We start from the raw sequence: 55,820 nt of genomic DNA, 5'->3' as shown, positions 1-55,820 counted from the left end.
GGGCTTCACCACCTGGGCGCGTACCGATCTGGTGGCGCTGTCGGAGGCGGTGAGCGCTCCCGACGAGGCCCGCTGCATGACCTTGCAGATGGAATTTCCTGCCAAGGCCGAGGCGCAGGCCGCGGTGCGGCGCACGGTGGTGCTGGGGCCGGTGGTGCATATGAACGGCGACGCGGCCCGGGCCGCGGCGGGCGACGACACCGAACACGCGTTCTGCCCGTGCTGCCTGTTCACCAACAGTCTGGACGCCTTGATGCCGCTGCTGCAGCGGGATCAGCGCATGCTCGGGATCCGCCTGTTCGCCTCGCGCGATGCCGACGGCGAGGTCGCGGCCGATTGCCGGGTCAACGGCGAGGACTTTCCCGACGGCGTGGCCTGCCTGCGCCGCTACGCCGAGACCTGGCCGGCGCTGGGCGCCATGGAGTTCCGCAAGCAGTACGCGGTGGTGCGCCTGCCGGAGCCGGTGGTGCCGGATACCATGCACTGACGCGCCAGTGGGCGTTGCCCGGGCGCGCGCCCATTCTGGTCTAGGCCGCAGCGGCGTCCGCCGGCGCGGCAGGCAGTGCCGAGGCCACGATGCCATGCAACTGCGCGGCCAGCGCCTTGCGGTCGCTGCCCGGAGCCACCGCGATCGGAGCGTGGAAGGTCACCCTGATCGTCGCACCGGACAGGCGCAGGAAGTGCGCGACGTGCGCACCGGCCTGCATCCCGCCGTAGAAGGCGTAGGCATCGCGATCACCGCCCTGCGCCAGCGGCTGCCCGTCGACGCTGCGCACCTCCAGCGTGAACGGTTGCAGCGTCCATTGGCGTGCGCCGGGCTCGGCGCTGAGGAACAGCGAGAACAGGCTGGACTTGAACGGCGCCACCCGTTCGCCGGAGGAGGTGGTGCCTTCGGCGAACAGCACCACGTCGTGATCCGGACGCAGTTGCGCGGCCACGGCGGCGGCCACCGCGGCCGCATCCTGGCGGCGCCGGCTGATGAACACGGTCTGCGCCAGCGCGCCGATGTGGCGCATGCCCGGCCAGCGCTCCATGTCGTTCTTGGCGATGAAGCGTGCGCGCAGCAGGCTGCCCAGCACCACGATGTCGAAGTGGGAGACGTGGTTGCCGACGAACAGCGTCCCGCCCGTGTCGCGCGGCACGCCCACCACTTCGACGCGGAGGCCCAGGGCGCGGCGCAGGCAGCCGAACCACAGCCGCGGCAGCACGAACGCGCCGCGGCCGCGGGTGAGGCGCATCAACAGCCACTGCGGCGGGATCAGCAGCAGGCTGGCGACGACGCAGATGGCGACGCGGACGACGGTGCGCAGGCGGCCGAGGAAGGCGCCTGCGGCGGGGCGGGACGGGGCGGCGGCGGACATGGGCGAGGGTGGCTGAGGAGACGGTCGGCACGCGCGCTGGCGTGGCGCGGCGATGGTAGCCGAGGCCTGCGTCTTCGGCATCACACCGCCGCCTCGTCCATGGCGTGTCGCGTGAGCGCATCAGGCGTCATGCCGTTTCGCCTTCCCGATCCCGATGCCGTGCTTGGCTCACGTCGTGCCTTCGCAGGTGTTTCAGATCCATGCCGCACCGGGGAATTGCATCTTCCGCAGATCAGCCAGCGCCCGATGGGCGTGGCGGTGACGCTTGCGCATTGTGGCTGCGTCCGCCGCGGCGCCGTTCGCCGTGGGGGACATTCCGACCACTTCCAAGGAGCATGTCCATGCATCGTCCGATTTCCTATGCCCTGCTCGCCGCGCTGCTGGCGTCCACGCAGGCGCAGGCGCAAAAGGCGCCGCCCGCCTGCAGCGCACTGCCGACCTACGTGCGCGATGCCGCGCGCGACATGGCGTACTGCATCACCATGGCCAACCCGATCGCCGCCTGCGGTTCCACCCAGGTGGACGTGCAGGTGTTCGGCAATGCCGAAGGGCGCCTGCCGAAAGCCGGCAAGGGACAGACCTACTACGAAGGCAAGGCGCGGCGCGATCCGGGCGGCGCGGCCGGCACCTATCGCCTGGTGTTCCTGGTCACCGACGGCAAGGCCAAGTCGACGATCGCGCAGCGCTACTACTCGGCCGATCACTACACCACGTTCTGCGCGGTGCAGTGAGGGGGTTCGGCTGGCGCCAGCCGCCATGGTCGGCGCCAGCCGATGCGATGCGCCAGCGCGGTGCGTGAGCATCAGGAGCGTCGCGTCAGTAGGCGGCGGTTGTGGTGCTTCCGCCCCCCAACCGATGGCCCGACACCGAGGGGCGCGATGCTGTCGTTCGTGGCGGCTGGAAAGGGGCTCCAAACAGCACGGCGAGGCGCACGCGTAGGAGCGGCTTCAGCCGCGACGAGGCGTTACCGGGTCAGCCGGTCGCGGCTGAAGCCGCTCCTACAAAAACAACGTGTGTCGCGCCGAGGCGCAGCAAGGGCGAACGGCGATGCGACGCGGCGCCCGGCATAGGCCGCGATGGCGATTGCAGCGTCAGTGCGTGCTATCGGCCTGTGCGCAATCCGCGGTTTGCGAGGTGGCAAACGACGTGAGGGTCCACACGCCCGCAGGAGGTGTCTCAACGCTGTAGACCCACGATTGGCGCACGCCGCCAGCGCAACTGGAAATGGCGATGCTGTCGCCGGGCGTGCCCTGCTCGGGCAGCGGCAGCGCTTCGGGCGCCTGGGTGGGGACGCGATGCAGCGCCCGCGCGTAGCTCAGGACCAGCGGACCGAGCCGCTCCAGGTTCTGCGCTTGGGCAGTGCCGTCGTGCGACGGCTGATGCTGCGCCAGCCAGTCACGCACCTGCCGCCACTCGGGTGTGCCTGCGGCGTAGGTGTTGGTGCTGGACACGCGCAGGCTGTCCGGCGTATTCGGCGCGGCGTAGGCCGCCAGCGACGGCAAGGCAAGCAGCAGTGGGATCACGAGCCATCGCGCATGCCGGGGGTGCATCTGTCCGTTTTCGACCACAACATCGCTGCGCCTGTGCATCCGTCCGCTCCCTGCTGGTTGCCGATGGCGCGACGATAGCACCATCGGCGGCCACGTCCGCCGGCGTGCCGCCGCCAAGCCGCCCGCCGTGCCCGCGCTCAGCGTTTGCCGGGGCGATCGACCAGCGATGCCTGCAAGGCGGTGGCCAATGCGGCGTCGCCGCTGACCAGGGCGCTCCAGCGCAGTTCCAGGCCCTTGCGTCGGCCCTTCTCGGTCAGCTTCAGGCCGTCCGGGTCCACGGTCAGGGTGTAGTGCACGCCGTCGATTTCCAGTTCGCGGCGCAAGGGTTTGTCGAGCGGGGTCATGCGGCTGCTCCCGTTTTCACGATGCGACGAGGGTAGCGGCGCCAAGGTGATGGCAGGTTCTGCAGGCGCGCCGGATGAAGACGCTCAAGATCGCCACCTACAACGTCAACGGCATCCGCAGCCGCTTGCCGCAGCTGCTGCAGTGGCTGCAGCGCGAAGCGCCGGACATCGTCGGGCTGCAGGAGCTCAAGAGCGTGGATGCGGGCTTCCCGCTGGCCGAGTTGCATGCCGCCGGCTACGGCGCGGTGTGGATGGGACAGTCGAGCTGGAATGGTGTGGCGTTGCTGGCCAAGGGTTGCGATCCGGTCGAGAGCCGGCGCGGCCTGCCTGGCGACCCGCGCGACACCCAGAGCCGCTACATCGAGGCGATGGCGCACGGTGTGCTGGTCGGCTGCCTGTACCTGCCCAATGGCAACCCGCGCCCGGGGCCGAAGTTCGACTACAAGCTGGACTGGTTCGCGCGCCTGCAGCGGCATGCGCAGCAGCTGGTGGCGCTGCCGCATCCGGTGGCGCTGATCGGCGACTTCAACGTGGTGCCCACCGATACGGACATCTACAACCCGGCCTCGTGGCGGCGCGATGCGCTGCTGCAGCCGGAAAGCCGCCAGGCCTATGCCGAGCTGCTGGCGCAGGGCTGGACCGACAGCCTGCGCCAGGTGCACGGCGAGCGCCGCGTGTACACGTTCTGGGATTATTTCCGCCAGCACTGGCAGCGCGATGCCGGGCTGCGCATCGACCACCTGCTGCTGAATCCGCCGCTGGCCGCGCGCCTGCGCGATGCCGGCGTGGACCGCTGGGTGCGCGACCTGCCGCATGCCAGCGACCATGCGCCGACCTGGGTCGCCGTTGGCGCATCGCCGGCCCGCGGTGCCGGCGCGGCGTCGGCCAAGCCGAAGCGTGGTGACCGGAGCGCTGGAGGCAAGCCCAAGGGCAGCAAGGCGAAGAAGACCCCACGCACCGCCGCGTCTGGCGCGACGGCGTTGGCGGAGAAGGCCGCAACGCGGACCAAGCGCAAGACGACGGCCAGCGACGCGGCGACATCGTCGACGCCAAAGCAGGCAACAAAGACGACACGCGCAACAAAGGCGACGAAAGCGACAGCGCCGAAAGCGCAGACGTCAAAAGTGCGCAGGCCGCGTGCTGCGACCGAGGCGCCGCCGAAGCCCGCGCGCGGCACCAAGCGCCGCAAACCACTCCTTCTCCCACCGGGAGAAGGTGGCGCGTAGCGCCGGATGAGGGGGCGGCGAAGCGGGGAGGGTGCCGATCCCCTGGCTACCGCCGCGCGGCATGGCCGACGCGGCGTATGTCTTCCCTTACTTGAGCATCTCGGTAAAGGCGCGATCGGCCTCGATCACGTCGGGCAGCGCGGCGAACAGGGCGTCCAGGTCCACGTCGTCCATCAGCGGGCCGGTCACCGCCTGCCGTGCCTGATCGTTGGCGCCGCCGTGGCGTTCCAGCGCGTCGGCGACCAAGGCGGCCTGGGCGACGACCTTCGGCATCGGCTCGCCTTCCGGCGCCTGCAGCGGCCGCGCCTGGAAGGCGATGGCGGTCTGGATCACCTGCGGCAGGTGCCAGCGCCGCGCCAGCTCGGCGCCCACTTCCGGGTAGCCGAAGCCCAGTTGCACGGTCTCGTCGGCGGCACGGCCGCTGGACGAGGCGTCCGGATGCAGTTGCGCGGCGTAGTCGGGCGCGCCGGTCTGGATCAGCAGTTCGCCGATGTTGTGCATCATCCCGCAGGTGAACGCGGTCTCCGCGTCCAGGCCCTTCTGCCGCGCCAGCAGCCGGCACACGCCGGCCACTTCGAAGCTGTGCAGCCAGAACGCGCGCAGGTCGAAATGCGCCGGTGCATGGAAGGCGCCGGTCACCGAGGAGGCCAGCACCAGGGTGCGCAAGGTGTTGAAGCCCAGGCGCAGCGCCGCGTCTTCCACCGTGGTGGAATCGCGCGCGCCGCGGAAGCGCGCCGAATTGGCCAGCCGCAGCACCTTGGCCGCGATCACCGGGTCCCGCTCGATGTTGCGCGCCACCGCGTCCAGGCTGGTGCCCGGCGCATCGAACTGCAGGATCAGGTCCTGCGCCACCTGGGGAATGGTCGGCAGGGTGTGCAACTGGTCGAACAGCGCCTCTAGCTTCATGGGGACCCTCGGAACGGAACGGGAGGCGGGCAGGGCCGGCAGCCGGCCGCGCCGCCACGGTGGCGGACTGCGCGCATCCTACCGATTCGCGATGGCCGGCGTGTGGAAAACCGGCCTCGCGGCGACGGCCGCGCCCTGGTGCCGCGATGCGTGCGGCTCAGCCGGCGCCGCGCACGCGCAGGGTCAGGCCCTTGAGGAAGTTGCGCAGCAACTGGTCGCCGCACAGGCGGAAATTCTTGTGCTCCGGCTGCCGGAACAGCGCCGACAGCTCCGGCTTGGACACCGGGAAACCGGCCGCGTCGAAGATCTGGTGCATGTCCACGTCCTTGAGCTGGAACGCCACGCGCAGCTTCTTCAGCACCACGTTGTTGGTGACACGCGCTTCCACCGGGCGCGGCGGCAGGCTGTCGTCGCGGCCGCGGTAGTGGAACACCAGCCCGTCCAGCACGTGTGCGAGCACCGCGTCGCTGCATTCGACGAAGCCGTCTTCGTCCTCCTTCTTCAGCCACGCCGGGATCTGCGCCTTGTCGATCGGGAACGCGGGATCGGCAAGATGCGCCAAATCGACGATCTTCTGGTCGCTCAGGTCGAGCATGTAGCGGATGGAGCGCAGGATGTCGTTGTTGAGCATGGCAGGGGCGGGAGTGCCGGGCGGCCGGGCGGGGGGCGCTAGTCTAGGCGCTGGCTCGCATCGGCGCGTAGACCGCGCAGGCCCAGCCCATGGCTGCGGTTCACCGAGGGTGTGTATGCGGCGCGGTTGCATCCGCCGGCGCATCCGCCATCATCGGCGCATGGACCATTCGATTCCCAAGCCGAGCGCGGTGTCCTCGCTGAATCCGCGCCAGGAGCAGTTGGTGGCGCTGGTACGCCAGCAGGGCTATGCCGAGGTGGAAGGGCTGGCGGCGCGTTTCGAGGTCACGCCGCAGACCATCCGCCGCGACCTGACCCTGCTGTGCGAGGCCGGCGTGCTGCGCCGCTACCATGGCGGGGTGAGCCTGCCCTCGAGCGTGGAGAACCTGGCCTATGCGGCGCGCAAGTCGCTGCAGGCGCAGGAGAAGCGGCGCATCGCCACGCTGCTGGCGCAGCACATCCCCGACGACGCCTCGCTGTTCATCAACATCGGCACCACCAACGAGGACGTGGCGCGCGCGCTGATGGGCCACAGCGGCCTGCGCGTGATCACCAACAACCTCAACGTCGCGGTGATGATGAGCGCCAATCCCAGCTTCGAGGTGATGGTGGCCGGCGGGCGCGTGCGCGGCCGCGACCAGGGCGTCACCGGCGAGGCCACCATCGAGCTGATCCGCCAGTTCAAGGTGGATTTCGGCGTGATCGGCATTTCCGGCATCGACCCCGACGGCACCCTGCTGGATTTCGACTTCCACGAGGTGCGGGTGGCGCAGGCGATCATCGAGCACTCGCGGCAGGTGTTCCTGGCCGCCGACCACAGCAAGCTCGGCCGCAACGCGATGGTGCGGCTGGGGCCGATCGGGCGGGTGCACGCCTGGTTCACCGACCGCGCGCCGCCGGACGAGCTGGCCGCGGTGCTGGACGCGGCCGGCACCCGGGTGTTCGTCGCCGACGGGACTGCCGCCGATGCGGCCGCGCCGCTGGACACGCCTGTGGACTGAGCCGTTCCGGCCTGGATCCGCACCGGGTACAGGCTAGCGCCTGTGTTCGGATTGTTTCGTTAATGTTGCGTGACGTGGCGCGTTTGGCGCGCCGCGCCGGCGCCGTTCGGGCGTTCGGCTGTCTGAGGCGTAAGTCACATAGCACTCACGCCGTATTTCTACGGCACCGTCGACGCCACGCTGCACTGCAGCGTGATATGTTCGGAAATGTTCGTTTACGATCTTTTCGTCCTCAGTGCTGTGGCTGGTGCCTCCGCCGGCCCGGACACGACATTTCCGGAGTCGGCTATGCGTGAGACCTACGATGTGCTGGTGGTCGGTGGCGGCATCAACGGCGTGGGCATCGCCCGCGACGCGGTGGGCCGCGGCCTGTCGGTGTGCCTGTGCGAGCGCGACGACCTGGCCGCGCATACCTCCAGCGCCAGCACCAAGCTGATCCACGGCGGCCTGCGCTATCTGGAGCAGTACGAGTTTGCCCTGGTCGGCAAGGCCCTGGCCGAGCGCGAGGTGCTGCTGCGGCTGGCCCCGCACATCATCTGGCCGCTGCGCTTCCTGCTGCCGCACCAGCCGCACCTGCGCCCGGCGTGGATGATCCGCACCGGCCTGTTCCTGTACGACCACCTGGGCCGCGGCCGCCGCACCCTGCCGGGCTCGCGGCGTCTGGCGCTGCGCACGCACCCGGTGGGCGCGCCGCTGCGCGAGGAGTTCCGCACCGGCTTCGTCTACTCCGACGCCTGGGTGCAGGACGCGCGGCTGGTGGTGCTCAACGCGATGGACGCCGCGCAGCGCGGCGCGCGCATCCTCACCCGCACCCGCTGCGTCGGCGCGCGCCGCGTGGATGGCCTGTGGCAGGTGCAACTGCAGCACGCCGACGGCCGCCGCGAGGAACTGCGCGCGCGGTCGCTGGTCAATGCCGCCGGGCCGTGGGCGGTGCAGTTCCTGGACGAGGTGGCGCATGTCGGTCACGACCACGCGCTGCGGCTGGTCAAGGGCAGCCACATCGTGGTGCCGCGGCTGTTCGAGCACGATCACGCCTACATCTTCCAGCAGCCGGACCGGCGCATCGTCTTCGCCATTCCCTACGAGCAGGACTACACCCTGATCGGCACCACCGACGTCGACTACCGTGCCGATCCGGCCGCGCCGCGCATCGACGGCGAGGAGACGCGCTATCTGTGCGAGGCGGCCAACCGCTATTTCCGCAAGCAGATCGTTCCCGAAGACGTGGTGTGGAGCTACAGCGGCGTGCGCCCGCTGCTCGACGACGAGGAGGACAACGCCGCCGAGGTCACCCGCGACTATCTGCTGGAACTGGATGCACGCGACGGCGCGGCCCTGCTCAATGTGTTCGGCGGCAAGCTGACCACCTACCGCAAGCTGGCCGAAGAGGCGGTGGACCGGCTGACCGCACACGCCGGACGCAAGGCACCGGCCTGGACGGCGCATGGCGCGCCGCTGCCCGGCGGCGAACGCAACGACATCGCCGCGTTGGCGCGCGAACTGCGCGCGGCACGGCCGTGGCTGGCCGAGGCCACCGCGCAGCGGCTGGCGCGCAACTACGGTACCCGCGCGAACACGCTGCTGGGCGAGGCGAGCTCGCTGCAGGACCTGGGCCAGCATTTCGGCGCCGACCTGTACCAGGCCGAGGTCGACTACCTGCGCCAGCACGAGTGGGTGGTGGAGGCCGACGACCTGCTGTGGCGTCGCAGCAAGCTCGGCCTGCGCGTGGACGCCGCCGGCCGCGAGCGCCTGGTCGCCTACCTGCAACAGGCGCCGGCCACCCTGGCCGTGGCACCGGCATGATCAAAACGCTGCCGCCGGCCCGGTTCGGGCCGCGGCGGCGCGTGCACAATCGCGCTGCGCCCGGCCCCCGCCGCGGCGCAGGAACCTGGACGCAACCGTGGAGGGTGGCAGGCATGGGTGGATCGACAGCGGCAACGACGGCAGGCCGGGAGGCATGGGCATGAGCCGGCAACTGGTGGGTGAACTGATTTCCGAGGCGATCGCGATGCTGATCATCATCGCCTTCGGCTGCTCGGTGGCGTGCATGTACGTGCTCTACGACCCCAGCCCCTACCAGCACGCCTACTGGGGCGTGTGCATCGCCTGGGGCCTGGCGGTGACCATCGCCATCTACGTCACCGGCTCGGTGTCCGGCACCCACGCCAATCCGGCGGTGACCCTGGCGCTGGCGTTGTACCGCGGCTTTCCCTGGCCCAAGGTGCTGCCGTACTGGGTGGCCCAGGTGATCGGCGCGTTCGTTGGCGCGTGGATCGTGTACCTGCTGTTCGCGCCGGTGATCGACCACTACAACCAGGCGCAGCATCTCACCCGTGCCGGCGGCGGCGCGGCCGGGGTGTTCTTCACCGCGCCGGGCCTGGCGATCACGCCGATGCACGCGCTGCGCGACCAGGTGATCCTGACCGCGTTCCTGATCTTCGGCATCTTCGCCATCACCGAGCGCTACAACGAGGCCGCGCCCACCGCCAATTCCGGTGCGCTGATCATCGGCCTGCTGGTGGCCACCATCGGCGCGTCGATGGGCTATCTGGAAGCCTGGGCGATCAATCCGGCGCGCGACTTCGGCCCGCGCCTGTTCGCCTACGTCGCCGGCTGGGGTTCCTCGGCGTTGCCGTCGGCCGACAACTACTGGTGGATCCCGATCGTCGGCCCGCTGATCGGCGGCGTGATCGGCGGTGCCGCCTACCAGTGGCTGATCTATCCGTTCCTGCCGGCACGGGTGAAGGCGCTGGAAGAGGAACAGGCCGCCGCGCGCAGCGGCTAGCGCCCGCCGGACGTTCGTTTCCGCGCGCTTTGCGCGCATCTCCCCATTCCCCGTTGGCGCCGCGCCCGTGCGCGCGGCGTGCAATCCCGCAGGAGTCTCCGATGGAAAAGCAGTTCATCCTGGCCATCGACCAGGGCACCACCAGTTCGCGCGCGATCCTGTTCGACCGCCAGGGCCGCATCGTCGGCATGGCCCAGCGCGAGTTCTCGCAGATCTTCCCGCAGCCGGGCTGGGTCGAGCACAACCCGCGCGAGATCATGACCAGCGTCTACACCACGATCACCGAACTGCTCAACAACCACCAGGTGGACGCCAGCGCGATCGCCGGCATCGGCATCACCAACCAGCGCGAGACCGCGGTGGTGTGGGACCGCGCCACCGGCCAGCCGATCTACAACGCCATCGTCTGGCAGTCGCGGCAGACCAAGGACATCTGCGACCAGCTCAAGGCCGACGGCCACGAGGACCTGGTGAGGGCCAAGACGGGCCTGCTGATCGATGCGTATTTCTCCGGCACCAAGGTCAAGTGGATCCTCGACCACGTCGAGGGTGCGCGCGAACGTGCGCAGCGCGGCGAACTGGCCTTCGGCACCATCGACAGCTGGCTGATCTGGAACCTCACCGGCGGCAAGGTCCACGTCACCGACTACACCAATGCCTCGCGCACGCTGCTCTACAACATCCATGAACTGCGCTGGGACGAGGATCTGCTGCAGCTGCTCGACATCCCCGCCTCGATGCTGCCGGAGGTGCGCTCGTCCAGCGAGATCTACGGCAACACCCAGGGCCAGTATTTCTATGGCCATGCCGTGCCCATCGCCGGCATCGCCGGCGACCAGCAGGCGGCGCTGTTCGGGCAGGCCTGCTTTGAGCCGGGCATGGCCAAGAACACCTACGGCACCGGCTGTTTCATGCTGATGAACACCGGCGAGAAGGCGGTGGCCTCGAAGAACGGCCTGCTCACCACCATCGCCTGGGGCGTGGACGGCAAGGTCGAGTACGCGCTGGAAGGTGCGATCTTCGTCGCCGGCTCGGTGGTGCAGTGGTTGCGCGACGGCCTGCGCATGCTCGGCAAGGCCAGCGACTCGCAGGCCTACGCCGAGCGCGCCGGCGACAACGACGGCGTGTACTTCGTGCCGGCCTTCGTCGGCCTGGGCGCGCCGTACTGGCGCAGCGACATCCGCGGCGCGGTGTTCGGCCTGACCCGCGGTACGACCAAGGAACATTTCATCCGCGCCGCGATCGAGTCGATGGCCTACCAGACGCGCGACGTGCTGACCGCGATGCAGGTCGATTCGGGCATCGAACTGAAGGAGCTGCGCGCCGACGGCGGCGCCATCGCCAACGACTTCATGGCGCAGTTCCAGAGCGACATCCTGGACGTGCCGGTGCTGCGCCCGGAAGTGGCCGAGACCACCGCACTGGGCGCGGCCTACCTGGCCGGGCTGGCCACCGGGTTCTGGAAGAACCGTGCCGAGATCGCCCAGCAGTGGGCGGTGGACCGCCGCTTCGAGCCGGACATGCCGGCCGAGCGCCGCGAAGCGCTGTATGCCGGTTGGCAGCAGGCGGTGGAGGCGACGATGGGCTTTCGGATTCGCTGAGGTGAACAAAACACGTAGGAGCGGTTTCAACCGCGACCGGGCTTTCCCGGGAAAGCCTGGTCGCGGCTGAAGCCGCTCCTACGACGGTGGATGCTCTCTGCTCGGCGATGGTTCAGACGTATTGCGTCGGCCCGCGCGGACCCGGCACCGGGGCGTCGACGCCGCCGACCGGGTCCTGGATCGGCGGGATGGTGGGGTCGGTCGGCTGGTCGGGGATCGGGTCGATCGGCCGGTCCGGGGTCGGGTCCATGCCCGGGTTCGGCACCTGGCCCGGCACCTCGTTCGGTGGCTGCTGCGGATCCTGGCCGGGATTGGGGGATTGCATGTGCATGGGCGTCTCCGTGCGATGAGCGGTCAGCGTGCGCGCTGCGCCGACGCGTGCGGGTGAAGCGCACGGCAACGGCGGATGAAAGGCGGGCCAATCCGCGCGCCTGGCTGCCGCGATCGGCACGCGTGCCGCTGGCGTGGATGCCAGCGCTCCGGCATGCTGCCGCCACATGGGCCGCTACGACCTGGTCATCTTCGATTTCGACGGCACCCTGGCCGATTCCTTCCCCTGGTTCCTGGCGACCATCAACGGCGTCGCCGACGAGTTCGGCTTCCGCCGTTTCGACGTCGAACGGCTGGAGGAGATCCGCAGCCTGAGCGCGCGCGAGCTGATGGCGCGCAGCGGTCTGCGCTGGTGGCGGGTGCCGGCGGTGGCGCAGCGCATGCGCATGTTGATGAGCGCGCAGATCGCGCGTATCGCCTTGTTCGACGGTGTCGCCGAGCTGCTCATGCAGCTGGCGCAGGCCGGGGTGCAGCTGGCCCTGGTCACGTCCAACAGCCACGCCAACGTCGAGCGCGTGCTCGGCCCCGCGTTGCTCGCGCAGTTTCGCGACGTGCGCTGTGGCGCGGCGGTGCTGGGCAAGCGCCGCAAGCTGCGCGCCAGCCTGCGCGCCTGCGGCGTTCCCGCCGCGCGGACGCTGTGCGTGGGCGACGAGATCCGCGATGCCGAGGCCGCGCGCCAGGCCGGCATCGCGTTTGCCGGCGTGGCCTGGGGCTATACCTTGCCGGCGGCCTTGCAGCCGCACACGCCGCTGCCGTTGCTGCAGCGGCCGGACGCGCTGCGGGCGCTGGTGCTGGGTACCGGTGCCTGCACGCAGTCGCGTCCGGCGCAGGCAGGCGCGCGCGGCGCCTGCGCGGTCGTGGGCGGTGACGCATGACGTGGCTGCCCTATGCGATCAGTGCGGTGATTGCGATCGTCTTCTTGGGCAGCGCCGCCCTGTCGATCGGTGCGCTGTATCGCATGGGGCGCAGCCAGGTGACGGACCTGCTGGAGGCTTCGTTTCGTAAGCAGGCGTTTCCGGGCGAGCACGGGCCGTTGCGTGGCAGCGACCTGACCGTGGTCAAGCGATCCAAGCAGACCATCGAGGGTAGCTACAGCCATGTGTATTCGATCACGCCGGGCGCCGCGCTGCAGACCGCCGATGCGTTCTGGTACTGCGTCGGGCCGGGACCGAGCTGGTTCCTGGCCATTCCGGTGGTGACGTCCGGCTTCGGCAAGGCGCAGGTGCATTGGATCGTGCGGCCGATGACCGAGGGGCGCATGCGCGTGGCGCTGCAGTTCGACCGCAAGGCGACCCGCCTGGCCTTCGGCACGCGGCCGGCTGCGCACTGAGCCTGTCGGCGCAAGCAGAGTGGTCGGAGGCGCACGGGGCGAAGGGACCTGTCGATCGCGTCCTTGCGCCATCCCACTGTCCTCGGCGTGCCAGGGGCATGCGCCGCCATCGACGCTGCGGAACCCAGCGGCGCATCGAGTGCCATCTGGCGGAGGTCGGCCCCGCCATGCGCCGGCTGGCTCGGCCGGACGCCGAGCGGAATTGCTGCGCTGCAGGTTGATTGTTCACTTGTGATTGCTATATTCATATGCGAACAGTCGCCGCGCCATCGCCATTCCGGGCGTGCATGCTGCGGCCTTCCTTCATCGCGCCCGACCCTGGGCAGAGGCGTGCCATGCGTGACCCCAGCAACTTCCGTCCCTCGCGCGTCCGTGGGCGATCCGCTGTGGCCGTCGTTCCGGATGTGCGCGCATGGCGCTGAGCGCTGTCGCCGCCGACGCCACCCTGGCGCCGCGTGCGCTGGGCGCCAGCGGCGTGCACCTGTCCACGCTGGGCTTCGGCGCCGCACCGATCGGCAATCTGTACGCAGAGGTGGACGATGCGGTGGCGCTGGCCGCGGTGGCCGATGCCTATGCCGCCGGCATCCGCCATTTCGACACCGCGCCGTACTACGGCTACGGGCTGAGCGAGCAACGCCTGGGGCAGGGCCTGCGCGGGCTGCCGCGCGCCAGCTACACGCTCTCGACCAAGGTCGGCCGCTGCGTCTACGACGATGCCGCGGCCGCGCCGGGGCGCGATGGCTTCGCCGTGGCCGGGCGCCGCGCCGAGTTCGACTACAGCCGAGATGGCGTGCTGCGTGCCTTCGAAAGCAGCCTGCAGCGGCTCGGCACCGATCACATCGATGTGCTGCTGCTGCACGACATCGGCCGCCTGACCCATGGCGCGCGCCATCCGGCGATGCTGCGGCAGGCGCTGGACGAGGCCTTGCCGACGATGGCCGCGCTGAAGGCGCAGGGCGCGTGCCGGGCGATCGGCATCGGCGTCAACGAGGAGGACGTGGCGGTGGAACTGCTGCCGCTGTTCCCGCTCGACTGCGTGATGCTGGCCGGCCGCTACACCCTGCTCGAACAACACGCGGCGCAGCGGATCATGGCGCAGGCGCTGCAGCGGCAGGTCGGCATCCTGGTTGCCGGGCCGTACAGCTCCGGCCTGCTGAGCGATGCGCGCGGCCCGGGCGAGACCTACAACTACGCGCCGGTGGATGCTGCCACGCTGCAGCACGCGCAGCGCCTGTTCGCGGCCTGTGCGGCGCACGGCGTGGACGTGGGCGCGGCGGCGCTGCAGTTCCCGCTTGCGCATCCGGCGGTGAGCGCGGTGGTCGCGGGCATGCGCACGCCGGCGGAAGTGGCCAGCGCCGCCGCGCGCCTGCGCGCGGCGATTCCCGCGGCGCTGTGGCAACAGCTGCGCGACGACGACCTGCTGCGCGCGCCGGTGCCGACGCCGTGAACACGATCGACGCCCATGTGCATTTCTGGCGCCTGGCGCGTGGCGACTATGCCTGGCTGACCCCGGACCTGGGCGTGCTGTACCGCGATTACCTGCCCGAGGACCTGGCCGCGACGCTCGACGCGCAGGGCGTGACCGCACTGGTGGCGGTGCAGGCGGCGCAAAGCGAGGCGGAAACGCGCTACCTGCTGCAGTTGGCGCGGACCGAGCCGCGCATCGTCGGCGTGGTCGGCTGGGTGGATTTCGAGGCGGCCGATGTCGCCACACGCATCGCCGCGTTGTGCGCCGACGGCGCCGGCCTGCTCAAGGGACTGCGGCCGATGGTGCAGGACCTGGCCGATCCGCAGTGGCTGGCGCGGCCGCAGCTGGACGCGGCGTTCGACGCACTGCTGCAGCACGACCTGGCCTTCGACGCGCTGGTGCGTCCGCTGCACCTGCCGGCGCTGTTGGCACGGCTGCAGCGTCACCCTCAGCTGCGCGTGGTACTGGACCATGCCGCCAAGCCGGCCATCGGCGGCGCCGACTTTCAGGCCTGGGCCGACGGCCTGGCACAGCTTGCGCAGGATCCCAATGTGGTGTGCAAGCTGTCCGGCCTGCTCCCCGAACTCCCGGCCCACGCCGCCATCGACGACCCCGCGCTCGCCCCCTACGTGGCGCACCTGTTCGCCTGCTTCGGCGCGCAGCGACTGCTGTGGGGCAGCGACTGGCCGGTGCTGACCCGGCGCACCGACTACGCCGCCTGGATGGCGCTGGCGCAGGCCTGGGTCGCGCAGCATGCCGCTGGCGACGCCGAGGCGGTGTTCGCCGGCAACGCGCGGCGCGTCTATCGCCTGTCCGATTCGATTGTTTCCTCCTCCCCCACCTGGAGTCCCGCCCCATGACCACGTTCGCATCCGTTTCCGGGAGCCGCGCATGAGCGGCCGTCTGCAAGGCAAGCGCTGCCTGATCACCGCCGCCGGCGCCGGCATCGGCCGCGAGAGCGCACTGGCCTGCGCGCGCGAAGGCGCGCAGGTGCTGGCCACCGACATCGATGCCGCCGCGCTGCAGGCGCTGGCCGCCGAGGCCGACGGCATCGTCACGCAGACGCTGGACGTCACCGACGCCGGCGCGATCCAGGCGCTGGTGGCGGCGCAGCCGACCTTCGACGTGCTGTTCAACTGCGCCGGCTACGTGCACCAGGGCAGCATCCTCGATTGCGACGTATCGGCCTGGAAGCGCTCGTTCGCGATCAACGTCGATGCGATGTACTACCTGTGCCAGGCGGTACTGCCGGGCATGCTCGCGCAGGGCCACGGCAGCATCGTCAACATGTCTTCGGTGGCGTCCAGCATCAAGGGCGTGCCCAACCGCTTCGCCTACGGCGTGACCAAGGCGGCGGTGATCGGCCTGAGCAAGGCCATCGCCGCCGACTACGTGGCCAAGGGCATCCGCTGCAACGCGATCTGCCCGGGCACGATCAAGACGCCGTCGCTGGGCGAGCGGGTCAAGGCGCTGGGCGGCGACGAGCAGGCAGTGTGGAAGAGCTTCACCGACCGCCAGCCGATGGGCCGCCTGGGCGACCCGCGCGAGATCGCGCAGCTGGTGGTGTACCTGGCCTCGGACGAATCCTCGTTCACCACCGGCCAGACCCACATCATCGACGGCGGCTGGTCGAACTGACCGCGCCTTCCCACTACGACAGAGGATTTCCCCATGAAACTGCTGCGTTACGGCGAACCCGGCCACGAACGCCCGGCCCTGCTCGATGCCGACGGCCACCTGCGCGACCTCTCGGCGGTGATCGACGACGTCGCGGGCGAGCATCTCACCGCCGCCGGCCTGGCCAAGCTGCGCGTGCTCGACCCGGCCACGCTGCCGCGGGTGGACGGCGAGGTGCGCTACGGCGCCGCCGTCGGCCGCGTCGGCAAGTTCATCTGCGTCGGGCTGAACTATGCCGACCACGCTGCCGAGTCGGGCATGGCGGTGCCGGAGATGCCGGTGCTGTTCATGAAGGCCACCAGCGCGATCAGCGGCCCCAACGACACGGTGACGATCCCGCGCGGTTCGCTCAAGACCGATTGGGAAGTGGAGCTGGGCGTGGTGATCGGCGACACCGCGCGCGATGTGTCGGTGGACGAGGCGCTGGCGCACGTCGCCGGCTATGCGGTGATCAACGACCTGTCCGAGCGCGCGTTCCAGCTCGAGCACGGCGGCCAGTGGGTGAAGGGCAAGAGTTGCGACGGCTTCGGCCCGATCGGCCCGTGGCTGGTCACCGCCGACGAGGTGCCCGATCCGCAGAACCTGTCGATGTGGCTGGAGGTCAACGGCCACCGCTACCAGAACGGCAGCACCCGCACGATGGTGTTCGGCGTGGCCGAGTTGGTCAGCCACATCAGCCGCTACATGACCCTGCTGCCGGGCGACGTGATCAGCACCGGCACGCCGCCGGGCGTGGGCCTGGGGCAGAAGCCGCAGGTGTACCTGAAGCCGGGCGACGTGATGCGGCTGGGCATCGAAGGCCTGGGCGAGCAGCGCCAGGCCGTGGTCGCGCATCCGCGCGACGCGCAGTAAGCAACGCCGCGAGATGCAAAGCCCCTCTCCCCCCGGGAGAGGGGTTGGGGTGAGGGTAGGGGCGAAGCCACCTCGCATTGCAAGTGGCTTTCGCTTCCGCGCGAGCGCCACGTCCACGTGCTGTTACTCCGTTCTTGTTTCACAGGGTCGGTGCTCGCCATGCACTCCCGCACCCTCACCCCAACCCCTCTCCCGGGGGAGAGGGGCTGCTCCAGCGCTGTTTTTGACTGTTCTTCTCACCGCTTCACCCACCAGGATCCCCATGAGCAAAATCGTCGCGCTCGAGACCTTCGACGTTCGTTTCCCCACCTCGCGCGAACTGGACGGTTCCGATGCGATGAATCCGGATCCGGATTATTCGGCCGCCTATCTGCGCCTGCGCACCGACGCCGACGACGGCCTGGCCGGCTACGGCCTGGCCTTCACCATCGGCCGCGGCAACGACGTGCAGAGCGCGGCGGTGGCGGCGTTGGCGCACCACGTGGTCGGCCGCGACGTGGAGACGGTGATCGGCGACCTCGGCGGTTTCGCGCGCAGCCTCACCGACGACTCGCAGCTGCGCTGGCTGGGCCCGGAGAAGGGCGTGATGCACATGGCCATCGGCGCCGTGGTCAACGCCGCCTGGGACATGGCCGCGCGGCGCGCCGGCAAGCCGCTGTGGCGCTTCATCGCCGAGCTGTCGCCGGAGCAACTGGTGGCCGCGATCGACTTCCGCTACCTCAGCGACGCGCTGACCCCGGACGAAGCGCTGGCCATGTTGCGCGCCGCCGAACCGCTGCGCGCCGAACGCATCCAGACCCTGCTCGAACAGGGCTATCCGGCCTACACCACCTCGCCGGGCTGGCTCGGCTATTCCGACGAGAAGCTGGTGCGCCTGGCCAAGGAGGCGGTGGCCGACGGCTTCCGCACGATCAAGCTCAAGGTCGGCGCCAACGTGGAGGACGACATCCGCCGCTGTCGCCTGGCGCGCGCGGCGATCGGCCCGGACATCGCCATGGCGGTGGACGCCAACCAGCGCTGGGACGTGGGCCCGGCGATCGCCTGGATGCGCCAGCTCGCCGAATTCGACATCGCCTGGATCGAGGAGCCGACCAGCCCCGACGACGTGCTCGGCCACGCCGCGATCCGCCGCGGCATCGCCCCGGTGCCGGTATCCACGGGCGAGCACACCCAGAACCGGGTGGTGTTCAAGCAGTTGCTGCAGGCCGGCGCGGTGGACCTGATCCAGATCGACGCCGCACGCGTGGGCGGCGTCAACGAGAACCTGGCGATCCTGCTGCTGGCGGCCAAGTTCGGCGTGCGCGTGTTCCCGCATGCCGGCGGCGTGGGCCTGTGCGAACTGGTGCAGCACCTGGCGATGGCCGATTTCGTCGCCATCACCGGCAAGATGGAAGACCGCGCGATCGAGTTCGTCGACCACCTGCACCAGCACTTCGTCGATCCGGTGCGGATCGTGCACGGCCGCTATCTGGCGCCGACGGCGCCGGGCTTCTCGGCCGAGATGCATGCCACCTCGGTCAGCGAGTTCCTGTATCCGGATGGCCCGTTCTGGAGTGCGGATCTGGCGGCGCAGGGCGCCTGATGCCAACGGCATTGGTGCGCTTCCGCCGAAGGAAGCGCACCGGTTGTGGTGCATGCCGGTTGCGGTGCACCGGTCGCGGCTGAAGCCGCTCCTGCAACGGCGGCGCTAGCGATCCTGGATCGCTCCTTGTGGGAGCGACTTCAGTCGCGACGCATGAACCTGTGAAGGCATTGGCTTCGGCAGCAGTCGGGACTGAAGTCCCTCCCACAAAAATCACAGAGCATCCGTCGCGCCTGCCGTACTTTCTGCGATCGTCCGTGCCGCACGCTCTGGAACCGTAGGAGCGGCTTCAGCCGCGACGAGCGAAGCGACAAACCTGCCGGTCTGGCGCGCAGTCGGCACCGTCGTTCCAACATACCCAAACGCCCACGCAATACCTCAACCCGCGCCGTTGCGCTCCTGCTCCGCCAGCGCCGCCTGCAGCGAAAAGATCTGCAGCGCCTCGCGCCATTTCTCGCCGGGCGCCGAGCCGGGCAAGGGCTTCTGGAAGCGCCACATCAACTCTTCCCAGGCCTGCACGCGTGGGTCCGCGGCGTCGGCGGCGGCCTTGGCCGCGGGCGAATAGTCCTCGTCCACGTCCATCAGCATCACCAGGCGGTCGCCGCAGCGGTGGATGTCCAGCTCGCGAATGCCGGCCGCGTGCAGCGAGGCGACGATCTCCGGCCACACCGTGTCGGGACGGTGCCAGCGTTCGTACTCGGCGATCAGCGCCGGGTCGTCGTGCAGGTCCAGCAGGTAGCAATGGCGTGGCATGGCTCAGGCTCCGCGGGCAGAGGGGAGGGGCGTCGCGCTGCGGCGCGAAGCGTGCAGCGCGAACCCGAGGATCACCGCGAAGCCGAGCGCCGGCACCGCGATCGCCCAGTGGATGCCGGCATGGTCGGACACCGCGCCCATCACCGCGGTCAGCGCGGCGCCGCCGATGATCGCCATGACGATCAGCGAGGCGCCCAGCTTGCGCGCGTCGTCGTCCAGTCCGTCCAGGCCCAGGGCGAAGATGGTCGGGAACATCACCGACATGAACAGGCTGCTGGCGACCAGCGCGTACAGGCCGATCCAGCCCGGCAACGCCACCGCCACCGCGCACAGCAGCAGGTTGAGCAGGGCGAACACGCCCAGCAGCCGTGCCGGCGCCAGGAAGCGCAGCAGCGCCGTGCCGATGAAGCGACCGGCCATGAACAGCACCAGCGAGACGGTAAGGAAATCGGCGGCGGTCTTCTCCGGGGTGCCGGGCACGCCGTCCTGCAGGTAGCGGATCAGGTAGCTCCAGATGCCGACCTGCGCGCCGACGTAGAAGAACTGCGCGATCACCGCGAACATGAAACGACGGTTGCGCCGCAGCTGGCCGAAGCCGCCGGCGCCGGCGCTGTCGCCACCGGCGCGAGTGGTCGGGAAGCGGGTCAGCCCGATCAGCAACGCCCACAGCAGCACCACCGCGCCGATGATCAGGTACGGGGTCTGCACCGCCAGCGATTCGGTGGCGAAGAAGGTCTCGCGCGCGGCCGGCGCCATCGCCGCCAGTTCCTGCGGGGTGTGTTCCACCCCGGACAGGATGAAGTGCTGGCCGACCAGGATGCCGGTGATCGAGCCCAGCGGATTGAACGCCTGCGCCAGGTTCAGCCGCCGCGCCGCGCCTTCGGCGGGGCCGAGCACGGTGACCAGCGGATTGGCGGTGGTCTCCAGGAACGCCAGGCCGCTGGCGATGACGAACAGCGCCAGCAGGAACAGCCAGTAGGTGTGCACCTGCGCGGCCGGGTAGAACAGGAACGCGCCGACCGCATACAGCAGCAGGCCCAGCACCACCGCGGCCTTGTAGCTGTAGCGGCGCATGAACATCGCCGCCGGGATCGCGCACACGAAGTAGCCCAGGTAGAACGCGCTCTGCACCAGGCCGGCCTGCAGGTCGGTCAGTTCGAAGGCCTTCTTGAACTGCTTGATCAGGATGTCGTTGAGGTTGTTCGCCATGCCCCAGAGAAAGAACAGGCTGACGATCAGGACCAGCGGCGCGAGCGCGGTCCGGGTGAGACTGGCGGGCGCCGACGTGGCGCGTTCGCTGCTGTAGTGCATTGCCGCCTACCCCTCCCAAGGTGTGCCGCGTCGCGTTCGGATTGTCGGCGGAGCGTACTGCGCCGGCGAGTGCCATGCAAATATAAAATTTGAGTTCATATTTGCATGATGTCGCCTGCATTGATTCACGCGGCGCACGTCGCCAGCGGTGCGACCCGGTGCGGCGTCCCTGTACCCTAGTCCTCTTCGCCTGCTGCCGGGTCCTCGACGGAATGACCACCCCTTTGCCCAAGTACCGCGCGCCCGCCCTGGACAAGGGGCTGGACATCCTGGAGCTGCTGGCGCGGGACGGGCGGCCGATGACCATGGGCGAGATTTCGCAGGGCATCGGCCGCTCGCGCGGCGAGATCTTCCGCATGCTGCAGGTGCTGGAAGAGCGCGGTTACCTGACCCGGGCCGCGGGCGAGGGCGGCTACACGCTGACCAATCGCCTGTTCATGCTCGGCATGCAGCAGCCGCGCGTGCAGAACGTCACCGAGGTGGCGCTGCCGGTGATGCGCGCGCTGGCCGACGCGATCCGTCAGCCCTGCCACCTGGTGGCACCGTCGGACGACCAGATCGTGGTCATCGCGCAGATGGACGTGCCCAGCGACCTGGGGCTGGTGGTGCGTCCCGGCCACCGCCGTCCCTTCGCGCACTCCACCTCCGGCCTGGTGCTGTTCGCGTTCCAGCCGGCCGATGCGCAGGCGCAGTTGCTGCAGCGCCTGGACACCAGCGAGGTGGCGTACGACCGCGCCGCGTTCCTGGCCGCGGCGCAGGAGGTGCGCGCGCTGGGCTACAGCATCCATCCCAGCGAGGCGGTGGTCGGGGTGATCGACCTGACCGCACCCATCCTGCAGCACGGCATCGCCCGCTACACCCTCACCGTGCCCTTCATCGAACGCCGCCCGCAACCGATCGACGCGCAGGCGGCGATGCGCGCGGTGTGCGACGCCGCGGCGCAGATCAGTGCGGCGTTGGCGTAGGTGCCATGTTCATGGCGAGTCCGAGGCTGGGGTGCCATGACGGCGTAGCAATAGGCGAGCGGAGGGCGTAAGCCCCGCGACCGCGATCCGTGGCATGCTCAATGCTCGTTGGCGTTGCTGGGGAGCATGGTCCATGTGCTGGCATATCTTTCACTACAGCCCAAGCATTCATTCAAGCCGAATGCCGCGTCGCGGCGCGGCTTAACTCAGTTGTTAGACGCCAGGGGAGTTCTAGGACACGTGAAGTGCTATCAATGCCCAAGTCCGGCCATGTATCAGGTGGGAGAGCAAAACATCCCGTTGTGTCTCAATTGTTATTCCAAGGTGGCGCACATCCAGCAGCAACAGTTAGAGAATCACGAGAGGATGCTCAACTACATCAGTGACGAGATGGATGTGAGCATAGGCATTGGCCCCATGGGGCCAAGGTTTCCACCGCGCTTGAGACCAGTTCACGTTGGAGACGTTCGTTTGAACAACATATCAGTCAACAACAGTGTGGTCGGGACCATCAATACTGGCTCGATCGGCGGTCTAGATCAGTCAATCTCTACGTTGACACAGCTCAGCCAACCGGACCTCGCGCAAGCGTTCAAAGAGCTTTCTGAGGCAATTCTCCAAAGTGGCGACCTGACGCAGAATCAACGCAACGAGTTGATTGAGTCTCTTAACGCTATCGCCCGCGAGGCAGCCACCCCGCCAGAGCAGCGACAGAATACGGTTGCTCTTTCGCTTCTTGAGAGGGCAGAGAAAATCACTTCCATGGCAAACGACATCAGCGAGCTTTGCCAGCGTTATTTGCCCGTCGTTGCAGCCGTGTTTGCGTCGGTTCGAGGCTAGCCATTCATTCAAGCTGGCGCCACTTCGTGGCGCGGCTTAACGCAGGGATAAGCAGCCTGACCTGTCTGCGACATGGAGCGCTCGGGAGACCTCCTGACTGACGCATCGCCATCCGTGCGTTGACGCATGCAATGCCTGCCTCTCGCCGCTGTTCTAGCGCCGCGCGCCCAGTACACGGCAAGGTCAGCAAATGCCCGCGGCTGCGCTGCATGCCCACATGTGCGGCACATCGCTGGAATGCGCGCCCATGGTACGCGTGACTCGATCCCCAGCCTGATCAAGCACTCGCCGCTTGCGGGCGCAAAGCGTTGACCATCGCGCCAAGGCTGCGCAGCCTGCACCGATCATGGCGACACAGGCATACGGCATGGCACGGCGGTTTCCCTGGAGTTGGTTGGCGCTGTTGGTGGCCTGTGCATTGGTGCTGGTGCTGGCCTGGCAGAACCGCAGCCTGCGCGAGGAACGGCGTTGGTTCGTCACCCGCACCACCGAGCCGTATCTGGGCATGTACGTGCCGCGTATCGCCGCCACCAGCCTGGACGGCGCATCGCTGACGCTCGGTGAGCCGACGGCCGAGCGCCAGGTGCTGTTCTTCTTCACCACCACCTGCCCGTACTGCAAGCGCTCGGCGCCGAACGTGGTGCAGGCGGCGCAGCGCCTGGCCGCGCAGCAGCCCGGCGTGCAGGTGCTGGGCGTGTGCCACTGCAGTCCCGCGCAGGCGCAGCGCTACGCCGCCGAGCATGGCTTCACGTTTCCGGTGACCACGCTGACCGATCGCCGCGCGCTGATGCTGTTCCGCGCGCGCAACGTGCCGACGTTGCTTGCCCTGGACCGCGAGGGACGCGTGCGCTATGCGCGGGTCGGCGTTTTCGACACCACGGAGCGGATGCAGGACCTGATGGCCGCAGTGCGCAGCACGGATGTGCCGCCGGCCTTGGCAACCATCGAGGAGTAAGCCATGAAACAGCGTTGGACAGCGTTACGCAACGGGATGCTCGCGGCCGTGTTCCTGGCCAGCATGGGCTTTGGCGCGGTGCAGGCGACCGCCGGCGACGGCATCGAGAAGGAGGCGGCCTGCAGCGCCTGGGCCTGCCAGCAGGAATGCGCGCCGTTCGGCGGCGAGCTGGGACCGGGTGGCCCCGGACAGCCGCTGATCTGCTACTGCTGCGGCTGAGTTGCGCCCGGGGCCGGTCGCGCCAGGCCGGCCCCGGGGATGTAGCGCAATAGGCGCAATGATGGCCGGCCCGCACGCGCCTAGGCGCCGCGCTTTGGCGATGCAGGTAGCGCGCATGCGTTCACGGAAGCCTGGATCCAACCCGGTCCGCCGCCAACGATTCACGCAGGTTTGCGCGGCGGCTGGGCATGGTGGGACGCAGACCAACCAGGAGCCTTCCATGACCTCACCCTTTCATCCCGCCCGCCTGTCCCTGCTTGCGGCGCTGACCGCCGTCGCGTTGAGCGGCTGCGGCAAGCCCGGCGACCAGGCCTCGCGCACCGCACCGGCCACCTCGCCGCAGCCCACCGCCGCGCCGGTCGGCGGCGAAAGCGGGCGTGCGCCGATCGGTGGCGACGCCTCGGCCAAGGCGATGCTGCAGGTGCTGGAGGGCAACGTGGTGGCGCTGTCGAAGCAGGCGCTGTCGCGCGATGTCAGCAAGACCGTGGCCGACTTCGCCCGCGAGACCATCGCCGTGCACCACGATGCCGACCCGGCCAGCGCCGGCAAGGGGGGACCTGGCGATGCGGAGAAGATCGCCGCGCAGGTGGCCAAGGGCCGCGCGCAGTTGCAGGCGCTGGGAGATGAGAAGGACAACTCCGCCTACATGAACGCCTACGCGGCGGCGGTGGTGCGGCAGTATTCCGATGCGCTGTCGGTGATCGACGCCGAGCTGGTGCCGGCCGCCAAGGAAGACGCCACCCGCCAGGAACTGCAGCAGGCGCGTAAGCGCATCGCCGAGCAACTGGAGCGCGCACAGGCGCTGGCGTCGGCACGCTACTGAGCACATAGCCCCTCTCCCGTTGGGGCGACAGGGTGCGGCCTGCGCGCCACTGGCGCGCGCACCCTGGAGCGCCCGCGCCGCAAGCGCGGGCCGGGGCGCGCAGCGGGGGTTGCGGTGAGGGTACGGCACGAAGCGACTTTCAGAGTTGGGGCGCCCGAAGCTGCGCCAGTCTCCTCATCCGCCCCTGCGGGGCACCGCCCTCGAAAGTGAGGGCGATGCCCCCAAAGGGACAAGAAACAGCCGCCAGGGCGTGCCATCAATCCCCGAGCATGCCGCGCCACGATTGCGTGCGCCGGTGGCAAGGACGAGTGAGTGCGCATAGCCTCTCTCCCGTTGGGGCGACAGGGTGCGGCCTGCGCGCCACTGGCGCGCGCACCCTGGAGCGCCCGCGCCGCAAGCGCGGGCCGGGGCGCGGAGCGGGGGTTGGGGTGAGGGTACGGCGCGAAGCGACTTGCACAGTTGGGGCGCACAATGCGACGCCAGTCTCCCCATCCGCCCCTGCGGGGCACCGTCCCCGAAAATGCGGGCCATGCTTCCGACGAGGGAGAAGCAAGAGCCGCCAGGGCGTGCCATTCGTCCCGGAGCATGCAGCGCTGCGATTGCGCGCGCCTGCCACGCCCAACGCGGCATCCTCGGCAATCGGTAACACGCCCTAGCCGTTGGCGGCGACCGCTTGCGGTGCCGGCCGCTCCTCGCGCCCATCCGGATGGCGCGCGAAGCGGGTCGGGTCGCTGCCGTGCACCGGCGCCTCGTCCTGCCATGGCCAGCCGCCGAACTGGGTGCGGCGATAGTCGGCCATGGCCTGGGCGATTTCGGCCTGGGTGTTCATCACGAACGGACCGTGTTGGGCCACCGGTTCGGCGATCGGACGGCCTTGCAGCACCAGGAACTCGCTCGCCTCTCCGCCGCCATTGACCAACTCGACCGCCTGATCGGCGCGCAACTCGATCGCCGCGTGGCGTGTCACCGGGCGTCCGCCCACCGTCACCGCTGCGCCCTTGAAGAAGTACAGGCTGCGGCGCGTGCCGCAGCCTTGCGCGGCGGGCAGGGTCCAGTGTGCGCCGGGTGCCATGCGGATCGTCCAGATGGCCACATCGGCATCGTCCTGCGCGGCCCACGAATCCGGTGGCGGCGCGAGCGGGCCGCCGGCGCTGCCGGGCGCGGCGTCGATCGGACCGATGCGGCCGGCCACGCAGGCCACCTCGGTGGTGCGGCCAGCATCGTCGGTGGCCGTGAAGCGCGGCAGGTCTTCCGACCAGAACATGGTGAAGTGCGGCGCGGCCAGCTTGTTGCGCGCCGGCAGGTTGAGCCAGATCTGGAACAGTTCCAGCGGGTTGGGCGCGGCCGTGTCCAGCAGCGGGAACATCTCCGAATGGACGATGCCCGCGCCGGCCGTCACCCATTGCACGTCGCCGGCACCGAAGCGCGCCGCCGCACCGAGCGAGTCGGCATGGTCGATCAGGCCCTTGCGCACGATGGTCACGGTCTCGAAGCCGCGGTGCGGATGGCCGGGAAAGCCGGGAATCTCCTCGCCGTGATACATGCTCCAGCCGTCCTTGCGGCTGAAGTCCTGGCCGATGGCGCGGCCGTGCAGCGGCGCCGCCGGCCCCATCGCGCCGTTGCCGGCGGGGTAGGCATCGTCGTGGTAGACGCAGAACAGGAACGGGTCGATCGTGTCCCAAGGGAAGCCGAGCGGCTTGATCTGGACGATGGGGTCGGTCATGGAGAGATCCTTCGTGCGAGCGCCGCCCGAGGTTGGACGCGGCAACCTTCACGATATGGGGCGGTGCCGATGGAACGGAAGGCCGGCCCGAAGGACATCCTGTCCCGCACAGGAAACGCTGGGCTGCGCCGCCGCCGCGTCCATGGCGATGGCGCAGGCGCGGTGGCCGACCGCGTTGCATGCGCCGATCGCGCGAACCCGGCAGGCAGCGGCGTGCGCTGAATGCTTGCCGGGGCGCAACCGCGCAGCTGCGCCCGCAGGACCCGTGCGTCATTGGACTGTCATCTGCCGCGGCCAGCATCGCAGGCTTTTCCGATCCTGCGAGCGCCTGGTGCGTCCCGAACCCTTGCCGGCCCTGTCGCGGCTGTTCCTGCAATGGCGGCCGTCGCTGAGCCGCTATTTCCGCAAGCGCCGCGCCGCGGCCTGGGATACCGACGACCTGCTGCAGGAAGTGTGGCTGCGGCTGCAGCGCAGCGAGGCGCATGCGCCGGAGATCGCCAATCCCGAAGCCTACCTGTTCACCATCGCCGCCAACCTGATGCGCGAGCACGCGCTGCTGCACCAGCGCAACAGCCAGCGCGATACCTGCCTGGACGACGTGCTGGACCGGCTCGCGGTGCCCTGCGAGGCCGATGCGCAGGTGCACCGCGCGCAGCGCCGGCAGCGCCTGGCCGAACTGATGGCGCGGCTGCCGCCGAAGTGCCGTGCGGCGATGGTGCTGCGCTACCGCGACGAGCTGGGCTACCAGGAGATCGCCGAGCAACTGCAGATCTCCAGCCACATGGTCAAGAAATACATCATCAAGGGCCTGGCGGTGTGCCGGCAGGGCATGGCGCGCTATGCGTGAGGAGTCACGACGCAGCGCCGAAGCCGCCGCAGACTGGTACCTGGCGCAGCGCGAGACCGCGCTGCCGCCGGCGCGGCAGGCCGAGTTCCTGGGCTGGCTGCGGCAGTCGCCGGCACACGTGGCCGCCTATCTCGACATCGCGCGCATGCACGGCGACCTGCCGTCCGCGGCCCAGGCGCAGCAGGCCAGCAGTGCGCAACTGCGCGCGCATGCCTTGCGCAGCGGGGCGGTGGTGGTGCCGTTGCGCCCGGACGTGGACACACCGGCGGTGGCGTTCAACCCGCGTGGTGTCGTGCGACGACGCAGGCGCTGGCCGTTGGCGGCGGCGGCCGTGCTGGCGCTGGCCGCCGCCGGCCTGGCGCTGCGCCTGAGCGCGCCGACGCCGGTGCCGGCAACGGTCTACGCAGCGCCGGCGGACGCGCCGCGCAGCATCGCGCTGGACGATGGCAGCGTGGTGCAACTGCAGCGCGGCGGCGCGATCGCGGTGCGCTACGGCGCGCAGCGCCGCGATATCGCCCTGCTGCGCGGCAAGGCGGTGTTCGATCTCGGCCATGATCCGGCGCGGCCGTTGCGGGTCAGCGTCGGTACCCTGGTGCTGCGCGATATCGGCACCGTGTTCGGGGTCGACCCGCAGGCCGGCGGGGCGCGGGTCACCGTGCTGCAGGGGCGGGTGCAGGTGTCGCGCGACACGCCGGCATGGTGGCGCCGCGGCGACCTGCCGTCGGAGGGGACGACGCTGGCGGACCTGGGCGGCGGCCAGCAGGCACGGGTGGATGCGCAGGGCCGCGTGCTGGCGCTGCGCGACCATGCCGACATCGCCGACGCCACTGCCTGGCTGCCGGCGCAGGTCGGCGTGCAGGATCGCAGCCTCGGCGAGGTGGCACGGCTGTTCAACGCCTACACCACGCGGCCGCTGCGCATCGCCGACCCGGCGCTGGCGGCGCAGCGGGTCAGCGGCGTGTTCCACCTGCGCGATCCGGAGGCCTTCGTCGCCTATGTCGGCAGTCTGCCCGGCGTGCATGTGCAGCGCGATGCGCAGGCGGTGACTCTCCGCCGCGCACCGGCGCCGCTGTAAGAAAAAATTCACGCAATCGACGGTAGCCGCACGGCGCACCGGGGCACTCCTAGGACGTATGGCCATCGCGCAGCACGCGCGGGGCCGCCCTTCCTCCCCTCCGGTGTGATCGTCATGCGCAAGCCTCTCGTCGTCTCCATCGCCCTGCTGCTCGGCAGTGCGTCCTCGCTGCCGGCCTGGTCGGCACCCGCCGCCACGGCGGCGGCCATCGCGCCCATGCCGCTGGCGCAGGCGCTGGACCAGTTCGCGCGCAGCAGCGGCCTGCAACTGATGTACGACCCGGCGCTGGCCGCGGGCCTGCGCAGCAGTGGCGCGCCGGCGGGTCTGGCGCCGCCGCAGCAATTGCATGCGCTGCTCGCCGGCACCGGCCTGGACTACCGCATGCTGACCCCGGGCTCGGTCGCCATCGTGCGCAGCAGCGTCGCCGCCGTGCCGGCCGCCGCGCCGCGGGCGCCGCGCAGCGCCGCCCCGGCGCGCGCCGAGGCCGACGGCGAGCACGACGGCCCGCGCGAACTGGCGCCGATCAACGTCACCGCCAACAGCGTCGACACGCTGGCGCCCAGCGCCGCGCCGCTGGAGGCGAGCCAGCCGACCTCGGTGATCGACGAACGCTTCATCCGCGACGGCCTGCGCCTGAATTCCAACTACGACGACATCATCAAGTACGCGCCCAGCGTGGTCACCACCTCGCCGGAAGGCCCGGGCCTGGGCAAGAACGAAGGCATCAGCATCCGCGGCTTCCAGGACGGCCAGTTCAACATCACCTTCGACGGTATCCCGTTCGGCGATGCCAGCGATCTGCACCACACCACCTCGGCCTACTTCAACAACCACGTGCTCGGCCAGGCCGAGATCGACCGCGGCCCCGGCGGTGGCGCCACCATCGGCAACGCCACCTTCGGCGGTACCCTGGCGCTGCGCACGCGCAACCCCAGCGAGGTGGACGGCGTCACCGTCTACGGCACCGGCGGCAGCTGGAACACCTGGGCCGGTGGTGTCAGCGCCGACGAGCACATCGGCAACACGCGCCTGTTCGCCGACCTGTCCAAGGAGGCCAGCGACACCTACCTCAACGGCACCGACGACCGCCGCGAGCACGCCTTCCTCAAGACCGTCAGCGACCTGGGCGAGGCGACCACGCTGACCTTCGTCAGCAGCTACAACCAGGAGCACCAGAACACCGTGCAGGGCGCCACCCGCGCGCAGATCGCGCAGCACGGCTGGCGCTACGGCCTGGGCGACGATCCGACCCTGCAGAACTACACCGGCTACAACGCCGCCGCCTACTACTCCAGCTTCACCTACCTGGGCCTGAGCACGCGCCTGGGCGACTGGGACCTGGACAACAAGGTCTACTACAACAGCTTCGACCACACCGCTTCCAAGACCAGCATCCCCACCAGCGAGAGCGCTGCCGACAACGGCGTGACCTTCTATGGCGCGACCGGCAAGAAGCTGTCCAAGGCCGCCAAGGACGTGCCGGGCAAGCTCTCGGACAACGACTTCCGCGCCTTCGGCGACGTGCTGCGGCTGGCGCGCGACCTCGGCCCCGGCCAGTTGCAGACCGGCGTGTGGGTGGAGCGCAACCTCGACGAGCGTCAGCAGTTGCCGGTGGACATGAGCACCGGCGCGGCCAGCGGCACCAAGTACGGCTCGCTGTACAACTACAAGCTGCACGACCGCACCGACACGCTGCAGCCGTATCTGCAGTACGACTGGAAGCTCAGCGACAGCCTGACCCTCAGCCCGGGCCTGCGCTACGCGCGGGTGCAGCGCCAGCTCGATGCCGAGCTCAACAAGAGCACGCCGCCGGCGCCGGCGCACAGCACGGCCAGCTACGACGCCACGCTGCCATCGCTGAGCCTGCACCAGGCCTTCAACGAGCACTGGAGCGGCTACGTGCAGGCTGCGCGCGGCTTCCTGGCACCGCCGATCGACGTGATCGAACTCAACGGCGCGCGCGGCCTGCGCCCGGAACTGACCAGCAACTACCAGCTCGGCACCAGCTACGCCGCGCGCGGCCTGACCTTCGGCGCCGACGTCTACTACATCGACTTCAGCAACTACATCAGCCAGACCCTGATCAATACCGACATCGGCACCGAGAACGCCTACGTCAACGGCGGCGGCGCGGTGTATCGCGGCGCCGAGGCCGAGGCCACCTACGCGCTGACGCCGGTGCTGAGCCTGTACGCCAACGCCAGCTACAACGACGCCACCTACAAGCACAGCAGCACCCAGGTCGCCGGCACGCCGCGGGTGACCGCGGCGCTGGGGCTGCTGTACAACAGCGGCACCGGCTATTTCGGTTCGCTGATGGAGAAGGTGGTGGGCGCGCAGTACGGCGTGGACAACAGCACCGCGGCCAGCGGCGCCACCGTGTTCGGCAACGACCAGCGCCTGGGCGGCTACGCCAGCCTGGACGCGGCGCTGGGCTACCGCAGCACGCACGGGCCGTACGGCCTGAAGGGCTACTCGATCAGCATGGACGTCAACAACCTGCTGAACCGGCATGCGTTGATCGGCTACGCCGGCACCCGCTCCTCCGACAACCAGCCGCTGTACTTCGGCCTGGCCGGGCGCGGCGTGTTCCTCGACCTGTCGCTGAAGTTCTGAGGCCAGCCATGTCCTTTCCCCAGTTTGCACGCGCGCGCAGCGGATGGCGTCTGGCCGCGCTGCTGTGTGTCGCCAGCGCCGCCTGGCCGGTGGCCGCATCGTCCAGGCAGGCGGCGGCCGCCGCACCGAGCGCGGCGGAGGCGCGCCTGACGATCGTGGTGATGCGCCACGGCGTGCGCGCGCCGACGCAATCGCCACAGGAGTTGGCCAAGTACGCCGCGCAGCCGTGGCCGCAATGGCCGGTGGCGCCCGGCCAGCTCACCGCGCACGGGGCGGCCGGCATGCAGGCGCTGGGTGCGCGCTATCGGCAGCGCTGGCTGGGCACGGCAGCGCTGGCGCCGGATTGCGCCAGGTCCGGCGTGGTGGTGATCGCCGACAGCACGCCGCGCAACCACGACAGCGCGGCGGCGTTCACCGAGGGACTGCTGCCGGGATGTCAGGCGCAGTACCTGGCGTTGCCGACGGCGCAGAACAATCCGCTGTTCCATTTCGGCAAGGACGAGGACAAGGACGACGCTGCGCCCGCGGCGCCGCTGCACCTGGACGCGGCCACCCGCACCCGCCTGCGCGCGCTGCAGCGGGTGCTGTCCGGCTGCGCGACCTCGGCCTGCGCTGCGCCGGACGCGCCGCGTCTGGACGATCCACAGCGGCTGCAGGAGCCGGCACAGGCGGCCAAGGCATTGAAGACCGCAGGCAGCCTGGCCGAGAACCTGATGCTGGAGTATGCGCAAGGCCTGCCGTTGCCGCAGGTGGCGTGGGGGCGCGCCGATGCCGCGGCAATGCAGCGGCTGATCGGCCTGCACAACGCCTCCTTCGCCTACAGCAAGCGGGCGCTGCCGGCGGCACGCGCCGGCGGCTCCAACCTGCTCGCGCACCTGCTGGCCACGCTGCAAACGGCGGCCGGGCAGACGCCGGCGGTGGCACCGCTGGCGCCGGCGGACACGCGCGCGCTGGTGCTGCTCGGCCACGACACCAACCTGGCGCATCTGGCCGGCCTGTTCGGCATCGATCCGCTGGTGCCCGGGCAGCCGGACGCGTATCCGCCCGGCGGCGCGCTGCTGCTGGAGCTGGTGCGGCAGGACGGCCAGGATTTCCTGCAACTGCGCAGCGTGGTGCCGACCCTGCCGGCGCTGCGCGCCAACCGCTTCGACGGCCACGGCCTGCGCGAGCGGCGCTGGCCGCTGCCCGGCTGCGGCGGCCGACTGCGCTGCCCGCTGGCGATGGCGTTGCCGGCGCTGCAGGCGCGGCTGGATCCGCAGCGGGTCGAGGCCGATGTGCCGGCAATGACGCCATGGCCGGCGCAGGCGGCACCGGTGAGCGATTAGGCGGCGCCTGCGCTTGGCGGCATCGTAGGAGCGGCTTCAGCCGCGACTGGGCGTTGCTGAGTCATGCCTGTCGCGGCTGAAGCCGCTCCGACGCGTGTCGCGGGGCCGGGGTAAATGCCGCTCGCCATCACGGACCCCTCCGCGCGGAAGGTCGATCATCGCGGTTCCCCCACGCGCCTGCGCCTGCGTGCGCCGCGCTCTTTGCCAGGACCCCCGCCATGTCCCCGACCCACGCCGCCGCGCTGCCCGACACCATGACCGCGATCGAGATCCGCCAGCCCGGTGCGCCCGAGGTGCTGGTGCCGGTGCGCGTGCCGCTGCCGCATCCGGGGCGCGGCGAACTGCTGGTGCGGGTGGCCGCGGCCGGCGTCAACCGGCCCGACGTGATGCAGCGCCAGGGCAGCTATCCGCCGCCGCCGGGCGCCTCGCCGCTGCCAGGGCTGGAGTTCGCCGGCGAGGTGGTCGGCCTGGGCGAAGGCGTGGAGCGCTACCGCCTGGGCGACCAGGTCTGCGCGCTGGTCGCCGGCGGCGGCTATGCCGAGTACGCGGTGGTGCACGAACGCAACGCCTTGCCGGTGCCGGCGGCGCTGAGCCTGACCGAGGCCGCGGCGGTGCCGGAAACCTTCTTCACCGTGTGGACCAACGTGTTCCAGCGCGGCCGCCTGCAGTCCGGCGAGACCCTGCTGGTGCACGGCGGCACCTCCGGCATCGGCAGCGTCGCCACCTTGCTCGGGCGGGCCTTCGGCGCGCGGGTGATCAGCACCGTGGGGTCGGCCGACAAGCGCGCGGCCAGCCTGGCGCTGGGCGCGGAGGCGGCCATCCTCTACCGCGAGGAAGACTTCGTCGCCGAGACGATGCGCCTGACCGAGGGCCGCGGCGCCGACGTGATCGTGGACCTGATCGGCGGCGACTATCTGGCGCGCAACTACCAGGCCGCGGCGCTGGACGGACGCATCGTGCAGATCGGCATCCAGCAGGGCAAGGTGCACGAACTGGACCTGATGCCGCTGCTGGCCAAGCGCCTGACCCACACCGGCTCGACCCTGCGTCCGCGCTCGGTGATGGAGAAGGCGGCGATCGCACGCGAACTGGAGGAGCGGGTGTGGCCGTTGCTGGCCGAGGGTCGCATCAAGCCGCAGGTGGACCGCTGCTTCCCGCTGCAGGAGGCGGCGCAGGCGCATGCGCTGATGGAATCCAGCGCGCACATCGGCAAGATCGTGCTGACGACAGCAGCGCAGTGAATGCGGGCATCGGTCGCGGCTAGCCGCTCCTCCCCTCGATCCCGATCGTGATGGGGAGCTCTCGATGCCACCGCGCGCAGGTGCTCCGCTCCCCTCGCCACACACGGCCCCTCGTCACCGCTGGCCCGGTTCAAGCGCCGCGCCGTATAGTGCGCCGCACGCGCGGTGGTCCGCGCTTGCCCGTGCCGGTCCCTGCGTGCGCCTGCTGCCCCGTTCCGCGTCCTCGTCGTCCCTGTTGCGTTGCGTCCTGCTGCTGTTGTGGCTGTGCGCGGCCGTGGCCTCCGCCCAGCCGCAGGACGCCGACGACGCGCCGCCGGACCCGCAGACCCTGCTGGACAACGCCGCCAAGTCGCTGAAGGACGCGCGCGGCCAGGAAGTGGACGCGGGCAACCAGACCGCCTTCCAGGATCTGGTGGCGCAGGTCTCCGATGCCGCCAACGATGCGCAGACCGCCGCCGATGCGCTCTCGCAGCAACTGGCGCAGGTCAATGCGCGCCTGCAGCAACTCGGCCCGGCTGCCACCGGCGACTCGCCCGACATCGCCGCGCAGCGCAAGGCGCTGACCAAGCAGCGCGACGCGCTGGATTCGGGGGTCAAGCGCGGCAAGCTGATGGTGGTGGAGGCGCGGCAGCTGGCCGACGACATCGAACGCGCGCGCGCCGAGCATTTCAGTCAGGAGCTGTCGCTGCGCTCGCCCTCGCCGCTGTCGCCGGCGCTGTGGAAGCAGATCGCCGCCGATTTCCCCGACGACCAGGCCAAGTTGCTGGCGCTGTATGCGCTGGGCCAGCAGGCGCTGCAGGGCGCGGTCGCCGAGCATGGCCGCGGCGCGCTCGGGTTCGGCATCGCCATTGCGCTGATCCTGTTGTTTCCGCTGCGCTACCTGCTGCGCTGGCTGGGCAAGCGCTATGCGGTGTCGCGCGCGCCGGGCAGCCGCCTGCGCCGCTCCGGCCTGGCGATCTGGTTCCTGCTGCTGGGCACGCTGACCCCGGGCCTGGCCGCGGTGGCGCTGGCCGAGGCCCTGCGCAGCATCGATGCGGTGCCCGAGCGCCTGGAGACGGTGCTCAATGGCTTCGTGTGGGTCAGCTTCGCCGCGGCCTTCATGGGCTCGCTCGGCGCCAGCGTGCTGCTGCCGAACCAGCCGAGCTGGCGGCTGTTCCCGATCGACGACGCCACCGCGCGGCGCCTGCGCAAGTACACCTGGGCCACCGCGGCGCTGGCCTGGCTCAGCAGCATGCTGCTGGTGGTCAACCAGGCCGCGCGCACCAGCGACTCGGCCACCGTCGCCGCCGACGGGGTGATCGCGCTGGTCTACGGGGTGCTGATCCTGGCCACGCTGACCAGTCTGTCGCGGCTGCGCCGGCGGCAGTACGCCGAGGCCGCGGCGCAGGCGCTGGCCAACGACCAGCCGCCGCCGCCCGGCCAGCACGGCGGGGTGCTGGCGTTGATCGGGGTGCTGGTCAAGGTGGCGGTGGTGGTGGCACTGCTGGCGGCGCTGCTGGGCTACCTGCACCTGGGGCTTTTCATCACCCGGCAGATCATCTGGATCACCATGATCGTCGGTGCGGTGCGCCTGCTGATGACCTTCGCCGACGACTTCGCGCTGTGGCTGTTCGCCAGCGAAGGCCGCATCGGCCGCGCCGCCAACGGCGCGTTCGGGGTGCGTTCGAGCAGCCTGGAACAGGCCGGCGTGCTGACCTCGGCGCTGCTGCGGGTGCTGCTGCTGCTGATCGGCGTCGGCGCGCTGCTGATGCCGTTCGGTACCAACGTCTCCATCGTCTCGGACTGGTTCTCGCTGCTGTCCGACGGCATCCGCGTCAGCGACAAGGTGGTGCTGTACCCGGGCGCGATCGCCCGCGCGGTGCTGGTGCTGCTGCTGGGCCTGGGCGTCATGCAGTACCTGCATCGCTGGTTGACCCAGACCTATCTGCCCAAGACCGAACTGGACGACGGCTCGCGCAACTCGATCAGCACGGTGGCGCGCTATGTCGGCATCATCCTGGCGGCGTTGTGGGCGCTGGCCGCCCTGGGCATCGGCCTGGAGCGCATCGCGCTGGTGGTCAGCGCGCTGTCGGTCGGCATCGGTTTCGGCCTGCAGTCGATCACCCAGAACTTCGTGTCCGGCCTGATCCTGCTCGCCGAGCGCCCGGTGAAGATCGGCGACTGGATCAAGATCGGCGACCAGGAGGGCGACGTGCGCCGGATCAGCGTGCGCGCCACCGAGATCCAGGTCGGCGACCGCTCCACCCTGATCGTCCCCAACTCCGAACTGATCACCAAGACCCTGCGCAACATGACCCTGGCCGGGCCGCTGGGGCGGGTGCAGATCCAGTTCGCGGTGTCGCTGGGCACCGATGTGACCAAGCTGCGCGCCCTGCTGCTGGAGCTGTACGCGGCGCACCCGGGGGTGCTGGACGACCCGGCGCCGTCGGTGTTCATCGACTCCATCGCCAGCGGCCACGTCACCCTCAACAGCTTCGCCTACGTGGCCTCGCCGCGGCTGACCTACGGCACCCGCAGCGACCTGTTCTTCGCCCTGCTGCAGCGCCTGGCCGAGGAGGGCATCGCGCTGGAATCGCCGCAGGAAGTGAAGTTGGTGCATCAGTAGCGGGGATTGGGGATTGGGGATTGGTGAAGCGCAAGTCAGGCTTGGCTGCTGCCTGTCGGCGCTGCAGGTCGCGGCTGAAGCCGCTCCTACGATTCCCCATTCCCGATTCCCCACTCCCGGCCGTTCAGCGCCTCCCGCGCTCCTCGCGGGCGCGGATGCGCCGGTCGAACAGCACGGCGCTGACCACGATGCCCAGGCCCAGGATCACGCCGAGCAGGAACAGCACCATCGCGATGGCCGGGTAGCCGAACAGCTTGGTGCCGGTGTCGATGCGCATCATCTGCGTGGAGGCCAGGATCAGCGCGGCGGTGACGATGCCGGCGGCGACGCGGTTGGCGATCTTCTGCAGGCTCTCCATCAGCCGCGATTCCTCCAGCCCGGCCACGCGCACCTGCAGGCGGTTCTCCGCGGCCAGGGTGAGGATGTCCGAGAGCCGGCGCGGGCCCTCGCGCAGCAGCGCCTGCAGTTCCATCGCCTCGCTGGCCAGGTTGGCCGCCGACAGCGACTTCTTCAGCCGCGCGCGCATCACGTGCTGCAGCTGGTCCTCGACCACCACGCGCGTGTCCAGGTGCGGCGACAGCGCGCGGCACACCGCTTCCAGGTTCAGCAGGGTCTTGCCGAGCAGGCTCAGTTCGGGCGGCGTGCGCAGCCCGTAGGCGGTGGCGATGCGCACCAGGTCCAGCACCACCCGGCCTTCGGAGGTGGCGTCGTGTGCGGCGTAGCGGGCGATCATCTGCCCGGTCTCGCGCTGGTAGCGTTCTTCGTCGAAGTCCTCCAGGCGCGTGCTCAGGGCGATGGTTTCCTCGGCCACTTCCTCGCCGCGGCCGTCGACCGCCGCGAACAGCAGCTTGAGCAGGCGCTCGCGCAGCTTCGGCGGCACGTGCGCGACCATGCCCAGGTCGAAGATCGCCAGGCGCCCGTCGGCGAGCACGCGCAGGTTGCCCGGATGCGGGTCGGCGTGGATCTCGCCGTGCACGAACATCTGGTCCAGATAGCCACGCACCAGCGCCGCGGCCAGGTCGTCCATCGGCTGCTCGGTGCGTCGCAGCCCGGAGATCTTGTCCACGCGCACGCCTTCGGCCAGCTGCATGGTCAGCACGCGGCGGCTGCACAGGTCCCACACCGGCTGCGGCACCCACAGCTGCGGGAACGGCCGCAGGTGTTCGCCGAAGCGCGCCAGGTTCTCGGCCTCGGCTTCGTAGTTCAGTTCGGCCAGCAGCGCCTTGCCGAACTCGGCCAGCCAGTCGGCGAAGCGGATGCGCCGGCCCAGCCCGGTGAGCTTGTCGGCGGCGCTGGCGAAGCTGCGCAGCACTTCCAGGTCCGAGCGCACCTGCGCGGCGACCTCGGGCTTCTGCACCTTGATCGCCACCGGTGTGCCGTCGCGCAGCGCGGCGCGGTGCACCTGCGCCAGCGAGGCGCTGCCCAGCGGGGTGTCGTCGAAGGCGGAGAAGGCCTTGTTGATGCCGACACCGAGTTCGGCCTCGACGATCTCGCGGATGCGCTCGCTCGGAATCGGCGCGGTGTTCTCCTGCATCCGCTCCAGCGCGGTGGCGAACTCCGGCGGCACCACGTCCGGGCGCGTGGACAGCATCTGCCCGAGCTTGACGAAGGTCGGCCCCAACGCTTCCAGGTCGGTGACGAACTGTTCCGGCGTGCCTTCCGGCGGCAGCTCGTGCTCGCCCTGGGCGGTCTCCATGTCCATGCCGGAAAACACCCCGGAGCTGCGGTAGCGCAGCAGCAGGCGCAGGATCTGGGTGCGGCGGCTGAGGCCGCCGATCACGTGCGGTGCGTCCGCAGCGTCGGGCGTCGCGCTCAAGGTGGGCTCCGGGCAGGCGAAAGGCAGGCATGAGTGTGGCGACCATCGGGTCGTCGCGCGGTGAATCCCGAGGCGCGTGGCGCCTGTTCTTCGCCGACGCGACGGAAGGGGGCGAGGGTCGCTGCACATGACAGCCGCGATCCTGCGCCCCGCGCCGTGCAAGCGGTCTGCCGTGATCGGCGCCATGTCGCCAGGAGCGCTGGCGATGGGGTCCTCATCATGGTGAGGCGTCGTATCCTGCCGCGTTGCGATGGCGCGGGTCGGAGGGAGCGGAGTGCAGCGGAGCGAACGGGCGAGGTCGATCGGGGCGCGTCGGTGCCATCCCTCGGGGCGCGGTCATCATCGGCACGCTGCGCCAGAGGCCGCGCCATGGGACGGCGCGATGCGCACCTGGGCACGCGGTGTCGGCATGGCTGTGGCCCGATGAGCGGACGTCGGCTGGCGCTGCTGGCGGCGGTGGTGATCCTGGCGCTGCTGGTCATGGCCTGGCTGGGCGACGACGGCGCCGGCGTCGCCACCGAGGTGCGCAGCGCCCTGCGCGCCTTCGCGCGTGCGCTGTTCTGACCCATGGGCGGTTGGCAGCCCCTGTTCCGGTACCGCGACCGCGCTTACCCTGGGCGCTCGCCGTCACCTGCCAGGAGCGCTGCCATGTCCGTCGTCGTTTTGCCCGCCGTTTGCCGTGCCGCCGTCCTGTGCGCGTGCGCGTTGCTGACGGGGCTGCTGTCGGCGACTGCGGCTGCGGCGGCCGCGCCCCAGCGCTATGCCGGCGAGGAGTTCGACGCCAAGGCCTTCGCTGCCAGCACGCGCCGCAGTTACGAGCTGCAGGACTTTTCCGACCGCTACCGCGCGACCCTGGAAGTCGAGGACAACGACGAGGTGTTCCGTCCCGGGATCGTGCGCGTGTTCGCCCGCGGCACCGCCACGCCGCTGCTCGAGGTGGCCTCGTCGGAACTGGTGCTGGACACCGATGGCAAGAGCGGCAAGGTCAAGGCCAACGTGCACGAACTGCCGTACGGCGAGCAGAGCGTGCTGATCTACGACGATTTCAATTTCGACGGGATCAAGGACCTGGCAGTGATGGATGGCCAGAACAGCTGCTATCACGGCCCGTCCTACCAGGTGTACCTGGGCACCGCCGACGGCTTCCAGGCCAGTTCCGGTTTCACCGAACTGGCACAGAGCAACTGCGGCTTGTTCCAGGTGGATGCGAAAGCGCGCGAACTCCACACCATGACCAAGGACGGCTGCTGTTGGCACCAGTACGCGACGTACTCGGTACGCGATGGCGAGCCCCTGCTGGAGCGCGAGGTGGTGGAGGATGCGCGCAGCGAGGGGCCGGGACTGGCGCAGGAGACGGTGTACCGCGACCGTGCCGGCAAGCGCGTGGCCGACACGCACTATCTGTGGGACGAGCAGGGCGGTACCACCGCGGGCGAGCGCAAGCTCCTGCTTGCGTTCCGCCTGGCGCCGGCCGGCAAGCGCATCGTGGTGTTCGCCAATGTCGGCGACGGCGCAAGCGGCAAGCCGTTCTATGCGGCGATCGGCGCGCAGCAGCGGGTGGATCTGCTGTATCCGAATGCGGAGGGCGAGGCGATGGACTACGACGCCGACCACCAGGTACTGAGCTTCACGCGCGGCGACACCACCTACCGCATCGTCGGCGATGCGCGGGGCGTGCCACAGCGCATGGAGGTGGTGGTGCGCGGCAAGACCCAGGCGCTGGCACTGCAGCCCGGCTCGGTGCACGGCTCGCTGCAGGCGGTGGCGCAGGTGCTGGAGGCGGCGTCGGCGGAGTAGCGGGCGGCGGGCGACGTTCCAAAGGCGCTGGCGATTTCGACATGCGCGCGTCGGGACTGAAGTCCTCCCACAGTGCACCCGGCAGCCCATTGCAGCCCCGATGGCGCCCTCTGCAGGAGCGGCTTCAGCCGCGATGGGCGTTATCGATGAATCCTGTCGCGGCTGAAGCCGCTCCTACAACGTGGGAAGGCACGGCTGCCGATTCCTGGTGGCATTGCATGCGGAGTTGCCTACGTGTGCGGCGACGACGCCATGCATGCCGCGTGCTGGCGTGTCGTAGAAGCGGCTTCAGCCGCGACAGGCGATCCCGGACACGCCTGCCGCCCCGATTGACCCATACCTGCCTCGCACCGCATCGGCCGACCGACCGGTCGCTTCACCGCCACGCTGCGAACGCCCGCGCCACCGCTTCGGCGCCGGGATCGATCACGCCGCGCAATGCGTCCGCCGGCACCGCGGCGGCGCGGCCGGCACCAGCGCGGGTGAGCTGTGCGGTGGCATCGGCGCCGGCGCGGGCGGCGTGCGCGGCGGCGTCCACGCCGGCACCCTGGGCCAGGGCGTCCAGCGCCGGCAGCAAGGCATCGAGCAGGGTGCGGTCGCCGCGTTGCGCGCCGCCGTAGTGCTGCATCCGCGCCACGCCGGCCTGCAGCGCCTGCACCCAGTCGCGCCCCTCCGCCAGGGCGCCGGCAGCGGTGGTGAACAGGATCGACAGCAGCACGCCGCTGGAGCCGCCCATGCTGTGTTCGATCGTCGCCGCCAGCCCGCGCGCCAGTGCGGCGGCGTCGCCGGTGGCCAGCGCATCCGTGTCCAACGCCTGCTGCAGGGCGCGTGCCCCGGCGGCGAAGGTGCTGCCGGCGTCGCCATCGCCACTGCGCGCGTCCAGGGCGTCCAGTTCCGCCTGCGCGGCGATCAGTGCCTGCGCCACCCGCGCCAGCGCTGCGGCGCACTGCGCATCGCGCGTGCCCTGGCGGTGGCTGTCGTCGCGCTTCAGTGCCGGCGCAAAGGTCCGCACCGCGTGCGGCACGCGCACGCCGGGCCAGCCCAGGGTCTGCACCGGCACCTGCAGCGCGGCGAGCACGTCGGCGTCGGCCGGGGCGAGGGTGATCGAGAAGCCGTGCATGTCCATCGAGGTCATCAGCGCCGCCGGCACCACCATCAGCGCCACCCGCTTGACGCCGATGCGTTGCAGCGCCAGCCGCGTCAGCACGCCCAGTTCCTGCGTCGAGCAGCCGCCGAGGTCGTTGAGCATCAGGACCAGTGGCGCGTCGGTGCCGAAGCGGGCATTGGCCTGTGCCAGCAGCGGGTCCAGCACCAGCGCCAGGGCTTCCTCCACCGTGCTCGGCTGCACCGGCCGCGCGCCCGGTTCGTTGTGGATGCCCAGGCCCAGTTCCGGCGCGCGGCGGCCGACGTGCTGGCCGGGCACGCTGCAACTGGACAAGGCCATGCCCAGCGACAGCAGGCGGTCGGCGAAGGCCTGGCCGCGCTGCGCCAGGTCGGCCAGCGGCACGCCCTCGCGCGCCAGGTGGCCCACGTACTTGTGCACCAGCACCGTGCCGGCGATGCCGCGCGGTTGCGTGGCGTCGGGCAGGGCGATGTCGTCGGCGACCAGCACGCTGGCCACGTCGATGCCCTCGGCGCGGGCACGCTCGGCGGCCAGGCCGAAATTGAGCCGGTCGCCGGTGTAGTTCTTGATCACCAGCAGCACGCCGGGCGCGTCGGCGCAGGCGCGGATCGCCGCCAGCACCGCTTCCACCCCGGGCGAGGCGAACAGGTCGCCGGCGATGGCGCCGCTGAGCATGCCGGGGCCGACGAAGCCGGCATGCGCCGGCTCGTGCCCGGCGCCGCCGCCGGACAGCACCGCGACCTGGCGCGGATCGCGCGCGGCCTGCAGCACGATGCGGGTGCCGCTGCCGGTTTCGGACAGCCGCAGCGGTTGCAGCATGGCCACGGCCGCGAGCACGTCGTCGACGATGGCGCGGGGGGCAGTGAGGAACTGGTCCATTCGGGTCTCCTTCGCGGGCAATGCGGGCCTGCCGCGCACGGTAGCCGAGCCGGCGTTATGCACGGCTGAGGCGGCACCGCTCACGCACGTGGCCAGCGGAATCGGCGAGAATCGCCGCTCACCCCGAACGGAATCCCCGCATGGCCGGCGCCAGCCTGTTCACCCTGCTCGACGACATCGCCACCCTGCTCGACGACGTGTCGATCCTGACCAAGGTCGCGGCCAAGAAGACCGCCGGCGTGCTCGGCGACGACCTGGCGCTGAACGCGCAGCAGGTGACCGGCGTCAACGCCGACCGCGAACTGCCGGTGGTGTGGGCGGTGGCCAAGGGCTCGCTGCTGAACAAGGCGATCCTGGTGCCGGCGGCACTGGCGATCAGCGCCTGGCTGCCGTGGGCGATCACCCCGCTGATGATGATCGGTGGCGCCTTCCTGTGCTTCGAGGGCGTGGAAAAGCTGGCGCACCGTTTCCTGCACTCGAAGGAAGAGGACGCGGAACGTCGCGCGCAGCAGGTGCAGGCGCTGGCCGACCAGCAGGTGGACGTGGTGGCGCTGGAGAAGGACAAGGTCAAGGGCGCGATCCGCACCGACTTCATCCTCTCGGCCGAAATCATCGTGCTGTCGCTGGGCGTGGTCGCCGGCGTGCCGTTCGTGCAGCAGGTCGCGGTGCTGGTGGCGATCGCACTGGCGATGACCGCCGGCGTCTACGGCCTGGTCGCCGGCATCGTCAAGCTCGACGACCTGGGCCTGTACCTGAGCCGCAAGGGCGCCGCCGCCGCGACGATCGGCCGCGGCATCCTGTGGCTGGCGCCGTGGCTGATGCGCACCCTGTCGGTCGCCGGCACCGCGGCGATGTTCCTGGTCGGCGGCGGCATCCTGGTGCACAGCATCGGCCCGCTGCACCACGCCATCGAGGCCATCGCCCCGAGCGGCGGCCTGGGTAGCCTGGTGCTCGCCTTGGGCAATGCGGTGGTGGGAATCGTGGCCGGTGCCGTGGTGCTGGCGGTGGTGTTGGGCGTCAAGAAGGTGCGGGATAGGGATTAGGGATTGGAGATTCGGGATTCGCAACAGCGAGCCAAGCGCGCCGCTCTTGCCAATCCCCGATCCCGACTCCCCAATCCCGCGCCGGCCACGCCGGCGCCAGCTACTCCGCCGAAACCACCCGGTTCTTGCCGGCCTTCTTGGCCTCGTACAGCGCACGGTCGGCGCGACGGATCAGTGCGTCCTGCGCTTCGCCGGGCTGGCGCAGGGCGACGCCGGCGCTGAAGCTGACGAACACGCGCTGGTCCTCGTGCACCACCGCGCGCTGGGCCAGCGCACGCTGCACCCGGGTCACCGCCGCGCTGGCTTCGAAGATCGTGCAGTCCGGCATCAGCAGCACGAATTCCTCGCCGCCGAAGCGGGCGACGGCGTCGCTGGCGCGCAAGGTGGTGCGCGCCACCTCCACCACGTGGCGCAGCGCGCTGTCGCCGCCGGGGTGGCCGAAGGTTTCGTTGAGCTGGCGGAAATCGTCCAGGTCCAGCATCGCCACGCACAGCGGTTGCGCGCTGCGCTCGGTACGCACCAGTTCGCGCGCGAACAGATCCTCCAGCCCACGACGGTTGAGCGCGCCGGTGAGTTGGTCGACCCGCACCAGGCCGCTGACGTCCTGCAGTTCCTGCTCCAGGCGCAGGATGCGCTGCTCGGCCGCCTCCACTTCCTGGCGCGCGGCGATCAGGTGATCGCGTGCGCGCAGCGCCTGCTCCTGCACGTGGCCGGTGTCCTGCAACACTTCCTGCAGCAGGCGGTTGAGATCGGCGATGCTGCGCGCGTCGCGGATGGTCTGCGAATAGTCGGCGATGCGGTCGTGGAATTCGCCGGTGCTGGCGGCCATGCCGTCCAGATCTTCGACGAAGCTCAGCATCAGGTCCTTCATCGCCTCCTTGGATTCGGCGATGCCCTGCTTGAGCAGGCCCTGCTTGTAGATCACCTCGCGCAGGCTGCCGCGCGCCTCCTCGATCGAGTAGCGGTCCAGCGGCCCGGCGATCAGGTCGCGCACCACCGCGATCTGGCCCTGCAGCCAGCTGGTGTCGTCGAGCAGTTCGCCGACGTTCTCCAGCAGCAGGTCGAACAGGCTCAGCAGCAGCGCCTGCTGCTCCTGGCTGTCGTTGGCGCGCAACGCGATCTGGTGGCACAGCTCGCGCACCTGCTGCGCCACCGGCTCCAGCGGTTGCCCGGGCCGCCACTGACGCAGCGCCTCGCCGCTGGCCTCGGCTTCGCCGGCCAGTTCGGGCAGGGTGTGCAGCAGCGCCGCCAGCGCGCCGGCCACGGTCTGCCGCAGCAGGTCGCGCAGGCGCTCGCTGTCGCTGGGCCCGGCCAACGGATCTTCGACGTCGATGGTGCGGATGTACTTGTCGATCAACTGGCGCAGCGCGCGGCCATAGCTGGGCCAGTCGCCGCTGCTGGCCGCCGATTGCAGGCGCCGGCCCATGTCGCCCAGCTCGCCGTGCAGCGCGGCCATGCCGTCGGCGAAGGCGCCGAGCAGGCCCAGCGGCTCGTGCGCCTGCTGGAACAGGTGGATCAGCGCGGCGGTGGCGGCAGCCGGGTCGGTCGCGGCCGCCGCAGGAAGCGCCGCATGGGCGTGCTTGTGCCCATGGCCCTGCCCATGCGCGCGCGCCGGCAGCGTCGCGGCCGCCACTGGCGCCGGATCGCGCCGACGCGGCGACAGCAGCTTGCGCAGTCCGCTGATCGGCGGCTCGTCGCGTTGGTCCGACATGCCAGCCGGTTCCTCCCCAAGGTCAATGCGCCGCCCATGGTGGCGCTCAGGATCTGGATATCGGCGCCGGCGGTGCGCGCTTGAGCGGGCGGACGGTGGGTCTGTGAAGCGCACTCCATTGCCGTCGCACCCTCACCCCGGCCCCTTGCTTCCTTCTCCCTCCGGGAGAAGGTGCCCCCAAGGGGCGGATGAGGGTCGGGTGGCTAGGGACGTGTCTGGGGACGAGGTTCCCTGGCGGTCGCACCCTCACCCCCAACCCCTCTCCCGGTGGGAGAGGGGAGCGCGTGCAATGGCGCTGTGCAGAACGCGCACGGCGCTGGCACTCTGTCGGCCGCACCTCCCGCGGCGCCCCCACCTCCACGGAGACTACGCATGGCCGATTCCCGCGAACCGCTGCTGCACCCGGTCCCGATCCTGTCCCTGCGCCCCACGCAGATGACCGTGGGCTTGCGCGAGGTCAAGGAGAAGCGCAAGCGCTGGCGCGCGCATGCGTCCAGGCACACGCAGGCCGAACTGCTCGGCACGCACATGATCCCGGTGGTGCTGGGGCCGGACGGCAGGTACTACGTGGTCGACCACCACCATCTGGCGCGGGCGCTGCACGACGAAGGGGTGAAGGACATCCTGGTCACGGTGATCGCCGACCTCAGCGTGGTCGACAAGGCCGCGCTGTGGAGCGTGCTGGATCATCGGCGCTGGGCCTATCCCTACGACGCCAAGGGCGAGCGCCGTCCGTTCAAGGACATGCCCACGTCGATCGCGGACCTGAAGGACGACCCCTACCGCAGCCTCGCCGGCGAGATCCGTCGCGCGGGCGGCTATGCCAAGGACACCACCCCGTTCAGCGAATTCCTGTGGGCCGACCTGTTCCGCCGCCGGCTGCGACGCCGCGACATCAAGGAGGATTTCGCACGCGCCGTGGAGACCGCGCTCGCGCTCGCCAGGAGCCGGGACGCGAGCTACTTGCCGGGCTGGTGCGGGCCGTCGTCCGACGACTGATCGGTCGCCGCGGCACCGTGCGGCTTGCCGCCCAGGACCGTGTGCAACGCGCGCTCGACGCGGCCGCCGAACAACAGGATGACGAAGGCGATGGCCAGCGACACGGCCACGATCTGCCACTGGCCGGCGCCGCACATGATGCCGATGCAGGCGGTGAGCCAGACGCAGGCGGCGCTGGTCAGGCCATGCACCCGGACGTGTTTCTGCGTGTGATAGATCACGCCGGCGCCGAGGAAGCCGATGCCGGTCAGGATGCCCTGGATGACGCGGCTGCCGGCGTCGGTGAAGCCGCCCTTGCCCAGCGGGTCGGCCAGCAGCACCACCATCGCGGTGGCCAGGCCGACCAGGCCCAGGGTGCGGATGCCGATCGGCTTGCCGTGCAGGTCGCGGTTCAACCCGATCGCCGCGCCGGCGAGCGCGGCGATGCCCAGGCGCACGGCGATGTCGGACAGGTCGATCAAGGCAGGTCTCCTGGTGGATGAGGCGCCGTGGACGGCCGCCCCATCATAGGGACGCCGGCCGCGGGCATGCCGCGCACGCCGCGGGGCGGGGTCAGAGCGCGGCGCGGACCTCGTCCAGGCTGGGCGGATTGGCGCCGGCGCGGGTGCAGTTGATCGCCGCGGCGGCCACGCAGAACTGCAGCAGGCGCTCCAGCGCGGCCGGCTCACTGCCCAGCGCCGCCAGCGCGGCCGGATCGGGCAACTGCTGCAGCAACGCCGCCTGGAAGCTGTCGCCGGCGCCCACGGTATCGGCCACCTGCACCACGCGGCCGGGCACGCGCGCTTCGCTGTCGCCGCGCCAGGCCACGGCACCGTCGCCGCCCAGGGTCATCACCACCAGCGACGGCCCCTGCTGCAGCCAGCTGCGGGCGACGGCGAACGGATCCTGCTGCGGATACAGCAGTTCGATGTCTTCCTGGCTGACCTTGACCACGTGCGCCAGCGCGATCCAGCGCGCCAGCCGCGCGCGCCACACCGCCATGTCCGGCTCCACCGTCGGCCGCACGTTGGGGTCCAGCGAGATCAGGCGCTGCCCGCGCTCGCGCTCGGCCAGCGCCTGGAAGGTGCTGGCGGTGGTCTCGGCGACCAGGGTGTAGGAGCCGAAATGCAGGCCGCCGACGCGCGCGTCCAGCGCCGGCAGGTCGGCTTCGGTCAGCGCGCGGTCGGCGCAGCCGGTGCCGTAGAAGGCGTAGTTGGGCACGCCGCCGGCATCGAGCGCGACCATCACCAGGGTGGTCGCCTCGCGCTTGTCGATGCAGTAGTCCAGGGCCACGCCTTCGCCTTCGAGGGTGGTGCGCAGCTGGCGGCCGAGCGGATCGGTGGACAGGCCGGTGAACAGCGCCGACGGCGCGCCCAGGCGGGCCAGGCCGATGGCCACGTTGAACGGCGAACCGCCCTGGCGCGCGGTCATCCCGACCGAGGTGCCGGCATAGCCGTCAATGAAGATGTCGTACAAGGCCTCTCCGCACACCACGAACATCGAACCGCTCCTCGTCAGGTTGCAGCGCGCCGGCCGGCGCGATGGGGCGGCTATTGTGGCGTACCTGCTGCGGCGCGGCGACCGGGCGGGGTTGAGGTAGGCGCGGGGCGGTCGGCTGCGGTGTGGGGTGGAGGCTTGGCTGGCGCTTGGACCCTGATCTAGGGAGGATGCCTGGCTTGCGCCCGTACCCTCATCCGCCCCTTCGGGGCACCTTCTCCCGGTGGGAGAAGGGAACAGCCGTGCGCCCATGGCCCCTCTTCCGCCGGGAGAGGGGTTGGGGTGAGGGGAGGGGCGCGCAGCGCCTTGTGGATCCTGGACGCCAGTTGCACGGTGTTGTGCTGATGCATTTGGCCGCGTGTTGGCGTGTAGGGAGGAAGCCTGGCTTGCGCCCGTACCCTCATCCGCCCCTTCGGTGCACCTTCTCCCGGTGGGAGAAGGGAACAGCCGCGCGCCCATAGCCCCTCTCCCGCCGGGAGAGGGGTTGGGGTGAGGGTGGGAGCGCGCAGCGCCTCGTGGATCCTGGACGCCAGTTGCACGGTGTTGTGCTGATGCATTTGGCCGCGCGTTGGCGTGTAGGGAGGAAGCCTGGCTTGCGCCCGTACCCTCATCCGCCCCTTCGGGGCACCTTCTCCCGACGGGAGAAGGGAACAGCCGTGCGCCCATGGCCCCTCTCCCCCGGGAGAGGGGTTGAGGTGAGGGGAGGGGCGCGCAGCGCCTCGTGGACCACACCCGCACACAAGCACCCCCGACAGCACCTTCCCGTCCTCCCTGCGATAGTCGGAACCTCCCCCGCCAGCCTCCAAGGACGCTTCCATGAAAATCCTGCTCGCCGGCGCCACCGGCCTGGTCGGTGGTCATGCGCTGACCCAGTTGCTGGCCGAGCCGGCGTGCAGCGCGGTGATCGCGCCGACCCGGCGCGCGCTGGGCCTGACCCATTCCAAGCTGCACAACCTGGTACTGGACTTCGATGCATTGCCGGCGCAGGCGCCGTGGTGGCAGGTGGATGCGGCGATCTGCGCGCTCGGCACCACGATGCGCCAGGCCGGCTCGCGCGAGGCGTTCCGTCGGGTCGATCACGACTATCCGCTGGCGATCGCGCAGCGACTGCGCCAGCACGGGGCCGAGGCCTTCGCGCTCAACTCCGCGCTGGGGGCGAATCCGCGCTCATGGGCGTTCTACAACCGCGTCAAGGGCGAGCTGGAGAACGACCTGCGTGCGCTCGGCTATCCCTCGCTGACCCTGGTGCGGCCGGGCCTGATCGGCGGCGAACGCGCGCAACGCCGTCGCGGCGAGCATGCCGCCAGCCTGGTGCTGCGTGCGCTGGGACCGCTGCTGCCGCGGCGCTACCGGATCAATCCGGCCGAGCGCATCGCCGCGGCGCTGGTCGCGGCCGCGCTGCAGCCGCGTCCGGGCGTGCAGGTGATCGAGGCGGCGCAGTTGGTGTAGGAGCCGGGATTGGGGATTGGGGATTGGGGATTCGGGAGTGGAGAGCGTGCGCGAGTTCGCAGCATTGCGTGTGCGATAGCGACAGCCAAGCCATGGGGCGATCGTCTGCAGCGCGGCGTCGTCGCCAGGCCACATCAGCACCGCATCGCGTGCAGCCCACGCTCGCCGTAGCGCGCTCGCGTGCATTGGCCGCGGACGTACGCGCGACCCGCCTAGGCGCCCAGCGATTGTCCGCCGTCCACCGCCAGCACCTGGCCGGTGATCCAGCGCGCCTGCGGCGAGGCCAGGAACAGCGCCGCGTTGGCGACGTCGTCGAGTGCGCCGAAGGCACCGAATGGAATGCTGGCGCGGATGTGCCGGTACAGCTCGGGCTGCTGCTGGCGGCGCTGCTCCCACAGGCCGCCGGGGAACTCGATGGAACCGGGCGCGATCGCATTGACCCGGATCCGCTCGCGCGCCAGCTGCGTCGCCAGCGTGGTCGTGTAGTAGTTCAGCGCCGCCTTCGCCGCCGAATACGCCGGCACGCGTGGCGTCGGCCGCAGGCCGTTGATCGAACTGATGTTGAGGATGCAGCCGCGGCCGCTGGCGCGCAGCCGTGGCAGCGCGGCGCGGTTGCAGCGCACCGCGGCCATCAGGTCGATGTCGAAGCCGGCCTGCCAGCTGGCATCGTCGTCGCCATGGCCGTAGCCGGAGGCGTTGTTGATCATCACGTCGATGCCGCCCAGCGCGTCTGCGGCCTGCGCCACCCAGCCCTCGATCTGTGCGGCGTCGGCCAGGTCGCAGCACTGCGAGGCGACCGGGTGGCCGTGGTGCTGCAAGTGTGCGGCGGCGTCGGCCAGCGGCGCGGCACTGCGCGCGCAGATCGCCACGGCGGCGCCGTGGCGGGCGAAGGCGTCGGCGATGGCGAGGCCGATGCCGCGGCTGGCGCCGGCGACGAGGACGCGGTACCCCGCGAAGGCGGACGGATCGGTCATCGGTGGCTCCTGCATGGCGGTGGGGCGTGCGCCCATTATCCGCGCATTCCACAGCGCGCGGCTGCTTCTGGCACCATGGCGGCCCGTGGCACGCGCCGCCATGGTGCGCCCGCCGCGCCGCCGCGCTGCGCTGGCCGCCGCATTCCCTTTCCAGGATTTCCCGCAGTGAAGAAGACCTACCGGCTCCGCATCGAAGGCAAGCATCCCGACCGCCTGCTCGACGCCGCCAAGCACGACATCCGCAAGTACATCCGCCGCGAGCGCCGCAAGACCCTGCCGGCCGGTGCCGACTACTGGGACTTCGACACGTTGTTCGGCACCGAGGAAGCCACCGCCGCGGTGCTGCCGCCGGCCGAGCTGCTGCGCGCGGTCGACGCGTTGGTCGCTGCCGGCGGCGAACAGTTCTACGTGGAAATCCGCAGCCGGGCGTGCACGCGGCCGCCGCGGGCCAAGGGCGGCCAGGACGAGAGCGGGCACGACCTCTTCGAGGACTGAGCGCGATCCGGCGCGCCCGCTGCGTCGGGGCCCGCGCGGCGCCGCTCAGCCGCGCGCGGGCGGTTCTCCGTCTTGCGCACGTGCCGCGCGCAGCCGGTCCTTCTTGCTCGGCCGCTTGCCCTTGATGCCGCCGGTGGAGGCTGCGACCTCCGTGGTCTGTGCGGCCGCCGGGAGCGGTGCCGGCGTCGGCTCGAAACCGGGGATGCGTTCGCGCGGCACGCGCACGCCCTGGCGTTTTTCGATCAGGCGCAGATGCGCCGCGCTGGCCGCATCGACGAAGCTCAGCGCCTGACCCTCGGCGCCGGCGCGCGCGCTGCGGCCGATCCGATGGGTGTAGTCCGCGGTGGAACGCGGCAGGTCGTAGTTCACCACCACCGGCAGCGCGGCGATGTCGATGCCGCGCGCGGCCAGGTCGGTAGTCACCAGCACCTGCAGCTGCTGCTGGCGGAACGCGTCCAGGGTGCGCTGGCGCCGGCCCTGGGCCAGTTCGCCATGCAGCGGTTGCGCGGCGATGCCGGCCTTGCTCAGGGCGGTGGCGACCTGTTCGGCGCTGCGCCGGCTGGCCACGAACACCAGTGCGCGCGGCCACGCTTCCTGTTCCAGCAGATGCTGCAGCAAGGCCAGGCGACGGTCGTTGTCGACCTCGATCGCGCGCTGGCGCAGCGTCGCCGGAATCGGTGCGGCGTCGGCGGCGTCGCCGATCCGCCGCGGCGCGCGCAGCAGGCGCGTGGCCAGCGCCGCGATCGGCGCCGGCACCGTGGCCGAGAACAGCAGGGTCTGCCGCGTCGGCGGCAGCAGGCGCAGCAGCCGCTCCAGTTCGGCACCGAACCCCAGGTCGAGCAGACGGTCGGCCTCGTCCAGCACCAGGTGCGCCACCGCGTCCAAGTGCAGGGCGCGCTGCTCCAGCAGGTCCAGCAGGCGCCCGGGCGTGGCCACCACCACATCGGCACCACCGCGCAGCGCCAGCATCTGCGGATTGATCGAAACGCCGCCGACCGCCACCACCACCCGCGGCCGCCGCGGCAGTTCCAGGCCCAGCGCGACGAAGGTGTCGGCGACCTGCACCGCCAGTTCGCGGGTCGGCACCAGCACCAGCACGCGGGTGGAGCGCGCCGGCCTGGCCGCCTGCGCGCAGGCCTGCAGCAACGGCAAGGCGAACGCCGCGGTCTTGCCGGAACCGGTCTGCGCCATGGCCAGCAGGTCGTGGCCGGCGATGATCAGCGGCACCGCCTGCTGCTGGATCGGCGTGGGCGTCTGCCAGCCGGCGCGCGCAAGCGCGTCGGCGAAGGCGGGATACAGCGCGGACGACAGGCCGAGGGAAGCGAACGACATCGGGGAGACGGGCAGCGGCAGGCCATGCGGGTCACGGCGGGCGTGCAGTATCGCCGACCGCGCGCGGTCGGGTGAAGGCGCGCTCAGTGCGGTAGAGCGGGCGCCCGCTCGGCGGCCCGCGCCGCCGCGCGCGCATAGCGCCGCTTCGCCAGCCAGCCGTCGCCCTGCAGGGTCTGCCGCAGCGCCAGGTTGTCGGCATCGTCCGGCGCCAGCCGACAGGCCGCCTCGCACCAGCGCACCGCACGGTCGAAGTCCTGCCAGGTGGGATTGGAGGTCGTGCCATGGAAGTAGCCGAGGCCGCGCATGGCCTCCGCCCAGCCGGCGTGCGCGAACCGGGTGAGCACGCCCAGGATGCGCTCGATCCGCGCCGGGTCGTCGTCGTGGTGGGCGAGGAAGTGGCGCAGGCCGTGCACACAGGCATTGGCGCGGCGGATCGCGCGTTCGGACAGCGTCGGCATGGCCGCGGTGGCTTCCAGGCAGGCGATCTCGCAGTCGTTGGACAGGCGCACCAGTTCGTCGGGTGCCAGCCCGGCGATACCCCCCTGTTCGATGCCGCGGTCGTACACCAGGCTGAGGTTGTACGCGGCCCGCGGAAAACCGTGTTCGGCCGCGCGCCGGTACCAGTGGATCGCCAGCGCCGGGTCGTAGCGGTCCTCGTCCTCGAAAGAACGATAGCCCAGGGCGAACTGCATTTCCGGATAGCCGAGTTCGGCACCGCAGTTGGCCATGTGCTGCAGTGGACCGTGCTGCACCTGCTCGTCGAAGGCGTAGTAGACGTCGTTGAACGGGCACACCTCTTCCGGCGCGGGCAGCGGTGCGAGCGTGGCGGCGTGCCGGTACCACGCCTCGGCGATGGCCGGATCGCGCTGCACGCCTCCCCAGCCGGTATCGCACAGCAGGCCGTAGAGCACGGCCGCATGCGCGCTCTGCGTGCAGCTGCGCGCGGCCAGGGCGCCCAGCCAGTCGGCCTGCAGGTGTCCGCCATGCACCGCAGCATGCAACGCCCGCAGCAGTTGGTGATCGTCCAGGCGCAACGGCGCCGGCAACGCGGCGACGGCCGACAGGTGGGGAACGGCCTGGTCCGGCTGCTCGGCGAAGCTGTACAGCTCCGCCAACTGCAGATGCAGCTGCGCACGGTCGCCATCGTCGTGCGTACGCTGCAACATGGCATGTCCGTGTTGCACCGCCTGCGCGATCGCCTCGGCGTCGTCGGTGTCGATGCTGTCCACGTCGATCGCGTCGAGCCAGGCGACCAGGCGCAGACGCTGACGTTCGCCAGGGTCGAGGCGGGCGGCCAGCGGCCCTTCGGCCAGCGCGAGGATCTCTTCGCGGCTGCCGCCCCAGCGTGGAGTGTGCAGCGTGGCGTAGGACAGCAAGGCCGCGAGTCCATGGCCGCTGTGGCGCAGCGTCAGCGACAGCCAGAACCCTGCCGGCGGCACGGGGTCACCGGGGTCTGTCCTGCCGTCCGGCGCGTGCAGTGGCGCGGGCAGTACCGCGGGCAGGCCGAGGGACGCGAGGTCCCGCGCGTCCGCCGCATCGAGCGTGTCGTTGTCGCTGGGATGCACGCCGTCGCATCGCCAGTGCGTCAGCCAGTCCGGTTCGCCGAAGACCTGCACGCTGCGGGTGAGCAGCGTGCCGAGGATCCACGGCAGCGGAGACCGCGCCATCAACTGCAGCGCGTCTGCAAACAAGTGCCATTGCGCGTGGCGCACCGCCTGCCACTGCGCCGCGCCGACACCTTCCGCCCAGCCCGTGCCACGCGCCTGCAGCGCCCGCTGCTCCCAACAGGCGCAGCGCAGGAGCCGCGGTGCCAGACTGTCCGGAGACTGTTGTTGCCATGCGTCCAGCAGGGCTGGCAGCGCACCGGGGCGGGCCGCCGCGAGTGCACCGGTCTCTTCTACGACCCGCGCGTACAGCCTCGCCTCGCCGGCGGCGTCGGTCGCGGCGAGCAGCGTCCGCAACTGCGCGTCCACCGCGTCGAAGTCTTGGGCGAGCAGGTCATGTTGGAAGGGGGTCAGATCGGCGCGCACGGCTTGCGCGACGGACATGGCGGGATGCATGGGACGTCTCGGATCGGAAGGGAAGTGATAAGCGGAGCCGGTGCCGTTGCGGCGCAAACGACCGGCCCACGCGGGTGACGCAGGCATGCCGTCTCGCCACCGCGGATCGCGGCGCCGCGCGCCGATGGCGGCAAGGCCCTGTTCGCTTCCCGCGCGGCGCGGCAGCGCAGGTGCGGCGTGCCATGCGCTCGCAGGCGGCGCCATCGTTGGGCGCCGAGGATCCGTGAGCATGCAGGCGCTGCGCCGTCCGCGGTGGCGGCTGGCGGTGAAGGCGGCATTGGACGCAGGGAAGAGAAGACGAAAACGGGCACGGAACTGGGGGGCGCCGTCTGCCGTCGTGGATCGCACGCGCGGCGTCACGATGCGGACGACCGGCATGCCGACATGGGGCGTCGAGTGGGGCGCGCAGTATAGGGCAGCGCCGTTAGCGCACCGTCGTCGCCATGGCGTCATCGCCGCGGCCATGCGGGTGCTGCGCGGGCCGATCGCTGCGCCTCCGCGGGTGCGTGCCGACGATGCGCACACCACGCACGTGCAGGGCTCGGCCACGTAGCGCTTGCGTGACGATCGCCGCGCTCTCGGCAGCGCTGTGTCGGCGTGGGTCGGTGCAATGCACGCGCTTGCCGATCTCCATCGTCACACGCCCGGCCACCGCGATCGATGGTCGGGCGTGCGGTGCGGACGTTACTGCGGGCAGCTCACGCCGACGGCGGCGAAGGCATTGCGCACCGCGGTCACCGAACGGCTCAGGTCGCTGGCCGCTGTCTGCACGCCGCAGGCGCCGCTGTTGAAGCTGGTGCTGGGCGTCCAGTACAGCTGGTTGGCGCGGGCGAAGACTTCGAAGGCGCTGCGCGTGTTCCAGCCGGACGTCTTGGCCAGGGTGTAGAAAGCCTTGTTGTAGACGCCCGAAGAGTAGTGGACGTTCATGCCGCTGCTGTAGTTGGCGGCGTTGTCGATGGAGGCGCCGTCCTGGGTCGGGTTGGCCATGTAGCGCAGCGCGCCGCTGGCCTTGACGATCTCCGCGCCCACCAGGAAGTCGTTGCTGCCCTTGAGGTAGTACTCGGTGGCCTCGCCGGCCATGTCCGAGAAGGCTTCGTTGATGCCGCCGGACTGGCCGGAGTAGGTGAGGTTGGAATGCTGCTCGGTGAAGCCGTGCGAGACCTCGTGGCCGGCGACGTCGGCGCTGACCAGCGGATAGAAGCGCGTGTTGCCGTCGCCGAAGTTCATCGTCGAGCCGTTCCAGAACGCGTTCTCGTAGCGCGAACCGTAATGCACGCGCATCACCAGTTGGAAGGTCAGCGGCGCCACGCCGACGTAGCTGCGGTACATCTTCTCGATCACGCCGCCGAAGTAGTGCGCGTCGTTGATCGGCGAATAGGCGCCGTTGATGGCCTTGTAGGTGTTGCGCGAGCAGGTGAACTGGTAGGCGGTGGTGCCGGAGCTGCCGCCGTTGAGGTTCACCGATTTGACGTTGGTGTTCTGCATGCGGCAGTTGCTGTCCACGTCCAGGAAGCCGTGGATGCTGTCGCTGCCGTACTCGTACTGGCCGGTCTTGGTGTTGCCGCCCGGGCCGGTGGCATCGCGGGTGGTCAGGCCCTCCCATTGCTTCAGGATGGCGCCGCTGCGCGCGTCCACGATCACGAACGGCCGGCTCGGCGCGCCGCCCTGCGGCGCATCGGCGAAGAACGACACCACATAGGCCAGATGCGCGCGGTCGCTGTCGTCGAGATAGATCATCTGCGGCGCCTGCGCGCGTTCGATGCGGCGCTCGGCCTGGGCCGCGCCGAGCGTGGCGCGCCGGGCCAGCGTCAGCGCGGCATCGGCGGTCAGCGATGCGCTGGCCGCATTGGCGGCGGTGACCGGCAGTTCGCTGGCCAGCCCGGCCACCGAGCGGCCGAACAGGCTGCGCACGCTGCCGTCGGCGCGCTCGCTGACGATCACCTGTTCGCCCCATACCGGGATGCCGCGGAAGGTCTGCTGGTAGCGGCGGTGCACGGTGCCGTCGGGATCCTCGCTGCTGCCGAGCAGGGTGAGCGCGGATTCGGCATCCAGCCCGATCAGTTCGGCATGGCGCACCGCGGCCGCGGCCGGAATGCCGCCCACACGCGCGGCGGCGCTGCGGTACTGGGTGCCGAGGGTGTCCGGATTCTTGGCATGCAGGTCCACGCGCTGCGCCGCGCTGGCGGACGTGGCCGCGAGCGCCAACAGCAGGGAAGGCAGCAGCACCGACGGACGATGACGACTTGGCAGAGTCATGAGCGAAATCCTCGAACGCGAGAAGGAAGGACGCGCCGGCGCGGCAGCGAAGCGGCCGTGGCGCGGTGACGTGGCATGACGACTGGCAGTGCGGCCGATCGGCGCAGTGCCTCCCCTGTGCAGCGACCATAACGGCGGCGCTGCATCGCGTGGTAGACAGGTTGCGTTCAGAATTTTGCGACGTCGAGACGACGCATGTTGCAACTCCTGATGTGTGATGCGCCGTCGCAGCGGGGAGATGCATCATTGCGGTGGGCCGCGCAAGACCGACACGCGGCGCGTGCAACCTCGCGTCGGGACTGAAGTCCCTCCCACAATGGTGGTGCATCTGCTGCGCCTAATGCAGCAGATGCGCAGACTGCGTCCGGCAGGTTGGCTGATATGCAACGGCGGCACTTCGAAGTGAGCTGCAGCGGCACTCCCGAACTGGCCCCGTAGCGCCTGGTCGTTGCACTGTGGGAGGGGCTTC

50 protein-coding genes (1 of these 50 running past the window's edge) are annotated in these 55,820 nt (G+C 70.4%); 31 read left to right on the top strand and 19 right to left on the bottom strand.

Annotation, left to right across the window (positions count from 1 at the left end; all coding sequences use genetic code 11):
* Positions 1 to 487: the 3' portion of a DUF6348 family protein gene (locus tag M3U25_RS18840; protein ID WP_355503306.1), read on the top strand. Its footprint begins 350 nt before the window's first position; 487 of the gene's 837 nt are visible here — the last part of the coding sequence; its start codon lies beyond the left edge, outside the window; its stop codon occupies positions 485 to 487.
* Between the two features lie 40 nt (positions 488 to 527).
* Here M3U25_RS18840 and M3U25_RS18835 read toward each other — a convergent pair whose 3' ends face one another.
* Positions 528 to 1,361, bottom strand: a complete 834-nt coding sequence (locus tag M3U25_RS18835; RefSeq protein ID WP_355503308.1) for a lysophospholipid acyltransferase family protein — start codon at positions 1,359 to 1,361, stop codon at positions 528 to 530.
* A 341-nt stretch (positions 1,362 to 1,702) separates the two neighbouring features.
* Here M3U25_RS18835 and M3U25_RS18830 point away from each other — a divergent pair, with 341 nt between their 5' ends.
* Entirely contained in the window at positions 1,703 to 2,092 is a 390-nt protein-coding gene (locus M3U25_RS18830) for a ribonuclease domain-containing protein (protein WP_242084809.1), read from the top strand.
* Positions 2,093 to 2,452: 360 nt separating this feature from the next.
* Here M3U25_RS18830 and M3U25_RS18825 read toward each other — a convergent pair whose 3' ends face one another.
* Both M3U25_RS18825 and M3U25_RS18820 read right to left on the bottom strand, forming a co-directional pair.
* Positions 2,453 to 2,950, bottom strand: a complete 498-nt coding sequence (locus M3U25_RS18825; protein ID WP_355503310.1) for a hypothetical protein — start codon at positions 2,948 to 2,950, stop codon at positions 2,453 to 2,455.
* A 98-nt stretch (positions 2,951 to 3,048) separates the two neighbouring features.
* On the bottom strand, positions 3,049 to 3,255 hold the full coding sequence (locus M3U25_RS18820; RefSeq protein WP_242161223.1) for a hypothetical protein: 207 nt from the start codon (positions 3,253 to 3,255) through the stop codon (positions 3,049 to 3,051).
* 74 nt (positions 3,256 to 3,329) lie between these two features.
* Here M3U25_RS18820 and M3U25_RS18815 point away from each other — a divergent pair, with 74 nt between their 5' ends.
* On the top strand, positions 3,330 to 4,481 hold the full coding sequence (locus M3U25_RS18815) for an exodeoxyribonuclease III (protein WP_355503312.1): 1,152 nt from the start codon (positions 3,330 to 3,332) through the stop codon (positions 4,479 to 4,481).
* A gap of 87 nt (positions 4,482 to 4,568) precedes the next feature.
* Here the strand turns inward: M3U25_RS18815 and M3U25_RS18810 are convergent, their stop codons facing one another.
* Positions 4,569 to 5,387, bottom strand: coding sequence for an HDOD domain-containing protein (locus M3U25_RS18810; RefSeq protein WP_355503314.1), 819 nt, complete (start codon positions 5,385 to 5,387; stop codon positions 4,569 to 4,571).
* A 157-nt stretch (positions 5,388 to 5,544) separates the two neighbouring features.
* Entirely contained in the window at positions 5,545 to 6,018 is a 474-nt protein-coding gene (locus tag M3U25_RS18805; RefSeq protein WP_019798843.1) for a DUF1456 family protein, read from the bottom strand.
* 160 nt (positions 6,019 to 6,178) lie between these two features.
* On the opposite strand from M3U25_RS18805, the gene M3U25_RS18800 reads away from it, so the two are divergent.
* The 4 genes from M3U25_RS18800 to glpK all read left to right on the top strand — a co-directional run bounded on the left by M3U25_RS18800 (position 6,179) and on the right by glpK (position 11,404).
* Entirely contained in the window at positions 6,179 to 7,018 is an 840-nt protein-coding gene (locus M3U25_RS18800; protein ID WP_355503317.1) for a DeoR family transcriptional regulator, read from the top strand.
* Positions 7,019 to 7,306: 288 nt separating this feature from the next.
* Positions 7,307 to 8,821, top strand: a complete 1,515-nt coding sequence (gene glpD, locus M3U25_RS18795) for a glycerol-3-phosphate dehydrogenase (RefSeq protein WP_355503319.1) — start codon at positions 7,307 to 7,309, stop codon at positions 8,819 to 8,821.
* Between the two features lie 160 nt (positions 8,822 to 8,981).
* Positions 8,982 to 9,803: an MIP/aquaporin family protein gene (locus tag M3U25_RS18790; protein ID WP_355503321.1), complete on the top strand. Its 822-nt coding sequence runs from the start codon at positions 8,982 to 8,984 to the stop codon at positions 9,801 to 9,803.
* Positions 9,804 to 9,904: 101 nt separating this feature from the next.
* Complete coding sequence (gene glpK, locus M3U25_RS18785) at positions 9,905 to 11,404, top strand: glycerol kinase GlpK (protein ID WP_355503323.1); 1,500 nt, start codon at positions 9,905 to 9,907, stop codon at positions 11,402 to 11,404.
* 112 nt (positions 11,405 to 11,516) lie between these two features.
* Here the strand turns inward: glpK and M3U25_RS18780 are convergent, their stop codons facing one another.
* On the bottom strand, positions 11,517 to 11,735 hold the full coding sequence (locus tag M3U25_RS18780; RefSeq protein WP_355503325.1) for a hypothetical protein: 219 nt from the start codon (positions 11,733 to 11,735) through the stop codon (positions 11,517 to 11,519).
* Between the two features lie 166 nt (positions 11,736 to 11,901).
* Here M3U25_RS18780 and M3U25_RS18775 point away from each other — a divergent pair, with 166 nt between their 5' ends.
* The 7 genes from M3U25_RS18775 to M3U25_RS18745 all read left to right on the top strand — a co-directional run bounded on the left by M3U25_RS18775 (position 11,902) and on the right by M3U25_RS18745 (position 18,643).
* Positions 11,902 to 12,609, top strand: a complete 708-nt coding sequence (locus tag M3U25_RS18775) for an HAD-IA family hydrolase (protein WP_355503327.1) — start codon at positions 11,902 to 11,904, stop codon at positions 12,607 to 12,609.
* Positions 12,606 to 13,064, top strand: coding sequence for a hypothetical protein (locus M3U25_RS18770; protein WP_355503328.1), 459 nt, complete (start codon positions 12,606 to 12,608; stop codon positions 13,062 to 13,064). Before M3U25_RS18775 ends, M3U25_RS18770 begins: the two co-directional genes overlap by 4 nt.
* 412 nt (positions 13,065 to 13,476) lie before the next feature.
* Positions 13,477 to 14,511 carry an aldo/keto reductase gene (locus tag M3U25_RS18765; protein WP_355503330.1) on the top strand — a complete coding sequence of 345 codons (1,035 nt, stop codon included), beginning with the start codon at positions 13,477 to 13,479 and terminating at the stop codon, positions 14,509 to 14,511.
* Entirely contained in the window at positions 14,508 to 15,392 is an 885-nt protein-coding gene (locus M3U25_RS18760) for an amidohydrolase family protein (protein ID WP_355503332.1), read from the top strand. Before M3U25_RS18765 ends, M3U25_RS18760 begins: the two co-directional genes overlap by 4 nt.
* A 31-nt stretch (positions 15,393 to 15,423) precedes the next feature.
* The gene (locus M3U25_RS18755; protein WP_355503334.1) at positions 15,424 to 16,170 is read left to right on the top strand and encodes an SDR family oxidoreductase; all 747 of its coding nucleotides are present in this window, start codon (positions 15,424 to 15,426) and stop codon (positions 16,168 to 16,170) included.
* A 33-nt stretch (positions 16,171 to 16,203) separates the two neighbouring features.
* Positions 16,204 to 17,061 carry a fumarylacetoacetate hydrolase family protein gene (locus M3U25_RS18750; RefSeq protein WP_355503336.1) on the top strand — a complete coding sequence of 286 codons (858 nt, stop codon included), beginning with the start codon at positions 16,204 to 16,206 and terminating at the stop codon, positions 17,059 to 17,061.
* A gap of 262 nt (positions 17,062 to 17,323) precedes the next feature.
* Positions 17,324 to 18,643: an L-fuconate dehydratase gene (locus M3U25_RS18745; RefSeq protein ID WP_355503338.1), complete on the top strand. Its 1,320-nt coding sequence runs from the start codon at positions 17,324 to 17,326 to the stop codon at positions 18,641 to 18,643.
* A 378-nt stretch (positions 18,644 to 19,021) separates the two neighbouring features.
* Here M3U25_RS18745 and M3U25_RS18740 read toward each other — a convergent pair whose 3' ends face one another.
* A complete protein-coding gene (locus tag M3U25_RS18740; RefSeq protein ID WP_355503340.1) occupies positions 19,022 to 19,396 on the bottom strand; it encodes an L-rhamnose mutarotase in 375 nt (124 codons plus the stop codon).
* Positions 19,397 to 19,399: 3 nt separating this feature from the next.
* Entirely contained in the window at positions 19,400 to 20,707 is a 1,308-nt protein-coding gene (fucP, locus tag M3U25_RS18735) for an L-fucose:H+ symporter permease (RefSeq protein WP_355503342.1), read from the bottom strand.
* A gap of 212 nt (positions 20,708 to 20,919) precedes the next feature.
* Between fucP and M3U25_RS18730 the strand changes: the two genes are divergently transcribed.
* The 5 genes from M3U25_RS18730 (at position 20,920) to M3U25_RS18710 (ending at position 24,509) form a co-directional block, all read left to right on the top strand.
* The gene (locus M3U25_RS18730; protein WP_355503344.1) at positions 20,920 to 21,672 is read left to right on the top strand and encodes an IclR family transcriptional regulator; all 753 of its coding nucleotides are present in this window, start codon (positions 20,920 to 20,922) and stop codon (positions 21,670 to 21,672) included.
* A 126-nt stretch (positions 21,673 to 21,798) separates the two neighbouring features.
* Positions 21,799 to 22,512, top strand: a complete 714-nt coding sequence (locus M3U25_RS18725; RefSeq protein WP_355503346.1) for a hypothetical protein — start codon at positions 21,799 to 21,801, stop codon at positions 22,510 to 22,512.
* 394 nt (positions 22,513 to 22,906) lie between these two features.
* A complete protein-coding gene (locus M3U25_RS18720; protein WP_355503390.1) occupies positions 22,907 to 23,467 on the top strand; it encodes a TlpA disulfide reductase family protein in 561 nt (186 codons plus the stop codon).
* 3 nt (positions 23,468 to 23,470) lie between these two features.
* The gene (locus tag M3U25_RS18715) at positions 23,471 to 23,686 is read left to right on the top strand and encodes a hypothetical protein (RefSeq protein ID WP_184502632.1); all 216 of its coding nucleotides are present in this window, start codon (positions 23,471 to 23,473) and stop codon (positions 23,684 to 23,686) included.
* Between the two features lie 220 nt (positions 23,687 to 23,906).
* On the top strand, positions 23,907 to 24,509 hold the full coding sequence (locus M3U25_RS18710) for a hypothetical protein (RefSeq protein WP_355503349.1): 603 nt from the start codon (positions 23,907 to 23,909) through the stop codon (positions 24,507 to 24,509).
* A 652-nt stretch (positions 24,510 to 25,161) separates the two neighbouring features.
* Here M3U25_RS18710 and M3U25_RS18705 read toward each other — a convergent pair.
* Positions 25,162 to 26,232 carry a pirin family protein gene (locus M3U25_RS18705; RefSeq protein WP_355503351.1) on the bottom strand — a complete coding sequence of 357 codons (1,071 nt, stop codon included), beginning with the start codon at positions 26,230 to 26,232 and terminating at the stop codon, positions 25,162 to 25,164.
* Positions 26,233 to 26,563: 331 nt separating this feature from the next.
* Here M3U25_RS18705 and M3U25_RS18700 point away from each other — a divergent pair, with 331 nt between their 5' ends.
* The 6 genes from M3U25_RS18700 (at position 26,564) to M3U25_RS18675 (ending at position 35,941) form a co-directional block, all read left to right on the top strand.
* A complete protein-coding gene (locus M3U25_RS18700; protein WP_242159956.1) occupies positions 26,564 to 27,079 on the top strand; it encodes a sigma-70 family RNA polymerase sigma factor in 516 nt (171 codons plus the stop codon).
* On the top strand, positions 27,072 to 28,154 hold the full coding sequence (locus M3U25_RS18695; RefSeq protein WP_355503354.1) for a FecR domain-containing protein: 1,083 nt from the start codon (positions 27,072 to 27,074) through the stop codon (positions 28,152 to 28,154). The genes M3U25_RS18700 and M3U25_RS18695 overlap by 8 nt, the downstream gene beginning before the upstream one ends.
* Positions 28,155 to 28,268: 114 nt before the next feature.
* Positions 28,269 to 30,770, top strand: coding sequence for a TonB-dependent receptor (locus tag M3U25_RS18690; protein ID WP_355503356.1), 2,502 nt, complete (start codon positions 28,269 to 28,271; stop codon positions 30,768 to 30,770).
* Positions 30,771 to 30,778: 8 nt separating this feature from the next.
* On the top strand, positions 30,779 to 32,095 hold the full coding sequence (locus M3U25_RS18685; protein WP_355503358.1) for a histidine-type phosphatase: 1,317 nt from the start codon (positions 30,779 to 30,781) through the stop codon (positions 32,093 to 32,095).
* Between the two features lie 218 nt (positions 32,096 to 32,313).
* Positions 32,314 to 33,336 carry an NAD(P)H-quinone oxidoreductase gene (locus M3U25_RS18680; protein ID WP_355503360.1) on the top strand — a complete coding sequence of 341 codons (1,023 nt, stop codon included), beginning with the start codon at positions 32,314 to 32,316 and terminating at the stop codon, positions 33,334 to 33,336.
* Between the two features lie 235 nt (positions 33,337 to 33,571).
* Positions 33,572 to 35,941, top strand: coding sequence for a DUF3772 domain-containing protein (locus tag M3U25_RS18675; protein WP_355503362.1), 2,370 nt, complete (start codon positions 33,572 to 33,574; stop codon positions 35,939 to 35,941).
* Between the two features lie 124 nt (positions 35,942 to 36,065).
* Here the strand turns inward: M3U25_RS18675 and M3U25_RS18670 are convergent, their stop codons facing one another.
* Positions 36,066 to 37,757 (bottom strand): AarF/UbiB family protein, encoded by a 1,692-nt coding sequence (locus M3U25_RS18670; protein ID WP_160945623.1) that lies wholly within the window; start codon positions 37,755 to 37,757, stop codon positions 36,066 to 36,068.
* A gap of 423 nt (positions 37,758 to 38,180) precedes the next feature.
* Between M3U25_RS18670 and M3U25_RS18665 the strand changes: the two genes are divergently transcribed.
* Positions 38,181 to 38,321 (top strand): hypothetical protein, encoded by a 141-nt coding sequence (locus M3U25_RS18665; RefSeq protein WP_242159962.1) that lies wholly within the window; start codon positions 38,181 to 38,183, stop codon positions 38,319 to 38,321.
* Positions 38,322 to 38,405: 84 nt separating this feature from the next.
* On the top strand, positions 38,406 to 39,554 hold the full coding sequence (locus M3U25_RS18660; RefSeq protein WP_355503365.1) for a hypothetical protein: 1,149 nt from the start codon (positions 38,406 to 38,408) through the stop codon (positions 39,552 to 39,554).
* Between the two features lie 376 nt (positions 39,555 to 39,930).
* Here the strand turns inward: M3U25_RS18660 and M3U25_RS18655 are convergent, their stop codons facing one another.
* A complete protein-coding gene (locus tag M3U25_RS18655) occupies positions 39,931 to 41,556 on the bottom strand; it encodes a dihydroxyacetone kinase subunit DhaK (protein WP_355503367.1) in 1,626 nt (541 codons plus the stop codon).
* A gap of 140 nt (positions 41,557 to 41,696) precedes the next feature.
* Between M3U25_RS18655 and M3U25_RS18650 the strand changes: the two genes are divergently transcribed.
* On the top strand, positions 41,697 to 42,599 hold the full coding sequence (locus M3U25_RS18650; protein ID WP_355503369.1) for a DUF808 domain-containing protein: 903 nt from the start codon (positions 41,697 to 41,699) through the stop codon (positions 42,597 to 42,599).
* Between the two features lie 100 nt (positions 42,600 to 42,699).
* Here the strand turns inward: M3U25_RS18650 and M3U25_RS18645 are convergent, their stop codons facing one another.
* A complete protein-coding gene (locus M3U25_RS18645; RefSeq protein ID WP_355503371.1) occupies positions 42,700 to 44,310 on the bottom strand; it encodes a diguanylate cyclase in 1,611 nt (536 codons plus the stop codon).
* A 372-nt stretch (positions 44,311 to 44,682) separates the two neighbouring features.
* Here M3U25_RS18645 and M3U25_RS18640 point away from each other — a divergent pair, with 372 nt between their 5' ends.
* Positions 44,683 to 45,309, top strand: coding sequence for a ParB-like protein (locus M3U25_RS18640; protein WP_355503373.1), 627 nt, complete (start codon positions 44,683 to 44,685; stop codon positions 45,307 to 45,309).
* Here the strand turns inward: M3U25_RS18640 and M3U25_RS18635 are convergent.
* On the bottom strand, positions 45,270 to 45,770 hold the full coding sequence (locus M3U25_RS18635; protein ID WP_355503375.1) for an MgtC/SapB family protein: 501 nt from the start codon (positions 45,768 to 45,770) through the stop codon (positions 45,270 to 45,272). The genes M3U25_RS18640 and M3U25_RS18635 overlap by 40 nt on opposite strands.
* A gap of 91 nt (positions 45,771 to 45,861) precedes the next feature.
* The gene (locus tag M3U25_RS18630) at positions 45,862 to 46,788 is read right to left on the bottom strand and encodes a carbohydrate kinase (RefSeq protein ID WP_355503377.1); all 927 of its coding nucleotides are present in this window, start codon (positions 46,786 to 46,788) and stop codon (positions 45,862 to 45,864) included.
* Positions 46,789 to 47,601: 813 nt separating this feature from the next.
* On the opposite strand from M3U25_RS18630, the gene M3U25_RS18625 reads away from it, so the two are divergent.
* On the top strand, positions 47,602 to 48,234 hold the full coding sequence (locus tag M3U25_RS18625) for an NAD-dependent dehydratase (RefSeq protein WP_242159970.1): 633 nt from the start codon (positions 47,602 to 47,604) through the stop codon (positions 48,232 to 48,234).
* Positions 48,235 to 48,446: 212 nt separating this feature from the next.
* On the opposite strand, the gene M3U25_RS18620 is transcribed toward M3U25_RS18625, so the two are convergent.
* A complete protein-coding gene (locus M3U25_RS18620) occupies positions 48,447 to 49,208 on the bottom strand; it encodes an SDR family NAD(P)-dependent oxidoreductase (RefSeq protein ID WP_355503379.1) in 762 nt (253 codons plus the stop codon).
* A gap of 165 nt (positions 49,209 to 49,373) precedes the next feature.
* On the opposite strand from M3U25_RS18620, the gene M3U25_RS18615 reads away from it, so the two are divergent.
* Positions 49,374 to 49,703, top strand: coding sequence for a DUF6172 family protein (locus M3U25_RS18615; protein WP_242159972.1), 330 nt, complete (start codon positions 49,374 to 49,376; stop codon positions 49,701 to 49,703).
* Between the two features lie 45 nt (positions 49,704 to 49,748).
* Here M3U25_RS18615 and M3U25_RS18610 read toward each other — a convergent pair whose 3' ends face one another.
* The 4 genes from M3U25_RS18610 to M3U25_RS18595 all read right to left on the bottom strand — a co-directional run bounded on the left by M3U25_RS18610 (position 49,749) and on the right by M3U25_RS18595 (position 55,351).
* Positions 49,749 to 51,035: a DEAD/DEAH box helicase gene (locus M3U25_RS18610; RefSeq protein WP_355503382.1), complete on the bottom strand. Its 1,287-nt coding sequence runs from the start codon at positions 51,033 to 51,035 to the stop codon at positions 49,749 to 49,751.
* An 83-nt stretch (positions 51,036 to 51,118) separates the two neighbouring features.
* Positions 51,119 to 53,473, bottom strand: a complete 2,355-nt coding sequence (locus M3U25_RS18605) for a DUF4034 domain-containing protein (protein ID WP_355503384.1) — start codon at positions 53,471 to 53,473, stop codon at positions 51,119 to 51,121.
* A 46-nt stretch (positions 53,474 to 53,519) separates the two neighbouring features.
* The gene (locus M3U25_RS18600; RefSeq protein WP_355503386.1) at positions 53,520 to 53,729 is read right to left on the bottom strand and encodes a hypothetical protein; all 210 of its coding nucleotides are present in this window, start codon (positions 53,727 to 53,729) and stop codon (positions 53,520 to 53,522) included.
* A 50-nt stretch (positions 53,730 to 53,779) separates the two neighbouring features.
* The gene (locus M3U25_RS18595; protein WP_355503388.1) at positions 53,780 to 55,351 is read right to left on the bottom strand and encodes a M4 family metallopeptidase; all 1,572 of its coding nucleotides are present in this window, start codon (positions 55,349 to 55,351) and stop codon (positions 53,780 to 53,782) included.
* Positions 55,352 to 55,820 lie beyond the last annotated feature (469 nt).

This window comes from Xanthomonas sp. PPL134 (assembly GCF_040595915.1).
GTDB classification, from domain to species: Bacteria; Pseudomonadota; Gammaproteobacteria; order Xanthomonadales; family Xanthomonadaceae; genus Xanthomonas_A; species Xanthomonas_A indica.
The sequence above is the reverse complement of the archived record's forward strand: the minus strand, read 5'-3'. Positions and strand labels throughout refer to the sequence as shown.

Bases quoted from the DNA above. Each gene is read 5' to 3' on its own strand.
- M3U25_RS18835 (WP_355503308.1), bottom strand. From the start codon at position 1,361: ATGTCCGCCGCCGCCCCGTCCCGCCCCGCCGCAGGCGCCTTCCTCGGC.
- M3U25_RS18830 (WP_242084809.1), top strand. From the start codon at position 1,703: ATGCATCGTCCGATTTCCTATGCCCTGCTCGCCGCGCTGCTGGCGTCC.
- M3U25_RS18825 (WP_355503310.1), bottom strand. From the start codon at position 2,950: ATGCACAGGCGCAGCGATGTTGTGGTCGAAAACGGACAGATGCACCCC.
- M3U25_RS18820 (WP_242161223.1), bottom strand. From the start codon at position 3,255: ATGACCCCGCTCGACAAACCCTTGCGCCGCGAACTGGAAATCGACGGC.
- M3U25_RS18815 (WP_355503312.1), top strand. From the start codon at position 3,330: ATGAAGACGCTCAAGATCGCCACCTACAACGTCAACGGCATCCGCAGC.
- M3U25_RS18810 (WP_355503314.1), bottom strand. From the start codon at position 5,387: ATGAAGCTAGAGGCGCTGTTCGACCAGTTGCACACCCTGCCGACCATT.
- M3U25_RS18805 (WP_019798843.1), bottom strand. From the start codon at position 6,018: ATGCTCAACAACGACATCCTGCGCTCCATCCGCTACATGCTCGACCTG.
- M3U25_RS18800 (WP_355503317.1), top strand. From the start codon at position 6,179: ATGGACCATTCGATTCCCAAGCCGAGCGCGGTGTCCTCGCTGAATCCG.
- glpD (WP_355503319.1), top strand. From the start codon at position 7,307: ATGCGTGAGACCTACGATGTGCTGGTGGTCGGTGGCGGCATCAACGGC.
- M3U25_RS18790 (WP_355503321.1), top strand. From the start codon at position 8,982: ATGAGCCGGCAACTGGTGGGTGAACTGATTTCCGAGGCGATCGCGATG.
- glpK (WP_355503323.1), top strand. From the start codon at position 9,905: ATGGAAAAGCAGTTCATCCTGGCCATCGACCAGGGCACCACCAGTTCG.
- M3U25_RS18780 (WP_355503325.1), bottom strand. From the start codon at position 11,735: ATGCACATGCAATCCCCCAATCCCGGCCAGGATCCGCAGCAGCCACCG.
- M3U25_RS18775 (WP_355503327.1), top strand. From the start codon at position 11,902: ATGGGCCGCTACGACCTGGTCATCTTCGATTTCGACGGCACCCTGGCC.
- M3U25_RS18770 (WP_355503328.1), top strand. From the start codon at position 12,606: ATGACGTGGCTGCCCTATGCGATCAGTGCGGTGATTGCGATCGTCTTC.
- M3U25_RS18765 (WP_355503330.1), top strand. From the start codon at position 13,477: ATGGCGCTGAGCGCTGTCGCCGCCGACGCCACCCTGGCGCCGCGTGCG.
- M3U25_RS18755 (WP_355503334.1), top strand. From the start codon at position 15,424: ATGAGCGGCCGTCTGCAAGGCAAGCGCTGCCTGATCACCGCCGCCGGC.
- M3U25_RS18750 (WP_355503336.1), top strand. From the start codon at position 16,204: ATGAAACTGCTGCGTTACGGCGAACCCGGCCACGAACGCCCGGCCCTG.
- M3U25_RS18745 (WP_355503338.1), top strand. From the start codon at position 17,324: ATGAGCAAAATCGTCGCGCTCGAGACCTTCGACGTTCGTTTCCCCACC.
- M3U25_RS18740 (WP_355503340.1), bottom strand. From the start codon at position 19,396: ATGCCACGCCATTGCTACCTGCTGGACCTGCACGACGACCCGGCGCTG.
- fucP (WP_355503342.1), bottom strand. From the start codon at position 20,707: ATGCACTACAGCAGCGAACGCGCCACGTCGGCGCCCGCCAGTCTCACC.
- M3U25_RS18730 (WP_355503344.1), top strand. From the start codon at position 20,920: ATGACCACCCCTTTGCCCAAGTACCGCGCGCCCGCCCTGGACAAGGGG.
- M3U25_RS18725 (WP_355503346.1), top strand. From the start codon at position 21,799: ATGGTCCATGTGCTGGCATATCTTTCACTACAGCCCAAGCATTCATTC.
- M3U25_RS18715 (WP_184502632.1), top strand. From the start codon at position 23,471: ATGAAACAGCGTTGGACAGCGTTACGCAACGGGATGCTCGCGGCCGTG.
- M3U25_RS18710 (WP_355503349.1), top strand. From the start codon at position 23,907: ATGACCTCACCCTTTCATCCCGCCCGCCTGTCCCTGCTTGCGGCGCTG.
- M3U25_RS18705 (WP_355503351.1), bottom strand. From the start codon at position 26,232: ATGACCGACCCCATCGTCCAGATCAAGCCGCTCGGCTTCCCTTGGGAC.
- M3U25_RS18695 (WP_355503354.1), top strand. From the start codon at position 27,072: ATGCGTGAGGAGTCACGACGCAGCGCCGAAGCCGCCGCAGACTGGTAC.
- M3U25_RS18690 (WP_355503356.1), top strand. From the start codon at position 28,269: ATGCGCAAGCCTCTCGTCGTCTCCATCGCCCTGCTGCTCGGCAGTGCG.
- M3U25_RS18685 (WP_355503358.1), top strand. From the start codon at position 30,779: ATGTCCTTTCCCCAGTTTGCACGCGCGCGCAGCGGATGGCGTCTGGCC.
- M3U25_RS18680 (WP_355503360.1), top strand. From the start codon at position 32,314: ATGTCCCCGACCCACGCCGCCGCGCTGCCCGACACCATGACCGCGATC.
- M3U25_RS18665 (WP_242159962.1), top strand. From the start codon at position 38,181: ATGAGCGGACGTCGGCTGGCGCTGCTGGCGGCGGTGGTGATCCTGGCG.
- M3U25_RS18660 (WP_355503365.1), top strand. From the start codon at position 38,406: ATGTCCGTCGTCGTTTTGCCCGCCGTTTGCCGTGCCGCCGTCCTGTGC.
- M3U25_RS18655 (WP_355503367.1), bottom strand. From the start codon at position 41,556: ATGGACCAGTTCCTCACTGCCCCCCGCGCCATCGTCGACGACGTGCTC.
- M3U25_RS18650 (WP_355503369.1), top strand. From the start codon at position 41,697: ATGGCCGGCGCCAGCCTGTTCACCCTGCTCGACGACATCGCCACCCTG.
- M3U25_RS18645 (WP_355503371.1), bottom strand. From the start codon at position 44,310: ATGTCGGACCAACGCGACGAGCCGCCGATCAGCGGACTGCGCAAGCTG.
- M3U25_RS18640 (WP_355503373.1), top strand. From the start codon at position 44,683: ATGGCCGATTCCCGCGAACCGCTGCTGCACCCGGTCCCGATCCTGTCC.
- M3U25_RS18630 (WP_355503377.1), bottom strand. From the start codon at position 46,788: ATGTTCGTGGTGTGCGGAGAGGCCTTGTACGACATCTTCATTGACGGC.
- M3U25_RS18625 (WP_242159970.1), top strand. From the start codon at position 47,602: ATGAAAATCCTGCTCGCCGGCGCCACCGGCCTGGTCGGTGGTCATGCG.
- M3U25_RS18620 (WP_355503379.1), bottom strand. From the start codon at position 49,208: ATGACCGATCCGTCCGCCTTCGCGGGGTACCGCGTCCTCGTCGCCGGC.
- M3U25_RS18610 (WP_355503382.1), bottom strand. From the start codon at position 51,035: ATGTCGTTCGCTTCCCTCGGCCTGTCGTCCGCGCTGTATCCCGCCTTC.
- M3U25_RS18605 (WP_355503384.1), bottom strand. From the start codon at position 53,473: ATGCCGGTCGTCCGCATCGTGACGCCGCGCGTGCGATCCACGACGGCA.
- M3U25_RS18600 (WP_355503386.1), bottom strand. From the start codon at position 53,729: ATGGAGATCGGCAAGCGCGTGCATTGCACCGACCCACGCCGACACAGC.
- M3U25_RS18595 (WP_355503388.1), bottom strand. From the start codon at position 55,351: ATGACTCTGCCAAGTCGTCATCGTCCGTCGGTGCTGCTGCCTTCCCTG.